A 45,598-nucleotide genomic window follows, 5' to 3' on the forward strand; every position below is an offset into this window, starting at 1 on the left:
CCCCAACACCCCGTACCGCCCCAGGAGTCGCACCATGTCCCGGCACCACACCGCCGCCCCCGCCGACCTCGTCGTGCGCCGTGCCCGTATCCACACCGTCGACCCGCTGCTGCCCGAGGCGCAGGCCATGGCCGTGACCGGCGGCCGGATCGTGTGGCTCGGCGACGACGCCGACGCGGCGGCCTGGACCGGTCCGCTCACCCGGACCCTGGACGCCGAGGGCAAGCTCGTCCTGCCCGGCTTCATCGACGCCCACAACCACGTACGCCTCGGCTCCGACGACGCCAGCGTGCAGCTCGCCGGTGCCGACACGCTCGACGAGGTGCACGCGCGGATCCGTGACTGGCGTGCCGCGCACCCGGACGCCGAGTGGATCGAGGGCGAGGCCTTCGACTACTCGGCGCTCGGCGGCCGCCTTCCCACCACCGCCGACCTCGACCCGGTCACCGGCGACACCCCCGCCTTCGTCCTCAGCTACGACGTGCACACCGCCTGGCTCAACACCGCGGCCCTGCGCCGCCTCGGCATCAGCGCCGACCGCACGCGGCTGCCGTTCGGCACCGCGCACACCGACCCGGAGACCGGGCGGCCGACCGGGCTGATCAAGGACTTCGCCGTCCAGGGCCTCTCCCGCGACGGCCACCGGGCACTGCGCGACCTTGGCGTGCCCTGGGCCTCGACGGAACGCCAGTACCGGCGCCTCGCCAAGTCCCTCGACGACGCGATCGGCTACGGCATCACCACGGTCGTGGAGCCGCAGAACTCCCTCGACGACCTGGCCCTCTTCGAGCGCGCCCGGCACGAGGGCCGGCTCAGGTCCCGCCTCGTCGCCGCCCTGTTCCACCCGCGCGGCACCACCGACGGCGACCTGGACGACTTCGCCGCGGCCGCCGGGCGGTACGCCGACGACCGGCTCCGGGTGGGCCCGCTCAAGCTGTACATCGACGACGTGGTGGAGCCCCGTACCGCCGCACTCCTGGAGCCGTACGCGGGCTGCCGGCACAGCGGCGACACCTACTACCCGCCCGCGGAGTTCGCCGACCTGCTCGCCAAGCTCGACGCACGCGGCTTCCAGTGCTTCGTGCACGCCACCGGCGACCGGGGCATCCGCGTCGCCCTCGACGCCTTCGCGTACGCCCGGCAGGTGAACGGGGCACGCGACGCCCGCCACCAGATCGTGCACGTCGAATGCCTCGACCCGGCGGACACGGCCCGCTTCGCGGAGCTCGGCGTGGTCGCCTGTATGCAGCCGCGGCACTGCGCACCCGACGTGGCGGGCCCCGGCAAGGACTGGGCGGAGAACGTCGGCCCCGACCGCTGGACGAAGGCCTGGCCGATGCGCAGCCTGCATGCCGCGGGGGCAGCCCTCGCGTTCTCCAGCGACTGGAACGTGGCCGAGATGGACCCCATGACCGGCATCTACACGGCGGTCACCCGGCGGCCCCTCGACGGTGGCGAGCCCTGGATGCCGGAGGAGACCGTCGACGTGGAGACGGCCGTGCACGGCTACACGATGGGCTCCGCGTACGCCAACTTCCTTGAGAACGAACGCGGTTCACTCACCGTGGGCAAGGCCGCCGACTTCGTGATCCTCTCCCGCGACATCCTGCGCGTACCCGCCGCGGACATTCCCGGCACGGTCGCGCAGACCGTCGTCGTGGACGGTGAGGTGGCGCACAGCCGGTGAGTGAAGGTGCGGCGCCCCGTACCCTGAACGGGTGTGCCGGGGCCCCCGCCGGGGCGGCCCGCACGCAGCGATAGTCTGCGTGAGGCCCGGGAAGCGGCGTCGCTGCGGCGCGTCGGAGCCCGGAACCGGCAGCGGTAGAGGCGAGACAGATGCAGGTGAGGCAGGGAAACCCTGGCTCCCGGAGCTGAGGGCGAGGCGTCGTGGACAAGGTCGTACTCACGGCCGCCGGGCTCTACGTCATCGTGCTGCTCCGCGCGGGCGGCACCTTCGCCGTCGGACGGCTCGCCGCCGCCGGTGCCCGGCGCAGCAGGTTCGCCGAGCGGATCTCCGCGGCCAAGTTCCAGCGCGCGGAGCGGGCCATCCAGCGGTGGGGCGCACCCGTCGTGGCCGTCTCGTTCCTGACCGTGGGCTTCCAGACCGCCGCCAACTTCCTCGCGGGCACCATGCGCATGCCCCTGTCGCGGTACCTCCCCGCTCTGTTCGTGGGCGGCGCGTGCTGGGCGCTGATCTACGCGACCGCGGGCATCGGCGTACTGGAAGTGCTCGGCCGGCTGTTCGCCGAGCACACCGCTCTCGGCGTGGGCGCGGCCGTCGCGCTGGTCCTCGCGGTGGGCGGAGCCGTGGTGTACCGCCGCCGCAGGGACGCGCGGGCCGAGGAGCAGGCCGAGGGCCGGCCCGTCCCGGACGAGAGCTGAGCAACTCCCGCTCCCGTACGGGCAGTTCGTTCCCGCACGCCGTATGGAACCGCTGACTTCCTCCTGGGCGCGCCGAGTTGCGCGCGCCGCACGCCGCCGGGCGCAAGGTCTTCGGCCTCGCCACCGCAGGTGTCCGTCTCGCTTGGCCTCTTGCGCGTCAGTCCGGCAGCCAGTGCAGCTCGTGCGCCAGGGTTCTGGCGACGGCACGGATGCGGCGGTGCAGCGGCGACTGCTCGCGGGGGAGGACCAGGTGGATCGTCAGGCTGGGCGCGCCTCGCAGCGGTCGCCAGGTGAGACCGGCCGGTTGTGCCGTGGCCGCGGCTTCTCCGGCCGGGGCGAGGGTGACCCCGTCGCGCAGGTCGCGCTGAGACATGTCGAAAGAGACTGCGGGCGTGTGGAATCGGAGGTGTGGTCGGGTGTCCCGGAACAGTGCGGACAGCTGATCGTGGATCACGGGGTTGGTCGCACGGTCCGGGAGTCGCAGCGGATACGCGGCCGCGTCGGCGATCTCGATCTCCGGGTGTTCGGCCAGCGGATGGTGCTGCGCCAGCTGGACCCCGATGCGCGCACGCCGCAGCAGGAACCGGCGCACGCCACGGCCCGGCTGTTCACCGCGGGTGATCCCGGCATCGATGCGGCCGTCGGCGACCGCGGGGGAGATCTCCGGTGTCGCCATCGGGACCGCGCTGACCTCGAGTCCGCTGTTGCCGCGAATCAGCCTGTCCACCAGGGCCGGTGCCGTCTCGGCCCCGGCGCTGAGGCTGTATCCGATGCGCAGCGTGCCCAGTTCACCGGCCGCCGCGCTCCGGGCGGTGTCCCATGCCCGGTCCAGCGCCGCCAGCGCGGGCGGCGCGGACTCCGCCAAAGCCGCACCGGCCGTGGTCAATTCGACGCTACGGGTGTCGCGGACCAGCAGGGCCGTACCGAGTTCCGCCTCCAATCGGCGCATCCGGGCGCTGAGTGCGGGCTGTGCGATACCGATCCGTGCGGCCGCGCGCGTGAAGTTCAACTCCTGCGCCAGCACCAGGAAGTACCGCAGGCTCACCGTGTCCGGCGCCACGTGCCCTCCCTGCCGATTGATAACGATCCGTTCTGAGGCTATCCCGTACCGGTCTTTCCCTGGACCGCAGATCAAGCCCTAGCCTGCGCATATGGCGATTCAACTGACCGCAGTAACCGTCGCCGGGATCGATCGATCCGAGTGTCAATTCGAAGTCGGACGTGTCCGGCCGAACACAGGAGGTTTCCATGGCCAAGGGCTACTGGGTCAGTGTCTACCCCGCCATTTCCGACCCTGAAGGGCTGACCGCCTACGACAAGCTGGCCGGTCCGGCTGTCCAGGCTGGGGGCGGGCGCGTCCTGTCCCGCCTCCCCTCCAGCGGCGGTCGAGTCGTCGCCCACGAGGCCGGAATCACGCAACGCGTCGTTCTGATCGAGTTCGACAGCTTTGAACAGGCCGTCGCGGCATACGAGAGCGAGGCGTACCAGAAGGCGCTGGTGGCCCTCCCCGACGGCGTCGAGCGCGACTTCCGCATCATCGACGGCATCGACTGACCGGCGGGCCCAGCCATCGCTGACCATCCGTAAGCCGGCCGCCCAGCCACACCACAGGCACCACCCTCACCCGAAAGCTCGGGCAGGGTGTCACACACTGCACCCCGTCGGGCAGACCCACCCGGGCCTGCCCGATGGGCCGTCGGTGCCAGTCCGGATGATCGCGCCGTTGAACCTCGAACTCATCCATCACATGGCCGAGATCGCGCTCCTGCGCGACCTGTGGCGGGCCCGCTTCAGCGCAGGTCGCGGCTCAGTACGTACTTGAGCCCGCAGTGGTCCTCGTACGGGTCACCGTCGGCGGCGATCAGGCTCCGCACCGGCTGCATCGGGACCCACGTGAGCCCGACCAGCCAGCGCCACACGATCCGCCAGAAGCGCGGCCGCCCGCCGTCGTCCTCCCGCACCACCCGGGTGACGAGGAGGAACTTGCCGAGGGTCGCCCGGAATATCCAGGTCGCGAAGACGTGGTGCACGAAGGACACCCCGAAGACGCACCCCACGATGAGTCCCAGGTACGGCCAGCCGGTCATGTCCGCGCCGAGCTGCTTGGCCAGCGCGAGGCCTCCGACGATCGTGACGATCCAGTCGGCCCCGGCAGCCAGCATCCGCCGCACATCACCGATCTCCTCCGGAACGGCGGGCCGCTGCTGCTGCAGGTGCGGCTGCTGCTGGTACGCGTTCGGCGGCTGTTGCTGCGCGGGGTAGGGGTACGGGGGTTGCTGCTGAGCGGCGTACGGATGCGGAGGTTGCTGCTGCTGTGCGTACGGGTGGGCGGGCTGCTGCTGCGCCGCGTACGGGTGCGGAGGCTGTGGGGCGTACGGGTTCTGTGAGGGTTGCTGCGGCTGGTAATTGTTCACGGCGCCAATCTTGCCGTACCGCGCGGGTGGGCCCGTCAACTCCCCGATGCCGCAGCCCTGTTCAGCCGTGCCGCCGGGCCCGCCGCACCAGGTCGTCGGCGGCGCCCGGCCAGGTCGCGTACCGGAACGTGAAACCCGCGTCCACGAGACGGCCGGGAGTCACCCGGCGGCTCTTGAGGAGCAGTTCGGTGTCGGACCGCAGCGCGAAGGCGCCGAGCTCGGCCATCCACCGCGTCGCCGGAAGCCCCAACGGCTGCCGCCAGGACGTGCGCAGCGCCCGGATGAAGGCACGCTGCGGCAACGGCTCGGGCGCCGCGAGATTGACCGGGCCCGTCAACTCCTCGTGGGCGACGAGGAATTCGACGGCGCGTACGAAGTCCTGGTCGTGGATCCACGACACGTACTGCCCGCCACCCGCGACCGGACCGCCGAGGCCGAACCGGGCCATCCGGGAGAGGACGTCGAAGACGCCGCCGCGGTCCGGGCTCATCACCATCGCGGCCCGCAGCGCGACCTTCCGGGTGTCCGGCGTGGCCGCCTCCCGCTGGGCGCGTTCCCAGTTCTCGGCGATCTTGACGCTGTACGCCCAGTAGTCGGGTACGTCGGGCTCGTGGCCGCCGATCACGCCGCTCGCCTCGTCGTTGGCCGCGTCGTGGCGGTGCGCGTAGATCGTGGCGGTGCTCATCTGCAGCCACAGGCGCGGCGGCCGCACCGCGGCGGCGATGGCCTGCCCGACGACGCGCGCCGAGTCGACGCGCGAGTCCATCATGTCCTTGAGGTTGGCCTCGGTGTAGCGGCAACTGACGCTGCGCCCGGCGAGGTTGACGGCGAGGTCGCTGCCGACGATCTCCTCCACCCACGGGCCGAGCGTGGCCCCGTCCCACGCGACCTGCCCCGCGCGCCGCGGGTTCCGGGTCAGGATCACGACCCGGTGGCCCTGCGCGGTGAAGGCCCGTTCGAGGAGCGCGCCGACCTGGCCTGTGCCACCCGCGATCACGATCTTCATGGCTCCGTACCCCCTTGCTCGATGGCAGGAGCCTAACCCAAGTGTTGAACGCGTTCAAAAGTGCAGGTTCAGTAGCGGTCCGGCGCGCTCCCGCGCTCGCTCAGCGGCGCGGCTTCTCCGCCGGCGGGCACCACGCGGCGCCCTCCTTGTCGCCCCGCTTCCCGCAGAACCCCAGCTGCTCCGGCCGCTGCGCCCCCTCGACGCGCTGGACGGAGATGAGCTTGTCGAGCGGGACCCGCTGGTCGACGGCGCCGCCGAAGTCGATGAGTCCGCTCTCCCCGTCGAGCGCGGCGCTGCCGTGGATCTGGCTCAGTGCGTGCCAGACGGCGGACGGGGTGAGCGGCACGCCGGGGGCGGTGTCCTTGAGGCGGGAGATGGCGTTCAGGTAGAGGTTCACCGCGTCGAACGCGAGCGCAGCGTGCCCGTCGAGCGAGGTGTCCTTCACCCGCCGGCACTCCTCGGGGAACAGCTCCTTCATCGTGCTGTACAGGTCGCTCGGGTCGTCGCACGAGGTCGAGCCGACGGTGAAGTCGAGGAACTCGTACGGGACCCGGGGGTAGGCCTTGCGCTGTACCGGGTCCGCGCCGAGCCTGGCCACATCGTCCCCGCCGAGCAGCACGGGCGGTGTCGAGCCGCAGGTGTCGTTGGTGGCGCCCAGGATGCTCTCGAAGTCCTCGCTGCGGCCCGCGAAGAAGATCAACCCCTGGTATCCGCAGGCCTCCTGGCCGACGGCCTGCGTGCCGGGACCCGACGGGGTGTCGGGCGCGGCCGGTGTCGGGACGTACCCCTGCTCCTCCACGTCGAAGCCCGCGGCCTCGAACGACGCGGCGGCGTCCTCGCGCAGGTTCTGGCTGTACTCGTCCGTCGGGTCCAGCGAGTACACGACGCGTACACGCTTCTTCAGCTCCTCCCTGTCGACGAGATGACCTGCGTACGCGGCGGCGACCGCGGCCTCGCGCCGGTTCAGCGGCGAGACCTGGTAGTAGAGCGACGACTCGCCCGGCAGCGAGTCCGCGGACAGGGTCGTGGCGACCATGGGCAGGCCGACCTGGGTGAGCCGGTCGATCGTCGTGATCGTCGCCTTGCGGCTCTGGTCGAGCCCGGTGACGCCGACGATGCTCGCGTCGCGCTTCATCATCTGCTCGATCCGGTCCGCCACATCGGCGCCGTACCGCATACCGCTGCCCGCTCCGGCCGGGAAGATCCGCAGCACCGGCTGGGCCGCACCGGACTTGTCGAGCTGCCGGCGCTGCGCGCTGGCGGCGCCCTGCAACTGCTCGCGCGCGTACGACAGGGCGCTGTTCTTCTGTCCGGTGGGTGCGCTGAGCAGGGCGGACAGGTGCACGAGGGTGACGAGCGGCCGCTTCGGGTCGGCCTCGTGGAGGCGCTTGGCCTCCTTGTTCTGCTCGGCGATCGTGGCCAGGGTGTCGCGTACCCGCTCGTCGGTGGAGCCGAAGGCGAAGCCGTGCGGGGAGACGCCGACGCACTCGCCGGTCTTCTCCTGCCACACCGTCTCCGCGTCCGGATGGTCGCGGCTCAGCCCGCAGTGCTGCCGCTTCCAGTCCGCGCGGTCGTCGCTCCGGTGGGCGAGTGCGTACCCGACCGTGCCGCCGAGCACCGCGAGGGCCACCGTGCCCGCCACCACCGCGGAGGCGCGGCGCGTCCAGGCGGGCGGGCGCGGCACCGAGAGGCGGCGCGCGATCGCGGATCCGTCGCGCTGAATTTCGTAGCGTTCGTCGTCCTCGGGAACTGTCGCCGGAATCCGCACCGGCAGATACCAGAACTGCACCGGCCGCCCGCCGCCCGCGCTGCGCACCTGCTCGCACCACACGTCGTACGGGGCCGGATTGTCGGTGAGTTCCCGCACCCGCATTCCGCCGGTGTCCGGGGGATCGTCCGCGCGGCTCGTCACCAGGAGCAGCGGGTCGAACGCGCCGATGTCATTGCGCACTTCGGCGAAGAGGCGGACGAGTTCAGGACCGCCATTGCGTTCGCTGAGGCCTTGCAGAAAGGCCACGCAGTAGGCCGTACGGCGATGGGCGCGGCGGCGCCACGGACGGCGGCGATAGGCGACCCGGAGGTCCTGCAGAAAGGCGGCGATGAGCAACTTGCTGATCTGCTGCGGGTCTTCACGCCCCCAGCGCGGCTGAGTGAGCCGCACCGCGAAGCCGATGAAGGTACCGGGGTCGGCGGGCGCCATGTACGGCTGGTGCAGCAGCCAGCGGAATTCACGCCCGAGTCCGCGCCACACCCGGAACCAGAAGACGGGCAGCAGATGGAGCCCCAGGATGTACGCCCACCAGGGGACCGTGCCCTGCAGCGCCACTTCGGTGCTCGGGCTGCGCATGAAGCCGAAGAACCGTCTGCGTTCCAGCTCGCGGTCCCGCAGCCGGCGCAGCACGGCCCGGCCGTGCTGACTGTCGGGCTCCTGGGCGGTGTCGGACAGTTCGAGCAGCCAATTGACCAGGCCGAGGCGGCGGAAACGCACCCGCCGGTCGCTGCCGTAACGGTCTGAGGAATACCTGCTGGCCAATTCGACGAGGATGCGGCGGCAGAGTTCGGCACGCTGCCAGGCGGGGTCGAGATAGTTGGCGGCCTGTTCGTCACCGCGCTCGTCGACGACCTTGTCCCATTCCCGTTCCATATCGACCGGCTGATACGGGACAGCGCGCGGCTCGGCCTCGTTCAGGGCCTGCTCGATCTGCTCCGCGAGGGCGTCCTGATGGTCGCCGACGAGGCTGAGGATCGGTATTCCGTCCCGGCGTGGAACCTCGCCGGGCAATTCGGTCTTCTTCGGCCGGGAAACGAGCTTCCCCAGCAGTTGGAACAGCAGATCGGCGTGCGCGAAGACGGGCGCCACATTTCCCCCGTTGCGTCCGAGACCGGCCAACGTCGTAGTGCCAGAAGAAGACAGCCTAGTGGCTGCGGAAATTGCTGAACAGCCTTGCGGGAGTGGCGACTTCGACCCCACTGGCCACACCCGACGACCTGGTCGCCCTCCTCCGGTCCGGCGCGGGGGCGCGTGTCAGCGCTCCCGACCCGCGTACCGGATCACCTCGCAGTCGTCCAGGATGACCAGGCCCTCCCCCACCAGCTCGTCGAGTTGGGGGAGGAAGGCGCGGATCTTGTCCTCGTCGTCCACGATGACCACGGCCACCGGCAGGTCCTCGCTCAGGGAAAGGAGTCGTTGGGTGTGGATCAGTGACGAGGCGCCGAAGCCCTCGATGCCGCGGAACACGCTCGCCCCGGCCAGTTCCGCCTTGCGGGCCCGGTGCACGATCTCGGCGTAGACGGGCCGGTGCTGCCACTGATCGGTCTCGCCGATGAAGACGGTCACCCGCAGGGCCCTGCCCGTCAGCCTGGTCATCGCTGCCTCCACGTGGGTACGCGGCGCGCCACTCACACCGCCACCCGCAGAATCGCACTCGGGCGGCGTGTGGTCGTGGAGGGCGCGTACGTCCGTTCCGAAGGCGGCCCCGCTCAGCCGTAGCGTTCGATGCGGATACGGTCCACGGGCTGGCCCAGCCTGACCAGGAGCCGGGAGGCGTGCTCGGCGAACGCGTTGGAGCCGCACACGTACGCCTCCCAGCCGGGCCCGCCGTCCGTGAAGCAGGGCGCCAGATGGTCGGTGTCGAGGTGCCGGCGCTCGCTCTCGCGGGTGAGGACGGGGGTCGTCTCGTCCCCGTACTGGTCGCCGTAGATCAGGTCCTCGCGGGTGCGCGCGGACACGAACAGGCGCAGCGGGACGGCGAGTTGGCGCTGGCGGTGGTGGCGGAGCATCGACATCAGGGGCACCACACCCGATCCCGCGCCGACGAGCAGCGCCGGACGGTCGCCCGGCCAGGCGAAGAAGCCGCTGAGCGGGCCCCGCACCTCCACCGCGTCGCCGACCCGCGCCACGGTGTGCAGGAACCCGGACACCTCGCCGCCTTCGACATGGTCGAGGGTCAGCTCGATGTGGCCCGAGTCGTCGGGAGGCGAGGCGAGCGAGTAGTGCCGCTGCGCCGTGTAGCCGTCCTCGGCGGTGAGCCGCAACATCAGGTGCTGACCGGGCAGATGCCCCTGCCAGCCGGGCACCGCGAACCGGAACGTGGAGACGCGCGGCGTCTCCCGGCGGATCTCGGTGAGCACCGCGCGCTGCCACGTGGCGGCGGCCCGGTTGCTCACCGCGATCCGGCCGGGCACGGCGAAGGCGGTCGGGGGAGTGAAGGTCTCGGACACCTGATCAGTCACCTGCGTAACGCTGTTCTTCCCAGGGGTTGCCCCGTGCGTGGTACCCGTTCTGCTCCCAGAAGCCGGGCTCGTCGTGGTCGAGCAGCCGCAGCCCGGCGAGCCACTTCGCGCTTTTCCAGAAGTACAGGTGCGGCACCAACAGCCGTGCGGGGCCGCCGTGTTCGGCGGGCAGCGGCGCGTCCTCGTACGTGAAGGCCACCCAAGCCTTGCCGCCGGTCACGTCGGCGAGCGGCAGGTTCGTCGTGTAGCCGGTGTGCGAGTACGCCACCACGTGGGTGGCCGCCGGGTCCGGGCGGGCGGCGTCGAGGAACACGTCGAGCGACACCCCGCCGAACCGCACCCCGAACTTCGACCAGGTCGTGACGCAGTGGATGTCACCCTCGTACGAGGAGCCGGGCAGCGCCCGCGCCTCGTCCCAGGTCCAGGTGCGGGGCTCGGCGACCAGACCGTCGACCCTGAACGTCCAGTCGTCCGGGGCGAGTTCGGGCGTCACCTCCGCCGAGAGGACCGGCCAGTCGTCGCGCGCGTCGTACTGGCCCGGCGGCAGACCCGGGTTGTGCGTGCGGGGACGGCCGACGAAGCCGCGGGTGGGGTGACCGCCGGTCATGCGCGGGCCTCCCGGTCACCCGTCGCCGCAGCAGGCGCCTGCCGGTCGTGCGTCGTCGAGGCGAGCGCCTCCAGGTCGGCGAGTACGGCCGACTCGTCGAGCGTGGTGAGCGCGCGGTCGCGCATCAGCACCCGGCCGTCGACCACGGTGTCCCGTACGTCCGAGGCCTGCGCCGCGTACGCGAGCATCGACCACGGGTCGTGGCGCGGGGTGAGGTGCGGCCGGTTCAGGTCGAGCACGACCAGGTCGGCCCGCTTGCCACGCTCCAGGGAGCCGAGCTCGGCGCCGAGCCCCAGGGCCCGCGCGCCCTCGACGGTCGCCATCCGCACCGCCTGCTCGGCACCGACCGCGGTCGGGTCGCCGCCCGCCTTGTGCACGAGCGCGGCCTGCCGCACGGCGCCGAGCAGGTCGAGGGTGTTGGAGCTGACGGCGCCGTCCGTGCCCAGGCCGACGGTCACCCCGGCGCCGAGGAGCCGGGGCACGGGCGCGATGCCGCAGCCCAGCTTCAGGTTGGAGACCGGGCAGTGCGCGACGGACGTGCCGGTGCGGGCGAGCGCCGCGATCTCCGCGCCGGTCAGGTCGACGGCGTGCGCGAGCAGCACATCGGGGCCCAACAGGCCCAGCGAGTCGAGGAGTTCGACCGGGCGCTTGCCGTGCCGGACCTCGACCGTGGCGACCTCGGTCGCGTTCTCCGCCGCGTGGATGTGCAGCAGCGCACCGAACTCCCGGCCGAGCGCGAAGATCTCGACGAGCTGCTCGGGGGAGAGGGTGTACGCCGAGTGCGCGAAGAGGACCGGCCGGGTGCCGGGCGCGCTGCGGGCACGGGCCGCCAGGTCCTTGCGCGCCCAGTCGAGCCGGGTCGCGTACGCGCGGGCGTCCGGCGGCTCCGGCACGTCCATGAACGTCGGCCCGGTGTGCAGCCGCCAGCCCGCCGCACGTGCCGCTTCCTCGGCCGCCTCGTGGAACCAGTACATGTCGAGGGCCGAGGTCACCCCGGCCCGTACGCTCTCCGCGACGGCGACGCGCACGGCGGCCGCGACGTTGCGCGGGTTGAGCAGCCGGGCCTCGGCGGGCACGACCCGGCCCAGGAACTCCTGCAGCGTCACGTCGTCGGCGCTGCCGCGCAGCAGCGTCATCGCCAGATGGGTGTGCGTGTTGACCAGGCCGGGCAGCACGAGGCAGCCGTGGGCGTCGAGTTCGTCGGCGGCGGCGTACCGGGCGCGCAGCTCCGCGGCCGGGCCGACCTCGACGATCGCGCCGTCCCGTACCGCCACGGCGCCGTCCGGCACGACCGTCGAGGCGTCGTCGACGGTGAGGACGGTGCCGCCGTGGACAAGGAGGTCGACCGGGTCGCTCATCGGGACTCGTCCTCCGCGAGCAGGCGCAGCGCGTCGAGGGCCACGACACTGCCGCGCGCCACACCCTCCGCGACGACCTCACGGTGCGGGTCGTAGGCGCTGTCCCCGGACTCGTCGACCAGGTCGTCCGCGTTGGCGCCGTCCACGACGAGGACACCGCCCGCGACCAGGCCGCGCAGCGACGCCGTCACGTACAGCGCGGACAGCTCCATCTCGATCGCCGCGAGGCCCGCCTTGTCGTACCCGGTCAGCGGGATCAGGCCCGGCTGGAACGCGGCCCGCGTCCACACGATGCCCCGGTGGTGCGGCGCCCCCGCGTCGCGCGCCGCCCGCGTCAGGGCGAGCACGGCCTCGGGCGCGGACACTGCCGGGTACTCGGCCGGCACCAACTGCTGCGTCACACCGTCGTCCCGCACCGCCGCCTCGGCGATCACCAGGTCGCCGTCGCCGATGCCGCGCCGCATCGCCCCCGCCGTACCGAACCGTACGAGGGTGCGCACGCCCGCGTCCGCGAGCTCCTGGAACAGCAGGATCGCGCCCGGACCGCCCACGCCGTGCGAGGCGACGACGACCGGAAGTCCGCGCCAACTGCCGCTGAACACCCGGTACTCACGGTGGTACGAGACCTCCTTCGCGTCGTCCAGGAGGTCGGCCATGGCCGCCGCGCGGGCCGGGTCACCGACCACGACGGCGCGCGGCGGCAGGCCCGTGCGCGGGATGCGGGTGATGGGCAGCGGCTCGGGTGCGGAGGTGGCGGTCATGCGACGGCTCCAGTCTTGCGGCGGCGCTTGGCCGTGGTGAGGAAGAGGGCGATCAGGGTGACGACGTACGGCGCCGCGTCCGTCGCCTGCTGCGGCAGGCCCAGGCCCTGGAGACGGAACCCGGCAGCCTCCGCGAGCCCGAACAGCAGCGCCGCGAGCAGCACGCCGAGCGGCAGGGCGCGGCCCAGCATCACGGCGACGACGGCGATCCAGCCGCGCCCCGCCGTCATGTTCTCGGAGAACAACGTGACGTTGCCCAGGGCGAGTTGGGCCCCCGCGAGTCCGCACAGGACACCGGAGGCGAGCACCGCCCCGTACTTGTACTTGACCGGGCTCACCCCGAGCGTCGCGGCCGCGTCCGGCGCCTCGCCGACGCCGCGAAGGCGCAGCCCCCACGCGTGCCGGGAGAGCAGCACGGCGGCGACGCCGACCGCCGCCCAGGACAGCCAGGTCAGCGGCGAGAACCCGGCGATCTCCGGCAGGCCCACGAGATCCGGGTCGTCGAAGGTGCCCTGTACGCCGAAGACGGTACGCAGCAGGAAGCTGGTCAGGCCCACGGCGAGCAGGTTCATCGCGACGCCGAGGACGACCGCGTCGCCCTTCAGGGTCACCGCGCCCACGGCGAGGATCAGCGAGTACGCGGCCGCGGCGAGCGCCGCCGCGAGCACCCCGAGCCACGGGCTGCCGGTGAACCAGCTGGTGGCGACCGCGGTGAAGCAGCCCATCAGCATCATGCCCTCGAGCCCGATGTTGAAGACGCCCGCGCGTTCGCACAGGGCGCCGCCGAGCGCGGCGAGCAGGATCGGGGTCAGCGCGCGCAGCGCCGACAGGAACAGATCGGAGTCGAAGAACATCAGGCCTTCACGTCACCTTTCCGGCGTCGCCAGGTGATCCGCAGCCGCGCCGCGAGGAACACGATCACGATGGCCTGCAGCACCTGCGTCAGCTCGCGCGGCACCTCGGTCGTCCGCTCCATCGAGAGTCCGCCGACCTGAAGCACGGCGAAGAAGAACGAGGCGAGCACCGTACCGAGCGGCGCGGCGGCCGCGAGCAGCGCCGCCGTCAGACCCGTCCAGGTGTAGCCGGGCGCCGTCAGCGAACCGTCGAGGAAGCGGAACGGGAAGCTCAGCACCCCGACCGAGCCGACGAGCCCCGCAAGCGCACCGGACACCGCCATCAGCCGCAGCGTCTGCGGCCCGCGCCGCACACCCGCGTACGCGGTGAAGCGGGAGTTGAGGCCGGTCATCCGCATCTCGTAGCCGACCGCCGTGCGCGCGTCGACCAGGTAGTACGCGACGGCCGCGAGCGCCACGAGGACGAGCCCGAGCGTGACCGTCGAGGTCCCGAACGCGGGCAGCTCCACGCCCTCCGGAAGACGCGGCGTCTGCGGCAGGCTGGAGCCCGGCTCCTTCAGCGGATAGCGCACCAGATACGAGGCGAGCGACGCCGCCGGGTACGACAGGAGCAGGCTGCTCACCAGGAGCGGCACCCCGAACTTGATGTCGCACAGGGCGGCGAGCGCCGCGTACAGCGCGCCCGCCGCCATCCCCGCGAGGACGGCCAGGGCGGTGGTGAGCGGCGCGGGCAGCGGCGAGTACAGGCCGACGGCCGCGGCGGCGATGCCGCCGAGCACCAACTGCCCGTCCCCGCCCAGGTTGATGAGCCCGGCGCGCAGCGGGATCGCGAGCGCGAGGGCCATACCGAGCACACTCGTGCCGGTCGTCAGCGTCGAGCCGATGCCGTCGGAACCGAGCGAACCGGTGAGCACCGCTCCGTACGCGGCGAGCGGGTCGGCGCCCGTGCCGATCAGGAACAGCGCCCCGATGGCGACGGCCGCGACCACGGAGAAGAACACGGGGGAGCGCAGCACACGCGCCGCGGGGGACGCGGTGGCGGTCGGAGTGGTCGCCATGTCAGGCCCCCTCTACGGAGTGGGTGGGCGCGGCACCGGCCATCGCGAGGCCGAGCGTCCGCTCGTCCGCCTCGTCCTTCGGGTACGACGCCACGATCCGGCCCTCGTACATGACCAGGACCCGGTCGGCGAGCCCGCGTATCTCGCTCAGCTCGGCGGAGACCAGAAGTACCGCGTGGCCGGCGTCGCGGTACGCGATCAGCTGGTCGTGGATGTTCTGCACGGCGCCGATGTCGACGCCGCGGGTGGGCTGCTCGACCAGCAACAGCGGTGCGTCATGGGCGAGTTCACGCCCGATGAGCAGCTTCTGCAGATTGCCCCCGGACAGCGCGCTCGCGGCCACCTGCGGCGACGACGCCTTCACGCCGAACCGTTCGACGAGCCCGCGGGCGTGCTCGCGTACCGCCTTCGGGGGCAGAACTCCCTTGCGGGACAAGGAGGTCCGGTGATGACCCATCGCGAGGTTGTCGGCCACGGACGCGGCGGGCGCGGTGCCCACGGCGTGCCGGTCCTCGGGTACGTACGCGAGACCCGCGAGGCGGCGGCGCGCCGCCGAGGCGTGTGTGATGTCGCGGCCGGAGAGGCCGACCTGCCCGGCGGTGACGGGCCGCAGCCCGGCCAGCGCCTCGATCAGCTCGCTCTGCCCGTTGCCCGCGACCCCGGCGATGCCGACGATCTCGCCCGCGCGGACGGTGAGTTGGGCATCGTGGACGCCGTCCGTGCTCAGGCCGTCGACCGTCAGTACGTCATCGCCCGGCGTGCCCGGCGGGTGGATCCGGTCGAGCTCGACGGCACGTCCCGTCATCGCGGCGGCTATCTCGTCCGGCGAGGTGTCGGCGGTACGCAGCCGGGCCACGACCCGGCCGTCGCGCAGCACCGTCACGTTGTCGCTGCCCTCCATCACCTCGCGCAGCTTGTGCGTGACGAGGATGACGGTGCGGCCCTCGTCGGTGAGCGAGCGGAGCACGGCGAACAGGGCGTCCGCCTCGGCCGGGGTGAGCACGGCCGTCGGCTCGTCGAGGATCAGCGTGCGGGCGCCGCGGTGAAGGAGCTTCAGGATCTCCACGCGCTGGCGCACACCCACCGGAAGATCGCCGACGCGGGCGTCCGGGTCGACGTGCAGGCCGTGCGCCTCGGCGAGTTCGGCCACCCGGCGGCGCGCGGCCGCCCGGTCGACGAAGCCGAAGCGGCGCGGCTCGGCCCGGTACACCACGTTCTCGGCGACCGTCAGCGAGTCGAACAGCTTGAAGCTCTGGTGCACCATGCCGAGCCCGGCGGCCATCGCGTCACCGGGACTCGCGAAGCCGGCCTCGCGCCCCTCGACCCGCACCGTGCCCGCGTCCGGACGCAGCATCCCGTACAGGACCGACATGAGCGTCGACTTGCCCGCGCCGTTCTCGCCCATCAGCGCGTGGATCTCGCCGCGCCGGACGGTCAGGTCGACCCGGTCGTTGGCGAGGGTGCCGGGGAACTCCTTGGTGATCCCGAGGAGTTCGACGGCCGGGGTGTCGTGGGCGGTGGGGTTGTGGGCGGTGGTGTCGTGCGTGCCGGTGCCCTCGGCCGGGGTGCCGTCGGCGGCCGTGTCGTCCGTGGCCGGTCCGTCCGCCGCCGTGTCGCCGGTGGCCGGATCAGGCGGCTGCGGGGTCATCGACCTTCAGCTTCCCGGACACGATCTCGTCGCGCAGCCCGCCGACCTTCTTCAGTACGTCCTCGTGCTTCGCGATCACGCACTTCGACGAGGCGACATCGTCCTCGAGGCCGGTCAGCGTGATGCCGCCCTCCTTGAGGCCGTACGACACGGTCTTGCCGTTGTCGCCGTCGAGGATGTGGCCGATGCCCTTCTCCACGGCGACGTCGGTGCGCTTCACGACGTTGTCGACGACGGTGCCGGGCGCCGAGGCGCACTGGTTCACGTCCACGCCGTACGCGAACGCGCCCTTCGCCTTCGCCGCCTCGAACACGCCGTAGTTACCGGCCGCGGCCGCCGCCATGATGTGGTCGGTGCCCTTCGCGATCAGCGAACCGGCCTGCTCCTTGGCGCGCGCCGAGTCGTCGAACGGCGACTGTCCGCCCACGAACCGGGTGGCCGTCCGCGTCTTCTTCGCCACGTGCTTGGCGCCCGCCGCGAACGGGTCGCTGTAGCGGCGGAACTGGGGCGTGTCCAGGACGTCCACGGCGCCGACCTTGCCGCTCTCGCTCAGCAGACCGGCCTCCGCGCCCGCGAGGAACACGCCCTCGTGCTCACGGAACACCCCACAGCTCACGTTGTCGTACGTCTTCTTCGTGCACGCGTCGACCATCAGGAACTGCTGCTTCGGGTGCGCCTCCGCCTGCTGCGCCACCGCGTCCGCGAACTCGAAGCCGACGAGGACGACCACGTCCGGGGCCGCGTCCACGGCCGCCTGGAGGTTCTGCTGCTGCGATGCGGTGTCCGAGCTCTGGAACACCTTGGGCGAGCCGCCGCCGTGCGCCTTCGCCGCGGCCTTCACCCCGGTCACGGCGAGCTTCATGAACTCGTTCTGGCCCACCGGGTCCGGAGTGACCAGCGTGAAGTCCTTCGCCCCCTTCGCACCCGTACCGCCGGAGTCGTCCTTCTTCGCGGCGGCGTTGCAGCCCGTCATCGCGAGCGCGGCACCGGCCGCGAGCGCGGCGAACCGGAGTGAACGGGAGCGGGATCTACGAGGCATGGCGGAGCCTTCCGGAGGGGGTCCTTCGAGGGCGGAACGAATGCGGCGGCGTGAATCAGCCGCAACAGGCGTCGCTCGCGCACCGGCCGAGGTCGAGGAAGCGGCGCATCGTCAGCAGCACAGACCCTCCTCGGCGTTGGTTCGGCAGTCGATCCGGTGCGGCGGAGCTGGAGGGTAACACTCGAATCCGGACACCCGCGCGACTGTCTCGAACTGTGGTTCCCCCAGGTCATGTACGGTATCGCGCACCCTCGGAGACTCACCCGGGCACGCACCCGGAGATTCAGGAGTGCCACCCATGCCCCAGGAACGGGAACAGGTCCGGGCCCAGGAACAGGTCCAGGACTCGCAGGAGCTGCGCGCCGTCGAATGGACCGGCGACGCCCTCGCCCTGATCGACCAGACCGTCCTGCCGCACCGCAAGGAGATCCTCCAGGTCCGGGACGTGGACGGCCTGGTGGACGCGATCCAGCGTCTCGTGGTCCGCGGCGCGCCCGCGATCGGCGCCGCCGGAGCGTACGGCGTCGCCCTCGCGCTGCTGCAGCGCGACCGTGAGGGCTGGGACGAGGCGCGGCTGCGCGCCGAGATCGCACGCGTACGTGCCGCACGGCCCACCGCGGTGAACCTGATGGTGTGCGTCGACCGGGTCGTCGAGCGCCTCGCCGAGGGACTCGACGCGGTCCTGGCCGAGGCCGCGGCCGTACAGCGCGAGGACGTCGAGGCCAACCGCGCCATGGGTGCGTTCGGCGCGGACTGGCTGCTCAAGCGCGTCGACGCGGACCGGCCGCTGCGCATCCTGACGCACTGCAACACCGGCGCGCTCGCCACCGCGGGCTGGGGCACCGCCCTCGGCGTCATCCGCGAACTCCACGCCCGCGGCCGCCTGGAGGTCGTGTACGCCGACGAGACCCGGCCCCTCCTGCAGGGCTCGCGCCTCACCGCCTGGGAGCTCGTCCAGGAGGGCATACCGCACTACGTCCAGGCCGACGGCGCCGCCGCCGGCACCATCCTGCGCGGCGAGGTCGACGCCGCGATCGTCGGCGCCGACCGCATCGCGGCCAACGGCGACACCGCGAACAAGGTCGGCACCGTGGGCGTCGCGCTCGCCTGCGCCGACGTGGGCATCCCGTTCCTCGTCGCCGCGCCGACCACCACGGTCGACCTGGCCACCCCCGACGGCGACGCCATCCACATCGAACTGCGCGGCGAGGACGAGGTGTTGGAGTGGGCCGGCGTCCGCACCGCACCCGCCGAGTCCCGTGGCCACAACCCGGCGTTCGACGTGACCCCGGGCCGCCTGGTGACGGGCCTCGTCACCGAGCGCGGCGTCCTGGAGGTCTCGGCGGGCGAACTGCCGGGGGAGCGGCTCGGCTAGCGGTACGCGTACGGGATTCGGTTAGCCGTACGTACGAGAGAGGGGCCGGGCGTGTGGCCCGGCCCCTCCCTCCGTGATCCGAACTACCGCTCTGTCAGGGCGAGTTCGAGCAGCCACTCCACGACCTCCGTGTGGTGGCGCGCCTGGCGCGGCGAGTCACCCCACACGTACAGGCCGTGCCCGGCGACCACCACGGCGGGCATCCGAGGGTCGCGGGCCGCCTCGAGCCGGTCGCCAAGCTCCTTCATGTCCTGGCTGTTGGCGATCACCGGCAGCGTCACCTCGGTGCCGTGCGCGGGCTGTCCGACGCCCTTGAGCATCTCCAGGTCCTTGAAGACGATGCCGCCCGGCTCGCGCCGCCCCATCGCCACCGACGCCACCGTGTGCACGTGCACCACCGCGCCCGCACCTGTGAGGGCCGCGACGCGCGCGTGCAGCTCGGCCTCGGCGGACGGCTTGCCCGCACCCACCGCCGCACCGTCACCGTCGACCAACACCACGTCTGCGGCGGTCAGTTCACCCTTGTCGTGACCGCTCGCCGTCACCGCGAGCCGCAGCGGGTCACGGGACAGGACGGCCGACAGGTTGCCCGACGTGCCGCGCATCCAGCCGAACGACGCGAACCGCGCCGACTCGGTGGCGAGTACCGCCCCGGCCTCTTCCAACTCGGCAGGGCCGATAGGGGGCGTGCTCACAGCGTGCTCCTCGTGCTCAGGGTGATCTCGTCGAACGTGCCCGCCTCGGGGTGCTCGCCGACGCCTTGCTCGTAGTACGGCTCTCCGGGGCGGCGGACACCGACGGTGCGCCAGCCGGCGGCGCGGGCCGCGTCCAGCTCGCCGGGCCGGTCGGAGAGGAAGAGGGTGCGCCCGGCGTCCACACCGAGCGCTTCGGTGATCCGGCGGTACGAGGCCGCCTCCTGCTTGGGGCCCGCGTTCTCGGTGTCGTACAACTCGCCCACCAGCGGCAGCAGATCACCCTCCGGGCTGCTCGCGAACCACGCCCGCTGCGCGGCCACGGAACCCGAGGAGTACACGTGCAGGGCGATGCCCGCCGCGTGCCAGCGGCGCAGGGCCGGGAGCACGTCGTCGTAGAAGTGCGAGACGAGGTCGCCGCGCGCGAAGCCCTCGGACCAGATGAGGCCCTGCAGGGTCTTGAGCGGGGTCGCCTTGCGGTCCTCGTCGAGCCATTCGTTCAGCGCCCGCTCGACCCGCGCGGCGTCCGCCTCGGGCTCACCGATCAACTCCCGCACCTGCGCGACGGCGCGCACCACTTCGGGATCGGTGCTCCGCTCCGAGAGCAGTGCTCCGAAACGTGAGCGGGAGTACGGGTACAGCACGTCGACGACGAAGCCCGTGGCGCTCGTGGTGCCCTCGATGTCGAGCACCACGGCGTCCACGGCGCCCACGGCGTCGTACCGGACAGCACTCACGCCCGGTGTCCAGCGGCGATCGTGTCGAAGTCCGGGAAGCGGTCGGCGATCCGGTCGCCGGTGAAGGTCCCGATCCAGCCGTCCTCCTCGTGGAAGAACCGGATGGCCGTGAACGACGGGGACGTGCCCATGTCGAACCAGTGCGTCGTCCCGCGCGGCACGCCGAGCAGGTCGCCCTTCTCGCACAGCACGGCGTGCACTTCGCCGTTCACATGCAGATAGAAGATGCCGGCCCCGGACACGAAGAACCGGATCTCGTCATCGTCGTCGTGCGTGTGCTCCTGCAGGAACTTCTCCCGCGCGGCCTTCGCCTTCGCCGGGAACTCCGGGTCGTCGCTCGGGTGCAGGCCGAGAACGTCGACCGTGGTGAAGCCCTCTTCGGCGTTCAGCTTGTCGATCTCCGGGCCGTACGCGGCGAACACCGTGTCGCTGTCGGCGTCGAACGGCACGCTCTCGCGCACCGGCCACTGCTCGTAGCGCACCCCGAGCGGAGCGAGGGCGGCCGCGATCTCGGCGGGCTCGGAGGTGCGGCGCACCACGGTGTCGGGACCGGACTCGGGCCAGGTCGTCAAAAGGGTCATGTGAACTCCAGAAAGGACCGCAAGGGACCGGGGGGGATCAGGGGAGGGGGCCGCTGTCGTCACGTCACCCCTCACCGTCCCCGGGACTGATGCCGGACATCGGATCGTATCCCCAGGTGGACGCCGTGCGGCAGGCGGCAACCGGCCCGTCTCACTCCCCGAGAAACCCTCCGGTGTCACTCACTCAGGCGCCGTACTTCCCGCGCGGCGTCCTGCGCGGCCCGTTCGGCACGGGCCGTGGCATCGGCCGCCGCCCGGTCCCGCTCCTCGGCCTCGTGCTGCTCGAGTTCGGCCGGCTCCAGCTCCGCGCGCGCACGCCGGAGCCGCTCCTCGGCCGCGGCCACGTCCGCGCGGGCGCGGTCGTGCCGCTCCCGCGCCCGGCCGAGCGCCGCGTCCGTGTCCTGCTGTTCGGCACGCTCGCGGCGCAGCAGCCGGTCGGCCCGCGCGGCGGCCTGGCGGGCGGCGGCGAGCTCCTCCCGCTTACGACGGGTGCGCCGCTCGGCGAGTTCGTCGGTGGGGGTGCTTGCCGGAGCGGCTGTCGGAAGGTCTGTCGAAAGGCCCGTCGCCAGGTCCGTGGCTGGGCCCGTCGTCAGGCCCGTCGTCAGGTCCGTCGGAAAGTCCACCGGGGGAGTGAGGGAGCTCTCCAGGCGCCCGGCGGCCCACAGGTCCGCCGCGCCCTGATCGGCGAGGACCGCGCGCAGCGTGGATACGACCTCCTGCCCCGCCGCGTCGGACAGCCGGTGCCCGGCGTCACGGGCGAGCGCGGCGGCCTGCCCGGCCAACGCCGAGACGACCCGGCCGCGCTGCTGCGACAACTCTTTGATCTCGTCGGCGTCGAGCGTCCGGTACGCCGTACGCAGGGCCTGCCCGAGCTCCAGGAACCGTCGGCTGTCCGCAGGTTGGGAGCGGAGCAGCAGGTTCGCCGCCCAGGCCGCGAGGGTGGGGCGACGCGCCGCACGGATCCGGCGCGCGTCCGCCACCCGCCCGTCGGCCTTGGCCTCGGCGGCCAGCTCCGCCCGGCGGGCGACGAAGCCGGTCGGCGCCGTGACGTAGAGCTCGTCCAGAACCCGCTCCACGTCCGACTCCGGGTCCCGCTCCGGGTTCCCTGGCCTGTTCTCGCGCTGCATGCCCCTCACCCTCCACCGGGGCGGGGTGCGGCGCATGTCGCGGTGCGCGGCCTCGTACCGGAAATCAGTGCTCCCCCAACCGCCTCGGGCGCGACACGACGGCGGACGCGGCTCAACTGGCGGCTGTACGGGGGTACTTCGTCATTCACGCGCTGGCGGCAGGCTCCGGTCACCGGCACGGCTCGCACGACGGTCACCGTCCTCATGGCTGTCACCATCCCGCGCCACGACGGCCATGAACTGCTCGTGCACGCGCAGTTCGCGTCCCCTGCCCGGACTCGTCAGGACAACCGCCTTCGCCTCGGCCAGCGCACCGGGGCCCGCCCCGAGCAGCTCGCGCGTAATCACCACCGCGTCGAGCACCGCGACCTCGCGCTCACTCAGCAGCCGCTGCACCGCGGCCATGCCCCCGGCACCCGCGAGCAGCGGCCGGCACGCGTCGATGAGGGGCTCAAGACGGGCCACCCGCTCCCGGTGTCCCCCGCTGCTCGCCGTCACGTCGTCCCTTCCCTCTGCCCGGAGTCCCGTCCGGAGTCCCGTCCGGACCCCCGCCCGATCATCGCCGAAGTCGGCCCCGCCGCACAGCAGTTGCCGACCCAGCATGCGCACACTCACCGCTCCCGCAACCCCGCCACGGCGTTCCTGATCGCCGGCAGCCGCCCGTACAGGACCTTGCCGGGACAGTTGGTCTGGTAACTGTCGCGGTGGCCCGAGATCACGTGGAGTCGGGCCGTCTCGCCCTTCCGGTATGTGCTCGCGTCGCTCGTCGAGACCAGGCGGACCGTGCCGCGGGGGTCGGCGCCCCGGCGGAGTTTCCAGGCGGCGACCTTCGCGATGCCCGCCTCGAGGGCCGGTGGGACCTTCGTGCCGGGGCCGAACGTGCCGAGGGCCGCTATGCCGATCGTGTCCACGTTGAAGCCCTTGGTGTGCGCCCCCTCCACGGGACGTGTGACGCCGCCCGCCCGGCCCTCGTAGATCGTTCCGCAGCGGTCGACCACGAAGTTGTAGCCCATGTCGTCCCAGCCCTCGTTCTTCACATGGTCCTGCTGCATCGCCCGCAGCATCCGCGGTACGTCGGCGCAGTCGTAATCGTTCGGATGGCCGGTGTGGTGCAGGAAGACCGCGCTCACCGTGTGCGTATAGGTCGCCCGTTCCTTGACGAGCCCCTCGTCCGCCCGCCACACCTTCCGGCTGACGATCGCGGGCCGAGGGGCGACGGGGCGGACCGCGGCGGGCTCGGGCCGGGTGGGCAGGACGGGCCGGGACGGGGCGTCCTGCAGCACCAGCAGGGTCAGCGAAACGACCCCGGCACCCAGCAGGATCGTCCGGCGGGACCACATGGACCCATCGTGTGCCCGGCCACCTGCCCCTCACAGGTGAGCCAGCCATTCGGGTGAACGGGAAGGGGACTGCCGGGAGGCCGGGCGGCCCGCCGTGGTCCGCCGTGGCCCGTCACCGTGTGGCGGCCCCGTCCAGCCACCCGCCGTACGGCTCGGGCGCGGGCGGCCTTGGGTCGGTCCCGGCCGCACCCATGTCGTGGTACGCGGCGCGCTTGAGCTGATCCGCCAGATTCTCCATGGCACGGGCGGTCGCGAGTTCGTCACCGATCTCGGGCACGTCCTTGTCCGCCGGGTTGCAGCGCGCGGTGCCGCGTCCGGTGAGGTGGGTCGTACTCGTGTCCAGCTCCACGCGGGCCTTGGTCGTGTGCTCCTCCTCGACGAGGTAGACGTGGGTGTTCCATTCGGAGTTGTGCGACATGACGTACCTCCGGTGAGGTCGGGTGGGCGGGGGATCGGGGGTGCCAGGGGCGTCAGGGGTTCAGGTGCGGTGGGTCCGGGCCGTCGTCGTCGGCTCCCTGGCCGGGCCGCAGCCGCCCGGACCAGTGCGGCTCGATCCGCGCCCACTCCCGTTCCCATTCCCGTGCGCTGCGCGCGTCGAGGAGGCGGAGGCGTACGACGACGAGGGCGCCGCCCGCGAGCACGGTCCCGGCCAGCGTTCCGACGCCGACCTCGACCGCGTACAGCGTGGTGTCGCCCCGGTCGGGCGGCGGGCCCGCCTCACGGCCCTCGTCGTCGACCCACACCTGGACCCGGTCACCGTCACGGGTGCCCGCCGGAACGGGCACGGTCTCCGTGTGCGCCCGGGAAGCGGGGAAGTGCCAGGTGGCGGTCGCGGCGCTGGCCGGCACGCTGCTCTGATCGCCGCCGGTCTGGTAGTTGGTCTCGCTGACCGTCGTGCCGGTCACCAGGTGCCGATGGCGCGCCACCTCCACGGCGGAGCGCTCGCCGTCCGCCCAGGCGGCCCGCCCCAGAAGGACAGCGGCGACCACGGCGACCAGGCAGCTCAGTACGAAGACGGCACGCATACGGGCCCGGGTGCGGTCGGCGTCACGCCGGAGCGGATTACCCCCCGTCCCGGTCGTCCGGTGCTGCATGGCGACGCCTCCGAGCTGGTCCGAGCGTGGCCGGAATGCCGTTCCTTCCCACGATCACGCCGCGCACCCGGCGGGCCGCAGTGCCGAGGGGGCCACCTTTACGGGGCCGAACGGCCCTGGGACCCGTACGGGAGCGGTCGCGGTGCCGTACCGGTCCCGGCAGCAGGGGCCGGGCAGGGTGCGATCGGGGCCGAACGGCCCATCCCGGCAGAGCCCACCGACGTGCCAGCGTGAGAGGTGTCGCCCTTCGGAGACCGCTCCGCGACGGCAGAGGAGGAGCCATGGCCAGCGAGATCCCCGCCCGACCTGAGCTCGGCCCTGTCTACGTGGGCGTCGACGGTTCGCCCGCCGGGCACGCTGCCGCGCTCTGGGCCGCCGCGGAAGCGGACCGCCGCGGGCGGGGCCTGCGTCTGGTCCACGCCGACGACACCGCGCGCCGCTCCCACTACGCGAGCGGCGACACGATCGAAGAAGTACGCGAAGCGGGCCGCGACCTGCTGATCGAGACCGAGGTGGCGGTCCACGACCGCTTCCCGAGCCTGGACGTGACCAAGGAACTGGACCGCCGCGAGCCGGTGGCCGGCCTCCGGGCGGCGGCCGGCACCCGCGGCACGATCGTGGTGGGCAACCGGGGGCTCGGCGGATTCGCCGCCCTCATGCTCGGCTCGGTGAGCCTGGGAGTGGCGACCCGCGCCGACGTACCGGTGATCGTCGTCCGTGGTGACAGCGACCGCCCCGAGTCGGGCTCGGTGACGGCGGCCGTGCACGGCCGTGCGGATCTCGGCTGGCTGCTCCTCGCCGCCGCCGAGGCGGACGCCCGCAAGGCGGCACTGCGCCTGGTGAGCGTCTGGAACGTGCTCGCCCACGTCGGCAGCGTCGCGACCATGCTGGACGACCTCGACGAGATCGCCCGTCGGCGTGTGCACGAGGTCGCGGAACTCGCCGACCACGTACGGGAGTTCTTCCCCGGGCTCATCGTCAGCCATCACGTCGAGACGGGCACGAGCACGCCCGGGATCCTGGTCGAGGCGAGTACCCACACCGACCTGCTCGTGATGGGCCGGGCACGCCGCGCACTGGGCGCGGGGCCGACCCTGGGCCGCGTCGCGCACATCCTGCTCCACCACGCCCACTGCCCGGTGGAAATCGTCCCGCCCGCCTTCGCCGCGGGTACCCGGTAGCTGCTATCCGTGGTCCGTGGTCACGCCGGCGGACCGAAGGCCCCTGTCGTCAGGCGTCGCCCGGTGTCACCAGGCCGGACTCGTAGGCGAGGACGACGAGTTGGGCGCGGTCGCGGGCGCCGAGTTTGGTCATGGACCGGTTGACGTGGGTCTTCGCGGTGAGCGGGCTGATGACCATGCGGTCGGCGATCTCGTCGTTGGACAGCCCTTGCGCGACCAGCGTCACGGCCTCCCGCTCGCGGCTGGTCAGCACGTCCAGGCTCGCTCCGCCGGGCCGGGGGCCGGGCCGGTCGACGTACCGGTTGATGAGTTTGCGGGTGATCGACGGGGCGAGCAGCGCGTCGCCGCGTGCCGCGACCCGGACGGAGTGCAGGAAGTCCTCCGGGACGATGTCCTTGACCAGGAACCCGGCGGCGCCCGCGCGCAGCGCGTCGAAGACGTAGGAGTCGAGGCCGTAGTTGGTGAGGATCACGACATGCACCGCGGTGAGTTCCGGGTGCGCGGCGATCCGCCGGGTGGCCTCGATGCCGTCGACGACCGGCATCTGGATGTCGACGAGCGCGACATCGGGCCGGTGCTCCACGGCGAGGGCGAAGCCCTCCTCGCCGTCGGACGCCTCGGCCACCACCTCGATGTCGTCCTCCAGGTCGAGGAGCGCGCGGAACCCGCTGCGGATGAGCGGCTGGTCGTCCACCAGCAGAACCCTGATGACGCCGCCCGTACCGCCCGTACCGCCCGTACCGCTCGCGCCGATCACGCCTGCTCCACGGGGAGTTCGGCCTGCACCGTGAAGCCGCCCTCGCCGCGCGGCTCGGCCCGCAGCCGCCCGCCGAGCGCGGTGACGCGCTCGCGCATGCCGAGCAGCCCGAGCCCCGGCACCGGGGCGGCGGCCGGTGTGGCCGTGCCGTCGTCGTCGACGCGTACGGCCAGGGCGTCCGGGCGCCGGTCGATCCGGACCGAGGCCGTGGCGGCGTCCGCGTGCCGGGCGATGTTGGTGAGCGACTCCTGCACGATCCGGTACACGGTCCGTTCCACGGCGGCGGGCACGTCGTGGTGCAGTCCTCCGTTGTCTCCGGCACCTCCGACACCTCCGACGCCTTCGACACCCTCGACGCCGTCGACGGTCAAGGTCGCGGTGAGGCCCAACGCCCGTGCCCCCGCGACGAGTTCAGGTATGTCGGCGAGGCCGCGCGGCGGTGTGGTGTCGTCGTCGCGCAGCGCCTCCAGGGTCGCGCGCAGCTCGCGGCTCGCCTCGCGCCCGGCCGCCTGGATCGCCAACAGCGCCTCCGGTACGTGCTCGCCCCGCCTGCGCGCCACATGCACGGCCACTTCGGACTGCACCTTGACGACCGAGATCTGGTGCGTGAGCGCATCGTGCAACTCCCTTGCGATACGCAGCCGTTCCTCGTCGGCGCGGTGCCGGGCGGCCTCCTCCCGGGTGCGCTCGGCCACGTCGGCCCGCCGCTCTGCCTGCCGCAGCGCCTCACCCGCGGCGCCGGCCGCGAGCAGCCAGGCGATCTCCAGGGCGCCGCGGGCCCGCGCGAACGCCTCGCCCGTGTCGTGCAGGCCCGCCGCCATGGCTGCGAGGGGGAGCGCGGCCAGCATGCCCACACTCGCGACGATCGTGACGGTGCGGTGCCCCGCGCGTACGGCCGCGTACACCGCGAACAGGTAGGCGACGACCGGCACGTCGAACCCGGCGGCCTGGTACCCCACCCCGCACACCCAGGTGACGGCCAGGACCGGTACCGGCGCCCGGCGCCCCCACGCGAGCGCAAGGCCGCCGAAGGCGAGGAGCACGTACCCGACCAGGTCGACGTGCGCGGCGGCGCGTTCCCCTGACATCCCGGTGACCAGCAGCACCGCCGCCACACCAACGGCCACCACGGCGTCCCTGACCCCGAGGGGAACCCCCCACCACCCTCTGCTCATGCGCGCACCCTAGCCGGGCCGTCCGGCCGCCGAGTCCCGCTCCCGGACGAGCGCCCGACTACCGCACACGCAGTACGTACGCGCCGCCTGCCGCGCCCGTAGTAGCCGGGTACGCCGACGGCGGCAGGCCGAAGTGCGTGCGGCCGCAGGACGCGGGGAGGGGTGCCCGCCGAGCATGCTCATCGGGCACGTCCAGTCATGAACATCCCGTCACAGAAGCCCAGTTGACCCAGTTGACCCAATTGACCCAGCTGACTCAGCTGACTCAGCTGAAGGAGCACCCCATGCCCGTACCCCACCTGCTCGCCGCCGACATCTACACCTTCAGCTCCGGCCGGATCGGCGCCGTCGTGGCCGCGCTGCTCGGCCTGACCGGCATCGTCATCGGCGGCCTGGCCCTGGCCCGCGCCACCGGCCGGATCACCACCGGCCCCGGCCGCCGCGGGGCGGCACTGGCCCTGGCGGCGGGGGCGGTCGCGGTGGCCCTCGGCACCGTGGTGGCGACGACGGCCTCCGGCGGCCTCGGTACGGGCAATGGCCTGGGCGGTGCTTATGTGGCGGTGATCGTGGGGGTGATCGGCGGGGTTCTGGGCGGAAGCGCATGGGCCCGTACCCGTCGCGGCGAGTCCGTGGCCGTATCCGTGAACAGGGACTAGAACCACGGAGCATGTCCATCCTGACAGGGCAGCGGCATTTTTCGTAGGGCGGAAAGCACAGTTCGTGAGCCTTGTCCGGGCCCCTCCTCGACTCCCAGAATCTCCTTCGTGAATCACCCGGAGACTGGGGGGACATGGGGAAGATCGATCACGACTCGGTGCTGCGGGCCCGCGTGCTGCTGCTGGCTTCCGGCCGAGTGAGCCTGCCCGAACAGGTCGACGCGTACCGGGTTCTGGCGGAGGTGACCCCGAAGGCGTACATCCCGAAGCTGGTCGACGGGCTCCTCTCGATGAATTACAGGAGCCGGGACCCTGAGGTGGACCTGGAGCTGGCCGCCGAGGCTGTGGAGGCTGCCCGGAGTATCGAGGCCGGGGAGCCGACCCGGACAGCGCGGCTGGGCAGGGCGCTGGACGCCTACCAGTCGGCCCTGTTCACCCTCGGACGCCGCGCAGAGGGGCGTGCGGCTTGCGAGGAACTGGCCGAGGCCGGACAGAGCGGGCGGCTGGCGAAGATCCTGGCCGAGGAGGGGCGCTTCCGGGAGGCCGCAGAGCTCAATGAGAGGGCAGTCCGGAACGGCACACCGGGGCACTCCTTCTGGAACACGGTCGAGTGGGCGGCGAACCTGGAGGGCGCCGGCCTGCACGACGCGGCAGCGGCCGTCTTCCGCGAGCTCCTTGACGAGACCCGGCGCGAGGTCACCGGCCGGCGCACGGCGTTGGCCATCCTCACCTGGGAGCTGGTTCATCTCTCCCGGATGCGCGAGGCCGCCGGGCACGGGGCGGACGCCGTAGCCGCCCGGCGGGAGGCCCTGACCGTCCTGGAGGAGCTGGCGACAACGGGCGAGCCGAAGAACTGGAGCTGCATCCTCGCGTGGTGGGTCACCCTGTTCGCCCTGTCGGGGCGGGGCGACGAGCCGGTGGCGAGCGCCGAGTCCCCTATGCCGCCGTTCGGCACCGACCTCGGATGGTCGAGCGACACGCGGGACGCCTTTCTCGGCACTTTGCCAGGGCTCGAAACGGAGGCGGCGCGACTGCGCGAGGCCGGCCGACTGCCCGAACTGGCCGACGCCCAGCGCCGGATCAGCATCCGCGCGGCCCTCCGCGAGGGCGACCACCCCTACCGGTTCGAGGAGCGGCTCAAGCCGTACTTCGAAGAAGGCGTGGCGCTCGCCCGCCGCCTGCCCGACGACCCCGCACGCCTCGCCCGTGCCTTGACGGACCGCTCGATGTTCCTCGTCGCCGCGCGGACCTTCGAGCCCGCGTATGCCGACTTCACCGAGGCCGTCGCCCTCCTCGACATCCGGTAGTCCTGCTCTGGGCTGGGCCGCTCAGGGCTGGGCTGCTCTGGGCTGGAGGTGGAGCAACGCCCAAGGAGAAAGGCGCTCGAAGCCCGTGACCGAGGAATACCCCCCGACCCCCCGAGGTTGACCCGCACATGTGGAGCAGTGAGCAACTCGACCTGGACGCCTACCTCGCCCGCCTCGGGTACGAGGGCGACCGAAAGCCCACCCTGGAGACGCTGCGGGCCCTGCAGCGGGCGCATGTGCTGACCATGCGGTGGGGCAACTACGACAGCTTCCTGCACCGCGAGGTGCCGATCGATCTGCCGTCGGTCCAGGACAAGTTGGTGCGCCGAGGGGGCGGTGGCTACTGCTACGAGCACACCGTGCTCTTCGCCGCCGCGCTGGAGAAGCTGGGATTCAGCTTCACTGCCGTGTCCGGGCGGGTCCAGCTCGGCGCCGACTCCACCACGCCCCGCCCGACCACGCACGCCATGCTGATCGTTGACGTCGACGGCACGCGCTGGCTCGACGACATCGGCTTCGGCGCCAGCCCTCTGGAACCCATCGAGCTCGTCGACGGCGCACTGAGCGAGGCCGGGCCCTGGCCGTACCTGCTGCGCTGGCAGGACATCACCCACGGCTCGCCGGGCTGGGCGGTGCACCAGCGCGCCGACGCGACGGAGAGCGGGGAGGGTTCGGAGGGCCCGGAGGGCTGGACGGTGCGGCAGGTCTTCACCGAGACCCCGCAGTACCCCGTCGACTACGCGATGGGTAACCACTTCGTGGCCACCCACCCCCGATCCCCGTTCGTGTCCCGCCCGTTCATCCAACGCCTGCGCACGGACCGGTACGACACCCTCGACGCCCTGACCTGGACCACGCACCGCCCGGCCGGGCCCCCGGAGTCGGAGACCGTCGAGCCGCACGAGGTCCCGGCACTGCTCGCGGACGTCTTCGGCATCCCGTCCGACCCGGACGAGGCGGAACTGTTGGTGTCGCGGCTCAGGGAGTTGCCCGGCAGCCTCGACGCGTAGGCGAATGGCGCTCACCCCCATGGATTCCGCATCGCCCGACGGGCCTGCCCGCCACCACGACCCCGGCGGCTCCCTGGCCCAGTTCGCCGGGCGGATCCTTGTGGTCTGCGAACGGTGCGGTGGCCGGGCGGTGGTGGTTCCCCGGCCGGGACTGCCCGCGCCCAGACACTCGACCGAGCTCCTGTTCCAGCCCCGTCGCGTGGCCTGCGCGCGGTGCGGGGGAGTCGCGGAGTGGGAGCCCGAGGCGCGGGGCGGCGCGCTCGTCGGGGCGGTGCTCGGCGGTACCGAGGACCCGTTCTTCCACCGTCCGCTCTGGCTGCAGGTCCGCTGCGCGGGGCACGTCCTGTGGGCCTACGACGCACCGCATGTCGACGCACTGTCCGCCTACGTCGACGCCCGGCTGCGCGAGCGTGGCGGGTTGGCGCCGACGCGCGCCATGTTCGCCCGGCTGCCGGCGTGGATGAAGGTCGCGGACAACCGTACCGACGTCCTGGCCGGCCTGCGGACCCTGCGTGCCCTGTCAGAACGGTCCGCACCCGGCGACCGCTCCGATGCCGCACATGAACGCGGTGACAAGGCCCGACCACACCGGAGCTTCTACTTCCGGTCCACCCCGTACCCGCCCGGTCCCTGACCCCAGGGGACCGGAACCCCCGCCCCTTGTTTCGGCCCCGGCCGAAGAGGGACGCGGGGGTCAACTCCCGTGCTGCACGCTCTTGTTCGTGAGGCGAGGGCGGTGCGACACCGTTCGTCCTCGAGGAAACGTCGACGGGGGAGCACGGGATGCGTACGGGGGAACCGAGAGCCGGGCGGGCCGTCAGCGGACTGCTGCTCGTGCCCGCCCTTGCCGCGTGCGGAGCGGCCGAGCACGTGCGTGAGCTCAGCACCGCCGAGCGCGCCGTGGTGCGGCAGGCGGAGGAGGAGCTCGTACGGCGCTGCATGGCCGCGCAAGGGTTCCGGTACTGGCCCGCGGCCGTCAACGACCCCGAGGCGTCACGGCAGTTCGACTACGTCGTCGACGACATCACCTGGGCCGGCACCTACGGATACGGCCCCGACGCACCCACCGCCGGCCCCAACGCGACCTACCGTGCCCGCCTCCCCGCCAAGTCGAGGAAGCGCTACGACCGTGCCCTGGACGGCAGCGGACGGCGCGTGCTCAAGGACACGTTGCCCACCGGGCAGACCATCCAGAGCCCGGCCGAAGGCTGCTCGGCGCACGCGGAACAGAAGCTGTACGGCGACCGGGCCGTCTGGTTCCACGCCCGCGTCGTCGCCGACAACCTCGCCCCCCTCTACCAGCGGAAAGTGCTGGCCCACCCCCGTTACCTGCGGGCCGAACGCGCCTGGGCCGCCTGTATGCGGGAGCGCGGCTTCCCGTACACCTCGCCCGGCGAGTCACGGGACCGGGCGACAGCGGCGCGACGGAGCGGCGCCGAGGTCAGGACGGCCGTCGCCGAGGCCCGCTGCGCCCGTCGTACGGGGCTCGCCGAGGTGGCCAAGGAGCTGGACCGGAAGTTCGGCGCCCCCGCGCGCGAGCGCTACAGCGCCGAGGTCAGCACCCAGAACCGGCTGCGCCTGCACGCACTTTCCACGGCACGGACGATCGTCACCGACCCGCGCTGAGCGCACACAACAGCGGCAGGTGCACCGGTAGGCGCACCCACACGTACACCCACAGATTTCCGCGGCCGGCCGGCGCGGATCACGGTGCCCGGAGCACCGACAGAACAGTACGTAACGCGCAACCACCATCCGTTCTCGAAAGGAACAGACAGATGCGTAAGACACGATTCACCCTGGTCGGACTGGGCGTCGCCGCCCTCACCGCGTCCGGAGCGATGGCCGCACAGGCCGCACCGACGACTGCCCCGGCCAAGGCCGTAGTAGTCGACTCGGGTGCGGGCGCCCAGGTCACCAAGTGCAAGAACGTGAACCGGAACACCGGATACGTGCACGCCTGGACGAAGTCCAACTGCCAGGGCTACCACGGCAAGAAGAGTGGCAACGACAGCAACTACAGCTCGAAGATAGACAACAAGGCCACCTCGGTCGTCAACTCCGGCTACGTGCACCAGAACGACACCGTGAAGTTCTACACGAAGACCAAGTACCGGGGATCCAGCTTCTGCCTCGAGCGGAGCGACCAGATCAGCAAGCTGAAGAAGTTCGACAACCGCATCTCCTCGCACCGTTGGGTGAACGGCTGCTGAGACGGCCCACCGGCCGCAGAGCCGGAGGAGTCGGAGCAGTCGGAGCAGTTTGAGCAGTCGGAGGAGCTGGAGCGTGACCCGCCGTGTCCCCGGCCCACCCGGCCGGGGACACGGCACGTCGCGGGTCACCGCATGTCGGTGGGGCGCCCCGTGCCCTCGAAGGGGAAGCGGCGGCGGAAGTCGTCGGCCGCGTCCTCAAGGGTCACGAACGACACGCCCTCGTGCCCGGAGACGTACTCGATGAACCGCTCCAGCATCAGCAGCACCTGCGGGCGCCCCGACACGTCCGGGTGCAGCGTCACCGGGATGACGGCGTAGTCCAACTCCCGGTGCACCCAGTCGAACTGGTCCTTCCAGTCCTGCTCCAGGGCGCGCGGCGAGACATAGCCGTGGCTGTTGTGGCTGTGCTTGTTGAACATCATGGGCGGCAGGTCGTCGACGTACCAGTTGCCGCAGAACTCCACCAGGTCCACCTCGTGGCCGTGGATCAGCGGCTTCATCCAGTCCTTGGCGTCGGCCTTGTAGTCGATCTTCGTCCAGGAGTCGCCGACGCGGGCGTAGAACGGGGTGAAGTCCCGGTAGTTCTGCGAGTGGTCGTAGCTGAAGCCGTACTTGTGCAGCAGCGCCGCCGTCGACTCGGACATCTCCCACCACGGGGCGACGTACCCCTTGGGCTTGCGGCCGGTGAACTGCTCGATCAGCTCGACCGACTTGGCGAGGACGTCCTCCTCCTGCTGCGGCGTCATCGCGATCGGGTTCTCGTGCGAGTAGCCGTGCGCGCCGACCTCGTGGCCCGCCTCGACGACCATGCGGGTCTGCTCGGGGAACGTCTCGATGGAGTGGCCGGGGATGAACCAGCTGGTCCGGATCCCGTACCGCTCGAACAGCTTGAGCAGGCGCGGGGTGCCGATCTCGCCCGCGAAGACACCGCGCTGGATGTCGTTGGGCGAGTCCTCCCCGCCGTAACTGCCGAGCCAGCCGGCGACCGCGTCCACATCGACACCGAGTGCGATCTGAATGTCCTTGGCCATGAGTGAAGTGCTCCTTGAAGTACGGGAGTTGGGGTGTTCTTGTCTTTACGAGGCGAGGCGAGGCGAGGCGTGGCGCGGCGGGCGTCAGGTCGTCGCGGAGACGCGTGCCGTCAGGTCCGCCGTGGCGACGGCAAGGGCCCGCTGGTCCGCTTCCGTCCAGTCGCGCTCGCGCATGCTGTGCACCGAGATCCACCCGGTGAGCTCGCCGCGCGTCTCGACCGGCGACAGCATCTGGGCGTTCACGCCGTACACGTCGACGAGCGCCTGCGGCGGGTGCGGGTCGGCGCGGAAGTGCGGCTGGACCAGGGTCCGGCGCTCGGCCTCAAGCCACTCGACGGTGTTCAGGCGGCGCTGGTCGAGCGAGGCGTCCCGGCGGATCGACCGCACGCCCTCGCCCAGCGCCTCGCCCGCCGTCAGATCGACGTGCAGACCGTGCGCGGGCAGGTCGACGCGGAACGTCGTACGGTCCGCGCCGGTCGCCGCGAGCACATCGGTGAGCACCGACTGCACGTGCGCGCGCAGGCTGCCGTCCCGCAGCAGCGTGCCGTACCCGTCCCACGACGGAGCCGCCCCCGCCAGGTCGAGCGCCCGCCACAGCGTGGCCGTCACGGAGTCGAACACCGGGACGCCCAGGGCCTGTTCGAGCCGCTCGGCCTCGAAGGCGCCGTACACATTCGTGCACACGACCGCCACGGCCTGCGCGCCGTCCGTCGCGGCCGCCTCGATCTGGCGGGCCACGTCCGTGGCCGGGATCCGCGCGAAGGCCTCGTTGTCGTCCTCGCCGAACGGCTCGGCGAGCACGCACGCCAGACCCTCCTTCGCGTACGTCGCCACGATCGCGTCGGCGACATCGCGGGTGTACGGCAGCGCGAGCCCCAGCCGGTTCACCCCGTACGCGGCGCAGGCGTCGAGCAGCGCCAGCGTGGACGTCGTCGCCGGTATACCGGTCGCCTCGGTGAGCGCCGCGACGAGCGCGCGGTCCCGCTCCACGCCGAGCCAGGAACCCGAAGTCCCGTTCCACACCAGGACATCGACCTTGGCGTCGGCGAGCTGCCGGGCCGCCGCGAGCATCGGCTCCCGGTCGAACTGGGCGTCGCTGCCCGTGTCCAGGGCGATCCGGGTGACCGGCACCCGGGCGAAGTGCGCGGTGACCGACCCGGCCGCGCCCCGGAGCAGCCCGTACGTCACGGGCTCCAGACAGGTGTTGGACGACGGCGTGAGCATCCCCACGCGCAGCGGACGGTGATCGCTCATCGGACGACGAGCCTCCTCGAGTAGTCGATGACCAGGGACGACACGGTGAACAGCGCACCCGCGCCGACGAAGTAGAGCAGCGCCCAGGTATACGAACCGGTACCGCCGACGATGAAGCCGACCGCGATGGGCGTGACGATGCCGGCGATGTTGCCGGACAGGTTCATCGCGGCGCCGACGACGCCCGCGTTGGCCCGGCCGCCGAGCGTGGACGGCAGCGCCCAGTACAGGCCCGCCCAGCGCAGGAAGAACAGCACACCGGAGAGCAGCACGACCGCGGTCACCGCGTCCGGCACCAGGACCACACCGAGCAGACCCGCCATCACGGCCGCACCCGCGATGCCCATGAGGGTGCGAAGGACCGTATTGGCGCTCGCGCCCCGCGCCCGCCAGTGGTCGGAGAGCCAGCCGCCGATCAGCTCACCGACGAACCCGGCACCGAAGATGACGAGCGTGGACCAACCGATCGACTTGATGTCGAAGCCCTTGGTCTCCGACAGGTACAGCGGGCCCCAGGTGAGCAGCCCGTAGAAGACACCGTTGAAGCCCATCCAGCCCAGGCACATGCCCCAGAACGAGCGGTACTTGAGGTACGAGCGGAGCTTGGCGGGCTTGTCGCCGCCGGGCACCGCCGCGTCCTCGGCCGCGTGCGCCTGCTCGATGAGGGTGGCCTCGGCGTCATTGACGCCCGGGTGCTCGCGCGGCGTGTCCCGCAGGAACTTCAGGGCGAAGAAGCCGACGGCCACGGTCACCGCACCGGCCACGATGAAGCTGATCCGCCAGCTCCCGGTCCAGGCGATGAGCCCGGAGATGGCGAGGCCGCCGAGGGCGGAGCCGAGTGGGGCACCGCCGTCCATCAGGACCGCGCCGCGCCCGCGTTCCTTCGCGGGCAGCCAGTTCGCGTTGAGCTTGCCACCGGCGGGCATCACCGGCGCCTCGACCGTGCCGAGCGCGAGCCGCGCCGCGAGCAGCGAGCCGACACCCGTGGCGCCCGCGGTGACACCGGTCGCGACACCCCAGCCGATACAGGCGCCACCGGCCATCTTGCGCGGCCCGAACCGGTCGATGAGCCACCCGCTGGGGATCTGCATCAGCGCGTACGTCCAGAAGAACGCGCTGAGCACAAAGCCGGTGACCTCCTTCGACAGGTTCAGATCCTCGGTGATCAGCGGCAGCGCGACGGAGACGGAACCACGGTCGATGTAGTTGAGCGCGACCACGCCCAGGAGGAGCAGGAACACCTTCCAGCGGGTGCGGGTGGGAGCGGCGGAGGTGGTTCTGGGGGGATCGGTGGCCGCGTCGGAGACGCTGGCCGGGTTGGTTGGCGACATGTCAGACCCTTTGTTCGGCAGGGGGACGAGCTGCGGAAGGGCATGCTGACCAGGGCCGCTGTGGCGGCCCGATGGACAGATGGAGAAGCGAATGACGTGCGCGTTCGGCGCTATGGCATACCAAAGAATGCGTACGGGACTGCCCGGCGTCAAGGCTTTGGTATACCGTGAGTCCGAATTGACGGGGAGGACACATGGCACAGACAGGCTCCGGCGAGACGGGCGGCTGGCTTCGCGACCAGGTCTGCGAGGGCATCCGCGACCGGATCATCTCCGGTCAACTACGCCCGGGTGACCGCCTGTTGGAGCGGGACGTGGCCGAGGAGTTCAACGTCTCGCGCATCCCGGTCCGCGAGGCGATCCGGGTCCTGCTCAGCGAGGGTTTCCTCGAGGCCGCCTCGCCCCGCAAGATCGTGGTCAAACAGCTCGCCTTCCAGGACGTCCTCGACCTCTTCGACCTCCGCGAAGCACTGGAGGTACTCGCGGTGCGCCGGGCCACGGAACGCGCGGAGAAACCCCAACTCGACACGCTGCGCCGCCTGTTGGGCAGTGCGGAGAAGGCGACGAGGACCGGAAAGCCGGACCGTATCTCCCGCGCCAACACGTCCTTCCACCACCACATCGTGGAGATCGCCGGCAACACCCTCCTCGCCGACACTCTGCAACCCCTCGAAGGCCGGATGCGATGGCTCTTTCAGCAGGTCGACGACCCGGACACGGTCTGGGAGGAACACCGGGCCCTCTACGAGGCCATCGCGGCCAGAGACACCGACCTGGCCGCCGACCGCGCCCTGCGCCACGTACGCCACTACCGCGAGGTCGCGGTACGCGTGCTTTTCGACGAGCCGACGGTGGTGGCGGGGGAGGGGGCCTGAGGGTCTCCGCGTCCGGACTTTGCGCGGGCGGGGCTGACTTGGTCTGTTGCCGGATCAGCTCGGTGCCGGATCAGCTGGTGTCCGATCGTCTCGGTGTCGGATCAGCTCGGTGTCGGATCGGCTTGTGCCGGGCGCGTGCTCACGGTGCTCGGGCTGATCCCTCGGACCCGTTTGAAGGCGACGCTGAACGCGAAACTGTCCCGGTAACCGACGCGGCGCGCCACGGCCGCAACCGTCAAGACCGGTGCGGCGCACAGCAGTTCGGTGGCGAGTGCCATCCGCCAGTGGGTGAGGTACGTCAGCGGAGGCTCACCGACAAGCGCGGTGAAACGGCGGGCGAACGCCGAACGCGAGGCACCCGCCTCGGCGGCGAGAGCCGCGACCGTCCACGCACGGGCGGGCGCCGCGCCCCGGATTCTCGTCCCTCCGGCCTCGCGCGCCGAATTTCGCTGGAGAGACGGTGTGACCCCGTGGCACGATGCGCGGCATGACGAGCAACCGAAAGGCCCATGCCGCGTAGCCGGCCGGGACGCGTACGGGCGGGCCTCTCCCGCCGCCCGGCACGAGACGCACCGGCACAGCCGGTCATCGACGGACTGTCGGCGCGCGCGATGTCCGAGATCGTCCATCTCGAACGCACCCGCAACTACCTGCAGTCAGGAGACGTCCGCAGGGCCCTCCGCCTGTGGAAGGAGTACGTCCGCCGCCCCGAGCGCGAACTCTGGCACGACGACGAGTTCGGCAACGTGTACTGGTACTGCTGCGGCGACCCGTTCGAAGCCCGCGCCCTCCTGGACACCGTGACGCAGGCCATGTCACCCCGAAGCGCCGCCGAACTCCGGCGCGTCGTCGGCCGGTCCGACGCGGTCTGGAACCGGCCGCGACCGCCGTACGAAGCCGCATGAGGCGGCCGGAACCCTGAAAACCGCGGAACGGCTCGCGGTTGGTGCCGGTGCCGGACTTCTCGCGGCCGTGACGATGGAGATGGCGATGACGATGGAGATGGAGATGGCACCCCTCCCTGAACCTGCTGAGCTACTGGACCACTTGGCAGCGAACCTGTCCGAACTGTCCACGCCGATGCGGGTGTTCGTGGCAGCGGGCCGGTTCACCGAAGCCGACCCCGACCTGCCGGAGCTGGCCGCCCGTATCCGCGAACTGCTTGCCACGGCAGCGGCGGACGAGGCCTGGCAGCGCTTCCTGCCCACCTACACCCCGCCGCCCGTCCCGCAGCTCTGCGCCGCACTGGAACCCGTGGAGTCGCACAACGCCGCCCCGTTCCTGGCCCAGGTCGCGGGCGCCGACCTGCTGTGGCCGAGCCACCGGCACCTGTCCGCCGAGGTCGCGGAGCGCGCTGCGCACCGGGTGGTGTCCCTGCTCGGACCGGAGTGCACCTGGTGGACCAACCACGACACCGAATGCGGCGCCGTCAACGGCCTCACACCGGTCTTCGACAGCCTGCTCGCGGGGACGGACGGCGAGCACTACGCCCTGGCCCTGCAACTCGCCGACGACTGAACCGGCGAGCGCCACCGAGGCGTTGACTACGCGTACCTCTTCGCCCCCGTCCCCGGCCGGCCACCGCGCCACGCGTTCGCCGTCATCGAGGCGAGCGAGGGCTCCCGCGAGACGGAGCTCCGCGCGATCGTGCGCGGCGACGCCAAGGGCCTGTTGGAGCCGTTCCGTCCCGAGCCCTTCCCCGGTGGGCGCCTCGGTGACGGGCTCCGTGCCGTGAACCGCTGGCGGGACGCGGAAGCGGGCCTGATGACCTCCGTCCGGTACGGCTGGCGGGTGGAGGAGTCCGGAGTTGACGTGGCCTTCTACATCGTCGGGGACGACGCCGAGTTCATGACCACACATCTCGACGACTTCGACGCGTACGCCCGCACGTTGTTCCTGCGCCCGCTGTAAGCATCCGCTCGCGGGCCGAGAGCGGTCTGCGGATACGACTCAACGGGGCGTCGGCGCCGGGGAGTTGAGGGGGTGGCGGTCAGGCCTGGTCCTCGCCCGGTGTCGCCCACTCGACGAACTGGACGACCACGCCGTTCGGGTCGGTTATCTGGAACAGGCGCTCGCCCCAAGTCTCTTCACGCAGCGGCATGGTGATCTCGACGCCGGCGTCGCGCAGTCGCTTCTCCTCGTCATCGAGGCCGCCGGCGAGTGTGAAGGCGACGATCAGGCCGGAGGCGCGCTGGTCGCGCTGGTCAGGGGGAAGGACCTCGATGCCGCGGGCGAGCAGGACGATGTCCAGCGCGGCGTCCTCCCGCGAGAGGGAGGCGAACCCTTCGGCGGCTGCCTGCTCGACGTATCCGAGGTGGGTGGTGAAGAACCGCTGGGACGCGGCGACGTCGTCGACGGTGAGCGAGACGGTGGACGCGGTGATCTGCAAGGCAGTTCTCCTCATTGGCGTGGTCCGCGGAGCGGGCCGGTGTGGCCGGTCGGAACGCGGCTTCGTTCCTTCGTCGCAAACTTACGACGGGGATAAAGTTAGCCCGAGTAGTTCAAGGGTGTCAACGTAAAAATGCGACGGGGGTAAGATTGCCTCATGGCTACCGACACGACATCGCCCGCGCACCCGGCCGGTCTGCGGGAATCGAAGAAGCAGGAGACGCGGGAGCTCATCTCCGACCATGCGACCCGCCTGTTCATCGCCCAGGGTTTCGAGCGGACCACCATCGTCGAGATCGCTCTCGCCGCGCGGGTCGCCAAGAAGACGGTGACCAACTACTTCGCGCGCAAGGAGGACTTGGCCCTGGATCACCAGGACGCGTTCATCGCGTCGCTGGCGCGCACGGTGACCGGAAGACGTTCCGGCGAGTCGGCCCTGGCCGCGCTGCGGCGCGCCTTCGACGAGTCCGCCGCGGCCGCGGATCCGGTCGCCGGGTTCTCCGGCCCCGCCTTCGCCCGCATGATCGCTGACAGCCCCACCCTCTCGGTCTGCCTGCGTGGCCTGCACGACCAGCGCGAGCAGGCCTTGGCCGAGGCGCTCGCCGCGGCGGTCGACGCAACGCCGGACGACATCACCGTCCAGACCGCCGCCGGGCTGCTCGGCACGGTCCACCGCATCCTGTTCCAGCGCATCCAGGACCTCACCCTGGCCGACCGCCCCAACGAGGAGATCGCCGGAACCGTCACCGAGGAGGCAGCCAGAGCCTTCGACATGCTCGAACCGGCCCTCGGTCAGTACGCCGTCGCCTGAGGGGCGGCGGATGGCTGAGGTGTGGCGGATGCGCGCGGGGCCCGCATACAGCGACGCGCGCGCCCCTCCGCCATCACGGACAGGGACGCGCGCGCCGAAGCAACTGCGGGACTGAGTACGACTACTGACCCATCACGTACTTCACGGTCGGACCCGTCGTCCAGCCGCCGTCGACCGCCAGTTCCGCGCCCGTGACGTAGGACGCGGCGTCCGAGAGCAGGTAGACGATCGCGTCCGCGATCTCCGAGGCCTCGCCGACCCGGCCCATCGGGGTGTTCGGGTAGTTGCCCTCGCCCTGCTGGATGCCGACCTGGGCGGTCATCGGGGTGTAAGTCATGCCCGGGTGGACGGAGTTGACCCGGATGCGCGACGTGCCGAGCTCCACCGCGCCGATCTTGGTGAGGCCGCGTACGCCCCACTTGGTCGCGCCGTACGACGAGGTCATCGCGAGGCCCATCAGGCCGGCCGCCGAGGAGATGTTGACGATCGAGCCGCCGCCGTTCTCCTTCATGCCGGGGATGACGGTCTTCATGCCGATGAAGACACCGGTGAGGTTGATGTCGAGGACCTGACGGAAGTGCTCCACCGTCTCGCTCTCCAGGGGCTGACCGGTCGAGATCCCCGCGTTGTTCACCAGGCCGTCGATCCCGCCGAACTCGGCCACGGCGAACTCGGCGGCCCGCTGCCAGTCGTCCTCGGACGTCACATCGAGGTGGACGAAACGGGCCCGGTCGCCGAGCTCGCGCGCCAGCTCCTGGCCGTCGGCGTCCAGCAGGTCGGCCACGACCACATTGGCGCCGCCGGCGACGGCGGTACGGGCCACCTCGGCCCCGATGCCACGGGCGCCACCGGTGATGAGCACCGTCTTGTTGCTGAGATCGTTCATGTGGAGCTCCAAGGAAATTCACGGAGGGATTCGAAATTGCGGGCCGCCAGGGCACCGGGGCCCTGCGGTCCGTCGGCCGGTGCGTCGGTGGCGGCCCAGCACTCGACGGACACCCGGATCGCCGTACTGGCGACGGCTGCCGCGAGCCGCAGATGGTTCGGCGCCGGATCGCCCCCGGTACGCCCGGGACTTGCTCCGGTACGCCCGGAATCTTCCCCGTGGGCACACCCGGAGCTCTGGGCCTGCGCGGCCAACCGCTCCGCGAGCACGTCGAGAAGGGCCGTCTCGGCGGCGAAGCACGCGTCGTTCCACACGGAGCGGAGCGCCGGGTCGTCCTCGGCCATGCGCAACAGGGAGCGCACCCACTCGAGCGACTGGGAGTTCGCCACGCTGTCGGCGCGGTCCGCGGCCGCCGGGTCGAGCGCGGTGTCGGCCGCCCAGATCAGGGCGTCCGGCACGGACAGGGCGTCAGGCGCCGCGCGTACGGCGTCGACCCAGCGCTGTGTGCCCTCGGCGAAGACCGGCGTGACCGACTCTTCCTTGGTCGCGAAGTACCGGAAGAAGGTGCGCGGCGAGATCCCGGCCGCGCGGGCGATGTCCTCGGCGCGGGTGGCCCGCGGTCCGTGCTCCACGAAGAGTGCGGCCGCGGTCTGGGCGATGTCCCTACGAGTGGCGGCTTTGCGCCGCTCGTTCAATGAGCTCCCGGCCATACGCGGCATGGTATGCCCGTGTGGCAGAATCTGCCACTGTGACGAGTGGGGTGCGCGCAGTGCCGTATCGCCCCCGCTCGGTGTCCCGGCGAACGACGGCCGTGGACCACGCGGCGAACGATCGCCGTGGATCACTCGGCGAACGGTCGCCGTGGATGACAACGCGAACCAAACGTGAACGATGGGGTGGCGAGAGCAAGTGCGGCGACGGCGGTTCCTCTTCCGGACGGCTTCTCTCGCGTCGGGAGCAGCACTCGGCCTGGCCGGCTGCGGCGGCGGCGCGTCCAGGACCTCCCTGAGCGTGATGGTGGCCAGTTACGACAAGAGCGTCGGGGCTGCCATCGGCGACCAGTGGGACGACGTGGTCAAGGGCTTCGAGCGCGAATTCCCGCAGGTCGATGTCACCGTCGAACGGGTGCCGTTCGGCAGGCTCGACGCGACCCTCGCCCGCCGGGTCGAGCAGGGCAAGGCCCCCGACATCGCGCAGACCAACCTCTTCGCGGGCTACGCCGAGGACCAGCTCCTGTACGCCGCGTCCGATCTCTTCGGCATCGCGGCCGAGTCCGACTTCACCCTGTCCCTCGCGGAGGCCGGGGAGGTCGACCGGATCCAGTACGGGATCCCCCTGATGGCCAGCACCCCGCGCCTCTTCTACAACAAGGCGCTGTTCGAGAAGGCGGGCGTCGACGTGCCGCCCCGCTCCTGGACCGAGCTGCGCACGGTCGCGGAGGCGCTGCGGTCGAGCGGGGTGCCGACCCCGTACGGGCTGCAGTTCGGGCCCGAGGCGGCGGAGGACGAGCTGTACGCCTGGCTCCTCGCGGGCAACGGCGACTACACCACGTCGAGCGGCTACGACTTCTTCTCGGACGACAACGTCGCGGCCCTGACCTGGCTCCGGGACAACCTGGTCGCCGAGGGCCTCGCGGGCAAGGACCCGGGGAAGCTGAGCCGGACCGCCGCCTACGAGCAGTTCCTCGGCGGGCAGATCGGCATGATGCTCGCCCACCCCGTCCTCATGGACGCGGCCGACCAGATGAAACTCCGTTACGGCCACGCGGCGTTCCCGGCCCGTAAGGGTGGCGCGGCCATACCGGTCGGCATCAACGACTGGTTCCTCGCGTTCCGGCAGAACGGCCGACGCCAGGCCTGCTCCGACTTCCTCGGCTTCGTCTACGGCAAGGGCTCGGCGGCGAGTTACGGCGGCGGGGGTGCCGCCGCGCTCCCGGTGACCGCGTCCGGCGCCGACGCGGTCACCTCGACCACGGGCAACCGGCTCGAGAAGTTCATCGACCAGCTGCCGGAGGCCCGGTTCCAGCCGACCGCGATGCACTCCTGGCCCACGGTGCGCAGCGCGATCCGCCGGGACATCGGCCGCGCGGTCCGCCCTGACGGCGACCCGGGCACGGTGCTGCGGTCCTTGCAGGCGATGGCCAGCAGGAACGAGTCGGCTGCCAGGTCCTGAGCGGACCGCGTCGAGGTCGACCATGACCTGGCGCGCCGCCCCGCCCCGCGCTCACACCACCCGGTCGAGCAGAAACTCCACCAGCACGTCCAACTCCTGTGCGGCGCGCGGGGCGAGTGGGACTCCGCTCAAGCAGGCGCGCGCCGCGTCGAGTTCGCGGCGGGCCGCGTCCCGCGCGGCGGCGGCGCCCCCGGCATCCACGACGAGCTGCGCCGCACGCGCCGGAGCGCCCGCGCCTAGCAGGCCCGACGAGTCCAGCAGGCCCGACGAGTCCAGCGGGCCCGACGAGCCCAGCCCGTCCGACGAGTCCAGCGGTCCCGACGCGTTCAGCAACTCGGCCAGCTCGCGCCCCGCGCGGCCGCCCGAGGCGAGCGCGGCGAGAACCGGGTGGGTCTTCTTCCGGTTCCGCAGATCGCTGTACAGGGGCTTGCCGGTGACCGCCGGATCACCCCAGATCCCCAGCAGGTCGTCGACTGCCTGAAAGGCCACGCCGAGGTGCCGGCCCGCCCGGTCCAGGGCCTCGACGGTCGCCGCGGGCGCGCCGCCGAGCAGCCCGCCCAGCGCGGCCGAACAGCCGAGCAGCGCCCCGGTCTTGCGCTCCGCCATGACGCGGTACTCCCGCATCCGCACGGCCTCAGGCCCCGTCCAGGGGCGGGCCTCGAAGAGCAGGTCGTCCGCCTGGCCGCGCACAAGGTCGGTCAGCGTCGCGCACAGGCGCCGAACAGCGGCGGCCGCGTGCACCGTGGGCGCCTCGGCGAGGGTCCGCAGCGCGAGCGCGAACAGCGCGTCCCCGGTGAGGACGGCGGGCCCGGTGCCGTACGCCTGCCATACGGTCTCCCGCCCGCGCCGCAGTACGTCACCGTCCATCACGTCGTCGTGCAGCAACGAGAAGGCGTGGATCAGTTCGACGGCGACCGCCCCGGCCACCGCGTCCGCGCCGTCCGCTCCGGCGGCTTCGGCGCCGAGGACCGCGAGAGCCTGGCGTACGCCCTTGCCCTCGGCCGCGTCGGGAGCGGGGGCACCGCTCACGTCGCGCCAGCCGAGCGAGAAGGCGGCCATCTCGCCGGTCCACGGATCGAGACCCGCGAGCGCCGAAACGAGTTCGGGGCGCACCAACTCGCGGCACCGGGCGAGGAGTTCGGGTGCACCAGGGGCCGCGGTGACCGTCGTCGCGACCGCCGCCGCGGGCGAGGGTGCGCTCATCGTCCGCTGCCCTCCCCGGCAGCGCCCGCGGGCAGCGGGTCGACGCCCAGCTCGGCCGCGGCCTTGCCCACCATCTCCCGCGCGTGCCGCAGCCCGATCCGGTCCAGGTCCGCGCCCAGTTCGGCCAGTTCACCAGCGGTCTCGTCGCGGTCCCGGCCCAGCCGGGCCAGCGACTTGACGAGTCCGAGCCGCGACAGCGCCATCCCGCGCGGCTCGTCCATCGCGGCGAACTCACCCAACGCCCGCGTATACGTGTCCCGAGCCTCCGCGTACCGCCCGGCGCGGTACAGCACATTGCCGCGCATCTTGTGGTTGTACGCCAGCGCGCTCGACAAGTTCATCTGCTGACAGCCGAGTTCGGCTTCGGAGAGCAGCGCGAGGGCACGCTCCGTATCACCGTCCCGGACGGACACCACATCGGCTATGCCACGCAGCGCCCAGGCCCGCCCCCGCCGGTCGTCGGCCGCTTCGGCGGTGCGGGCCGCCTCCTCGAACAGCTCCAGAGCCGTGTCGTACGAACCGGTGTTGCGGTGCATCTGAGCTATGCCCTCAAGCGCCCACACCGTGTGCCGCGCCTCGCCGCGCCTGCGCGCCTCGGAGAGGAGCTGCGCGTGCAGTTCGCGCACCGCCTCGTAGTCCCCCTGGATCCGGCCCGTCTCCGCCAACCCGGCGAGCGAGTAGCCACGCGCCACCACGTCATCGCCACGTTCACCCAACTCGGCGGCGAGGCCGAGGAGTCGGTACGCCAAGGCCAGCGCGCCCCGCTGGCGGGCGAGCGTGCCGCCGCTCCACAGCGCCCACGCCATCGCCCCGAGGTCCTGCGCCGAACGGGCCGCCCGATAGCTCGCCTTCCACGCCAGGTCCGCCTCCGCGACCCGGCCGAGCCGCCGGTACGCCTCGGCGACGGCGAGCCCGCACCGCGCCGTCTCCTGCAGCTCACCGGCCGCTTCCGCCGCACGCAACTCCGCGATGCCCTTGGCCAGGACATCGGCCAGGGACGCGTTCACCGACAGCGAGCCGAGGGCACCCTGATACTCGGGGG

General features: G+C 71.9%; 48 protein-coding genes and 1 pseudogene. 17 read left to right on the forward strand and 32 right to left on the reverse strand.

Annotated features, from left to right (window positions below):
* Positions 1-34: 34 nt before the first annotated feature.
* Both GUY60_RS04210 and GUY60_RS04215 read left to right on the forward strand, forming a co-directional pair.
* Positions 35-1,687 carry an amidohydrolase gene (locus GUY60_RS04210; RefSeq protein WP_161693870.1) on the forward strand — a complete coding sequence of 551 codons (1,653 nt, stop codon included), beginning with the start codon at positions 35-37 and terminating at the stop codon, positions 1,685-1,687.
* A 200-nt stretch (positions 1,688-1,887) separates the two neighbouring features.
* On the forward strand, positions 1,888-2,382 hold the full coding sequence (locus GUY60_RS04215) for a DedA family protein (RefSeq protein ID WP_161693872.1): 495 nt from the start codon (positions 1,888-1,890) through the stop codon (positions 2,380-2,382).
* A 157-nt stretch (positions 2,383-2,539) separates the two neighbouring features.
* On the opposite strand, the gene GUY60_RS04220 is transcribed toward GUY60_RS04215, so the two are convergent.
* The gene (locus GUY60_RS04220; protein WP_161693874.1) at positions 2,540-3,442 is read right to left on the reverse strand and encodes a LysR family transcriptional regulator; all 903 of its coding nucleotides are present in this window, start codon (positions 3,440-3,442) and stop codon (positions 2,540-2,542) included.
* 188 nt (positions 3,443-3,630) lie between these two features.
* On the opposite strand from GUY60_RS04220, the gene GUY60_RS04225 reads away from it, so the two are divergent.
* Positions 3,631-3,936: a DUF1330 domain-containing protein gene (locus GUY60_RS04225; protein WP_161693876.1), complete on the forward strand. Its 306-nt coding sequence runs from the start codon at positions 3,631-3,633 to the stop codon at positions 3,934-3,936.
* A 236-nt stretch (positions 3,937-4,172) separates the two neighbouring features.
* Here GUY60_RS04225 and GUY60_RS39655 read toward each other — a convergent pair whose 3' ends face one another.
* The 12 genes from GUY60_RS39655 to GUY60_RS04285 all read right to left on the reverse strand — a co-directional run bounded on the left by GUY60_RS39655 (position 4,173) and on the right by GUY60_RS04285 (position 17,360).
* Positions 4,173-4,796, reverse strand: coding sequence for an RDD family protein (locus tag GUY60_RS39655; protein ID WP_161693878.1), 624 nt, complete (start codon positions 4,794-4,796; stop codon positions 4,173-4,175).
* Positions 4,797-4,857: 61 nt separating this feature from the next.
* Complete coding sequence (locus GUY60_RS04235) at positions 4,858-5,802, reverse strand: TIGR01777 family oxidoreductase (protein WP_161693880.1); 945 nt, start codon at positions 5,800-5,802, stop codon at positions 4,858-4,860.
* Between the two features lie 100 nt (positions 5,803-5,902).
* Entirely contained in the window at positions 5,903-8,662 is a 2,760-nt protein-coding gene (locus tag GUY60_RS04240; protein WP_312866179.1) for a hypothetical protein, read from the reverse strand.
* 165 nt (positions 8,663-8,827) lie between these two features.
* Positions 8,828-9,169 (reverse strand): DUF190 domain-containing protein, encoded by a 342-nt coding sequence (locus GUY60_RS04245; protein WP_161693884.1) that lies wholly within the window; start codon positions 9,167-9,169, stop codon positions 8,828-8,830.
* Between the two features lie 113 nt (positions 9,170-9,282).
* Positions 9,283-10,023: a ferredoxin reductase gene (locus GUY60_RS04250; RefSeq protein ID WP_161693958.1), complete on the reverse strand. Its 741-nt coding sequence runs from the start codon at positions 10,021-10,023 to the stop codon at positions 9,283-9,285.
* Between the two features lie 4 nt (positions 10,024-10,027).
* Positions 10,028-10,642: a sulfite oxidase-like oxidoreductase gene (locus GUY60_RS04255; RefSeq protein ID WP_161693886.1), complete on the reverse strand. Its 615-nt coding sequence runs from the start codon at positions 10,640-10,642 to the stop codon at positions 10,028-10,030.
* Positions 10,639-12,000, reverse strand: coding sequence for an amidohydrolase (locus GUY60_RS04260; protein WP_161693888.1), 1,362 nt, complete (start codon positions 11,998-12,000; stop codon positions 10,639-10,641). Before GUY60_RS04260 ends, GUY60_RS04255 begins: the two co-directional genes overlap by 4 nt.
* Entirely contained in the window at positions 11,997-12,761 is a 765-nt protein-coding gene (locus GUY60_RS04265; RefSeq protein ID WP_161693890.1) for a nucleoside phosphorylase, read from the reverse strand. The genes GUY60_RS04260 and GUY60_RS04265 overlap by 4 nt, the downstream gene beginning before the upstream one ends.
* The gene (locus GUY60_RS04270) at positions 12,758-13,615 is read right to left on the reverse strand and encodes an ABC transporter permease (protein ID WP_161693892.1); all 858 of its coding nucleotides are present in this window, start codon (positions 13,613-13,615) and stop codon (positions 12,758-12,760) included. Before GUY60_RS04270 ends, GUY60_RS04265 begins: the two co-directional genes overlap by 4 nt.
* Complete coding sequence (locus tag GUY60_RS04275) at positions 13,615-14,673, reverse strand: ABC transporter permease (RefSeq protein ID WP_161693894.1); 1,059 nt, start codon at positions 14,671-14,673, stop codon at positions 13,615-13,617. The genes GUY60_RS04270 and GUY60_RS04275 overlap by 1 nt, the downstream gene beginning before the upstream one ends.
* 1 nt (position 14,674) lies before the next feature.
* The gene (locus GUY60_RS04280; protein WP_161693896.1) at positions 14,675-16,321 is read right to left on the reverse strand and encodes an ABC transporter ATP-binding protein; all 1,647 of its coding nucleotides are present in this window, start codon (positions 16,319-16,321) and stop codon (positions 14,675-14,677) included.
* Positions 16,302-17,360, reverse strand: a complete 1,059-nt coding sequence (locus GUY60_RS04285) for a BMP family ABC transporter substrate-binding protein (protein WP_161693898.1) — start codon at positions 17,358-17,360, stop codon at positions 16,302-16,304. The genes GUY60_RS04280 and GUY60_RS04285 overlap by 20 nt, the downstream gene beginning before the upstream one ends.
* 298 nt (positions 17,361-17,658) lie before the next feature.
* Between GUY60_RS04285 and mtnA the strand changes: the two genes are divergently transcribed.
* Complete coding sequence (mtnA, locus tag GUY60_RS04290) at positions 17,659-18,735, forward strand: S-methyl-5-thioribose-1-phosphate isomerase (RefSeq protein WP_161693900.1); 1,077 nt, start codon at positions 17,659-17,661, stop codon at positions 18,733-18,735.
* An 83-nt stretch (positions 18,736-18,818) separates the two neighbouring features.
* On the opposite strand, the gene mtnB is transcribed toward mtnA, so the two are convergent.
* The 8 genes from mtnB to GUY60_RS04330 form a co-directional block, all read right to left on the reverse strand.
* Positions 18,819-19,430 carry a methylthioribulose 1-phosphate dehydratase gene (gene mtnB, locus GUY60_RS04295; RefSeq protein ID WP_312866180.1) on the reverse strand — a complete coding sequence of 204 codons (612 nt, stop codon included), beginning with the start codon at positions 19,428-19,430 and terminating at the stop codon, positions 18,819-18,821.
* Positions 19,427-20,164: an acireductone synthase gene (gene mtnC / locus GUY60_RS04300; protein WP_161693902.1), complete on the reverse strand. Its 738-nt coding sequence runs from the start codon at positions 20,162-20,164 to the stop codon at positions 19,427-19,429. Before mtnC ends, mtnB begins: the two co-directional genes overlap by 4 nt.
* Positions 20,161-20,745, reverse strand: a complete 585-nt coding sequence (locus GUY60_RS04305; RefSeq protein WP_161693904.1) for a 1,2-dihydroxy-3-keto-5-methylthiopentene dioxygenase — start codon at positions 20,743-20,745, stop codon at positions 20,161-20,163. Before GUY60_RS04305 ends, mtnC begins: the two co-directional genes overlap by 4 nt.
* 176 nt (positions 20,746-20,921) lie before the next feature.
* Positions 20,922-21,872 carry a hypothetical protein gene (locus GUY60_RS04310; RefSeq protein ID WP_161693906.1) on the reverse strand — a complete coding sequence of 317 codons (951 nt, stop codon included), beginning with the start codon at positions 21,870-21,872 and terminating at the stop codon, positions 20,922-20,924.
* Positions 21,873-22,013: 141 nt separating this feature from the next.
* On the reverse strand, positions 22,014-22,370 hold the full coding sequence (locus GUY60_RS04315) for a hypothetical protein (RefSeq protein WP_161693908.1): 357 nt from the start codon (positions 22,368-22,370) through the stop codon (positions 22,014-22,016).
* A 113-nt stretch (positions 22,371-22,483) separates the two neighbouring features.
* Positions 22,484-23,212 carry a peptidoglycan recognition protein family protein gene (locus GUY60_RS04320; protein WP_161693910.1) on the reverse strand — a complete coding sequence of 243 codons (729 nt, stop codon included), beginning with the start codon at positions 23,210-23,212 and terminating at the stop codon, positions 22,484-22,486.
* Positions 23,213-23,324: 112 nt separating this feature from the next.
* Positions 23,325-23,630, reverse strand: a complete 306-nt coding sequence (locus GUY60_RS04325) for a DUF1876 domain-containing protein (RefSeq protein ID WP_161693911.1) — start codon at positions 23,628-23,630, stop codon at positions 23,325-23,327.
* 52 nt (positions 23,631-23,682) lie between these two features.
* A complete protein-coding gene (locus tag GUY60_RS04330) occupies positions 23,683-24,306 on the reverse strand; it encodes an Rv1733c family protein (protein WP_446696995.1) in 624 nt (207 codons plus the stop codon).
* Positions 24,307-24,587: 281 nt separating this feature from the next.
* Between GUY60_RS04330 and GUY60_RS04335 the strand changes: the two genes are divergently transcribed.
* The gene (locus GUY60_RS04335) at positions 24,588-25,487 is read left to right on the forward strand and encodes a universal stress protein (protein ID WP_161693915.1); all 900 of its coding nucleotides are present in this window, start codon (positions 24,588-24,590) and stop codon (positions 25,485-25,487) included.
* Between the two features lie 49 nt (positions 25,488-25,536).
* Here GUY60_RS04335 and GUY60_RS04340 read toward each other — a convergent pair whose 3' ends face one another.
* Together GUY60_RS04340 and GUY60_RS04345 are read right to left on the reverse strand one after the other, a co-directional pair.
* Complete coding sequence (locus GUY60_RS04340) at positions 25,537-26,244, reverse strand: response regulator (RefSeq protein ID WP_312866181.1); 708 nt, start codon at positions 26,242-26,244, stop codon at positions 25,537-25,539.
* Positions 26,241-27,419: a sensor histidine kinase gene (locus GUY60_RS04345; RefSeq protein WP_161693917.1), complete on the reverse strand. Its 1,179-nt coding sequence runs from the start codon at positions 27,417-27,419 to the stop codon at positions 26,241-26,243. The genes GUY60_RS04340 and GUY60_RS04345 overlap by 4 nt, the downstream gene beginning before the upstream one ends.
* A 284-nt stretch (positions 27,420-27,703) precedes the next feature.
* On the opposite strand from GUY60_RS04345, the gene GUY60_RS04350 reads away from it, so the two are divergent.
* From GUY60_RS04350 to GUY60_RS04375, 6 genes are all read left to right on the forward strand, one after another.
* Complete coding sequence (locus tag GUY60_RS04350; RefSeq protein ID WP_161693919.1) at positions 27,704-28,075, forward strand: DUF6223 family protein; 372 nt, start codon at positions 27,704-27,706, stop codon at positions 28,073-28,075.
* A gap of 134 nt (positions 28,076-28,209) precedes the next feature.
* Positions 28,210-29,382: a hypothetical protein gene (locus GUY60_RS04355; RefSeq protein ID WP_161693921.1), complete on the forward strand. Its 1,173-nt coding sequence runs from the start codon at positions 28,210-28,212 to the stop codon at positions 29,380-29,382.
* A 128-nt stretch (positions 29,383-29,510) separates the two neighbouring features.
* Entirely contained in the window at positions 29,511-30,392 is an 882-nt protein-coding gene (locus GUY60_RS04360; protein WP_161693923.1) for an arylamine N-acetyltransferase family protein, read from the forward strand.
* A 19-nt stretch (positions 30,393-30,411) separates the two neighbouring features.
* Positions 30,412-31,026: a hypothetical protein gene (locus tag GUY60_RS04365; RefSeq protein ID WP_161693925.1), complete on the forward strand. Its 615-nt coding sequence runs from the start codon at positions 30,412-30,414 to the stop codon at positions 31,024-31,026.
* Between the two features lie 149 nt (positions 31,027-31,175).
* Entirely contained in the window at positions 31,176-32,018 is an 843-nt protein-coding gene (locus GUY60_RS04370) for a hypothetical protein (RefSeq protein WP_161693927.1), read from the forward strand.
* 152 nt (positions 32,019-32,170) lie between these two features.
* Positions 32,171-32,605: a peptidase inhibitor family I36 protein gene (locus tag GUY60_RS04375; RefSeq protein ID WP_161693929.1), complete on the forward strand. Its 435-nt coding sequence runs from the start codon at positions 32,171-32,173 to the stop codon at positions 32,603-32,605.
* Positions 32,606-32,730: 125 nt separating this feature from the next.
* On the opposite strand, the gene GUY60_RS04380 is transcribed toward GUY60_RS04375, so the two are convergent.
* The 3 genes from GUY60_RS04380 to GUY60_RS04390 form a co-directional block, all read right to left on the reverse strand.
* Positions 32,731-33,636, reverse strand: a complete 906-nt coding sequence (locus GUY60_RS04380; RefSeq protein WP_161693931.1) for a polysaccharide deacetylase family protein — start codon at positions 33,634-33,636, stop codon at positions 32,731-32,733.
* A gap of 84 nt (positions 33,637-33,720) precedes the next feature.
* Entirely contained in the window at positions 33,721-34,890 is a 1,170-nt protein-coding gene (locus tag GUY60_RS04385) for a maleate cis-trans isomerase family protein (protein WP_161693933.1), read from the reverse strand.
* On the reverse strand, positions 34,887-36,221 hold the full coding sequence (locus GUY60_RS04390) for an MFS transporter (protein WP_161693935.1): 1,335 nt from the start codon (positions 36,219-36,221) through the stop codon (positions 34,887-34,889). The genes GUY60_RS04385 and GUY60_RS04390 overlap by 4 nt, the downstream gene beginning before the upstream one ends.
* A gap of 194 nt (positions 36,222-36,415) precedes the next feature.
* On the opposite strand from GUY60_RS04390, the gene GUY60_RS04395 reads away from it, so the two are divergent.
* Positions 36,416-37,096 carry a GntR family transcriptional regulator gene (locus GUY60_RS04395; protein WP_161693937.1) on the forward strand — a complete coding sequence of 227 codons (681 nt, stop codon included), beginning with the start codon at positions 36,416-36,418 and terminating at the stop codon, positions 37,094-37,096.
* A gap of 101 nt (positions 37,097-37,197) precedes the next feature.
* Here the strand turns inward: GUY60_RS04395 and GUY60_RS40045 are convergent.
* Positions 37,198-37,515, reverse strand: a pseudogene (locus tag GUY60_RS40045) (helix-turn-helix transcriptional regulator); the annotation flags it as partial.
* A gap of 90 nt (positions 37,516-37,605) precedes the next feature.
* Here GUY60_RS40045 and GUY60_RS04405 point away from each other — a divergent pair.
* The 3 genes from GUY60_RS04405 to GUY60_RS04415 all read left to right on the forward strand — a co-directional run bounded on the left by GUY60_RS04405 (position 37,606) and on the right by GUY60_RS04415 (position 39,007).
* The gene (locus GUY60_RS04405) at positions 37,606-38,001 is read left to right on the forward strand and encodes a hypothetical protein (protein ID WP_161693941.1); all 396 of its coding nucleotides are present in this window, start codon (positions 37,606-37,608) and stop codon (positions 37,999-38,001) included.
* 85 nt (positions 38,002-38,086) lie between these two features.
* Complete coding sequence (locus tag GUY60_RS04410; protein ID WP_246234278.1) at positions 38,087-38,614, forward strand: hypothetical protein; 528 nt, start codon at positions 38,087-38,089, stop codon at positions 38,612-38,614.
* Positions 38,615-38,743: 129 nt separating this feature from the next.
* Positions 38,744-39,007, forward strand: a complete 264-nt coding sequence (locus GUY60_RS04415) for a hypothetical protein (RefSeq protein WP_161693943.1) — start codon at positions 38,744-38,746, stop codon at positions 39,005-39,007.
* A gap of 79 nt (positions 39,008-39,086) precedes the next feature.
* Here GUY60_RS04415 and GUY60_RS04420 read toward each other — a convergent pair whose 3' ends face one another.
* Positions 39,087-39,485: a VOC family protein gene (locus tag GUY60_RS04420; RefSeq protein ID WP_161693945.1), complete on the reverse strand. Its 399-nt coding sequence runs from the start codon at positions 39,483-39,485 to the stop codon at positions 39,087-39,089.
* Positions 39,486-39,641: 156 nt separating this feature from the next.
* Between GUY60_RS04420 and GUY60_RS04425 the strand changes: the two genes are divergently transcribed.
* Complete coding sequence (locus GUY60_RS04425) at positions 39,642-40,295, forward strand: TetR/AcrR family transcriptional regulator (protein WP_161693947.1); 654 nt, start codon at positions 39,642-39,644, stop codon at positions 40,293-40,295.
* 121 nt (positions 40,296-40,416) lie between these two features.
* Here GUY60_RS04425 and GUY60_RS04430 read toward each other — a convergent pair whose 3' ends face one another.
* Positions 40,417-41,181, reverse strand: a complete 765-nt coding sequence (locus GUY60_RS04430) for a glucose 1-dehydrogenase (RefSeq protein ID WP_161693948.1) — start codon at positions 41,179-41,181, stop codon at positions 40,417-40,419.
* Entirely contained in the window at positions 41,178-41,891 is a 714-nt protein-coding gene (locus GUY60_RS04435; RefSeq protein WP_246234280.1) for a TetR/AcrR family transcriptional regulator, read from the reverse strand. Before GUY60_RS04435 ends, GUY60_RS04430 begins: the two co-directional genes overlap by 4 nt.
* Before the next feature lie 199 nt (positions 41,892-42,090).
* On the opposite strand from GUY60_RS04435, the gene GUY60_RS04440 reads away from it, so the two are divergent.
* Positions 42,091-43,353, forward strand: a complete 1,263-nt coding sequence (locus tag GUY60_RS04440) for an extracellular solute-binding protein (protein WP_161693952.1) — start codon at positions 42,091-42,093, stop codon at positions 43,351-43,353.
* 51 nt (positions 43,354-43,404) lie between these two features.
* Here the strand turns inward: GUY60_RS04440 and GUY60_RS04445 are convergent, their stop codons facing one another.
* The gene (locus GUY60_RS04445; protein WP_161693954.1) at positions 43,405-44,556 is read right to left on the reverse strand and encodes a polyprenyl synthetase family protein; all 1,152 of its coding nucleotides are present in this window, start codon (positions 44,554-44,556) and stop codon (positions 43,405-43,407) included.
* The coding region (locus GUY60_RS04450; protein ID WP_161693956.1) for a tetratricopeptide repeat protein at positions 44,553-45,598 on the reverse strand (1,046 nt) is incomplete at its 5' end. The genes GUY60_RS04450 and GUY60_RS04445, both read right to left, overlap by 4 nt.

It is taken from the genome of Streptomyces boluensis (assembly GCF_009908195.1).
Lineage (GTDB): Bacteria > Actinomycetota > Actinomycetes > Streptomycetales > Streptomycetaceae > Streptomyces > Streptomyces boluensis.

Excerpts from the sequence above, each read along its gene's own strand:
- GUY60_RS04210 (WP_161693870.1), top strand. The coding sequence starts at position 35 with ATGTCCCGGCACCACACCGCCGCCCCCGCCGACCTCGTCGTGCGCCGT.
- GUY60_RS04225 (WP_161693876.1), top strand. The coding sequence starts at position 3,631 with ATGGCCAAGGGCTACTGGGTCAGTGTCTACCCCGCCATTTCCGACCCT.
- GUY60_RS04235 (WP_161693880.1), bottom strand. The coding sequence starts at position 5,802 with ATGAAGATCGTGATCGCGGGTGGCACAGGCCAGGTCGGCGCGCTCCTC.
- GUY60_RS04245 (WP_161693884.1), bottom strand. The coding sequence starts at position 9,169 with ATGACCAGGCTGACGGGCAGGGCCCTGCGGGTGACCGTCTTCATCGGC.
- GUY60_RS04255 (WP_161693886.1), bottom strand. The coding sequence starts at position 10,642 with ATGACCGGCGGTCACCCCACCCGCGGCTTCGTCGGCCGTCCCCGCACG.
- GUY60_RS04260 (WP_161693888.1), bottom strand. The coding sequence starts at position 12,000 with ATGAGCGACCCGGTCGACCTCCTTGTCCACGGCGGCACCGTCCTCACC.
- GUY60_RS04265 (WP_161693890.1), bottom strand. The coding sequence starts at position 12,761 with ATGACCGCCACCTCCGCACCCGAGCCGCTGCCCATCACCCGCATCCCG.
- GUY60_RS04270 (WP_161693892.1), bottom strand. The coding sequence starts at position 13,615 with ATGTTCTTCGACTCCGATCTGTTCCTGTCGGCGCTGCGCGCGCTGACC.
- GUY60_RS04275 (WP_161693894.1), bottom strand. The coding sequence starts at position 14,673 with ATGGCGACCACTCCGACCGCCACCGCGTCCCCCGCGGCGCGTGTGCTG.
- GUY60_RS04280 (WP_161693896.1), bottom strand. The coding sequence starts at position 16,321 with ATGACCCCGCAGCCGCCTGATCCGGCCACCGGCGACACGGCGGCGGAC.
- GUY60_RS04285 (WP_161693898.1), bottom strand. The coding sequence starts at position 17,360 with ATGCCTCGTAGATCCCGCTCCCGTTCACTCCGGTTCGCCGCGCTCGCG.
- mtnA (WP_161693900.1), top strand. The coding sequence starts at position 17,659 with ATGCCCCAGGAACGGGAACAGGTCCGGGCCCAGGAACAGGTCCAGGAC.
- GUY60_RS04305 (WP_161693904.1), bottom strand. The coding sequence starts at position 20,745 with ATGACCCTTTTGACGACCTGGCCCGAGTCCGGTCCCGACACCGTGGTG.
- GUY60_RS04310 (WP_161693906.1), bottom strand. The coding sequence starts at position 21,872 with ATGCAGCGCGAGAACAGGCCAGGGAACCCGGAGCGGGACCCGGAGTCG.
- GUY60_RS04320 (WP_161693910.1), bottom strand. The coding sequence starts at position 23,212 with ATGTGGTCCCGCCGGACGATCCTGCTGGGTGCCGGGGTCGTTTCGCTG.
- GUY60_RS04325 (WP_161693911.1), bottom strand. The coding sequence starts at position 23,630 with ATGTCGCACAACTCCGAATGGAACACCCACGTCTACCTCGTCGAGGAG.
- GUY60_RS04330 (WP_446696995.1), bottom strand. The coding sequence starts at position 24,306 with ATGCAGCACCGGACGACCGGGACGGGGGGTAATCCGCTCCGGCGTGAC.
- GUY60_RS04335 (WP_161693915.1), top strand. The coding sequence starts at position 24,588 with ATGGCCAGCGAGATCCCCGCCCGACCTGAGCTCGGCCCTGTCTACGTG.
- GUY60_RS04345 (WP_161693917.1), bottom strand. The coding sequence starts at position 27,419 with ATGAGCAGAGGGTGGTGGGGGGTTCCCCTCGGGGTCAGGGACGCCGTG.
- GUY60_RS04350 (WP_161693919.1), top strand. The coding sequence starts at position 27,704 with ATGCCCGTACCCCACCTGCTCGCCGCCGACATCTACACCTTCAGCTCC.
- GUY60_RS04355 (WP_161693921.1), top strand. The coding sequence starts at position 28,210 with ATGGGGAAGATCGATCACGACTCGGTGCTGCGGGCCCGCGTGCTGCTG.
- GUY60_RS04360 (WP_161693923.1), top strand. The coding sequence starts at position 29,511 with ATGTGGAGCAGTGAGCAACTCGACCTGGACGCCTACCTCGCCCGCCTC.
- GUY60_RS04365 (WP_161693925.1), top strand. The coding sequence starts at position 30,412 with ATGGATTCCGCATCGCCCGACGGGCCTGCCCGCCACCACGACCCCGGC.
- GUY60_RS04370 (WP_161693927.1), top strand. The coding sequence starts at position 31,176 with ATGCGTACGGGGGAACCGAGAGCCGGGCGGGCCGTCAGCGGACTGCTG.
- GUY60_RS04375 (WP_161693929.1), top strand. The coding sequence starts at position 32,171 with ATGCGTAAGACACGATTCACCCTGGTCGGACTGGGCGTCGCCGCCCTC.
- GUY60_RS04380 (WP_161693931.1), bottom strand. The coding sequence starts at position 33,636 with ATGGCCAAGGACATTCAGATCGCACTCGGTGTCGATGTGGACGCGGTC.
- GUY60_RS04385 (WP_161693933.1), bottom strand. The coding sequence starts at position 34,890 with ATGAGCGATCACCGTCCGCTGCGCGTGGGGATGCTCACGCCGTCGTCC.
- GUY60_RS04390 (WP_161693935.1), bottom strand. The coding sequence starts at position 36,221 with ATGTCGCCAACCAACCCGGCCAGCGTCTCCGACGCGGCCACCGATCCC.
- GUY60_RS04395 (WP_161693937.1), top strand. The coding sequence starts at position 36,416 with ATGGCACAGACAGGCTCCGGCGAGACGGGCGGCTGGCTTCGCGACCAG.
- GUY60_RS04405 (WP_161693941.1), top strand. The coding sequence starts at position 37,606 with ATGCCGCGTAGCCGGCCGGGACGCGTACGGGCGGGCCTCTCCCGCCGC.
- GUY60_RS04410 (WP_246234278.1), top strand. The coding sequence starts at position 38,087 with ATGACGATGGAGATGGAGATGGCACCCCTCCCTGAACCTGCTGAGCTA.
- GUY60_RS04425 (WP_161693947.1), top strand. The coding sequence starts at position 39,642 with ATGGCTACCGACACGACATCGCCCGCGCACCCGGCCGGTCTGCGGGAA.
- GUY60_RS04430 (WP_161693948.1), bottom strand. The coding sequence starts at position 41,181 with ATGAACGATCTCAGCAACAAGACGGTGCTCATCACCGGTGGCGCCCGT.
- GUY60_RS04435 (WP_246234280.1), bottom strand. The coding sequence starts at position 41,891 with ATGGCCGGGAGCTCATTGAACGAGCGGCGCAAAGCCGCCACTCGTAGG.
- GUY60_RS04445 (WP_161693954.1), bottom strand. The coding sequence starts at position 44,556 with ATGAGCGCACCCTCGCCCGCGGCGGCGGTCGCGACGACGGTCACCGCG.